The 55,798-nt window shown below is 71.8% G+C and carries 51 protein-coding genes, 1 other RNA gene and 1 riboswitch (2 of these 53 cut by a window edge); of the genes, 14 read left to right on the forward strand and 38 right to left on the reverse strand.

All coding sequences use genetic code 11. From position 1 onward, the window contains the following. The 5 genes in view from G545_RS0112465 to G545_RS0112485 are tightly spaced (at most 11 nt apart) and all read right to left on the reverse strand, a layout consistent with a single transcriptional unit that may run on beyond the window. A protein-coding gene (locus tag G545_RS0112465; RefSeq protein WP_027070664.1) for a UDP-N-acetylmuramoyl-L-alanyl-D-glutamate--2,6-diaminopimelate ligase crosses the window boundary here: on the reverse strand, positions 1-947 show its 5' portion. Its footprint begins 559 nt before the window's first position; only the first 947 of its 1,506 coding nucleotides appear in the window; the start codon lies at positions 945-947; its stop codon lies beyond the left edge, outside the window. Next, positions 944-2,794, reverse strand: coding sequence for a peptidoglycan D,D-transpeptidase FtsI family protein (locus G545_RS14760; protein WP_052347334.1), 1,851 nt, complete (start codon positions 2,792-2,794; stop codon positions 944-946). Before G545_RS14760 ends, G545_RS0112465 begins: the two co-directional genes overlap by 4 nt. Next, a complete protein-coding gene (ftsL, locus tag G545_RS0112475; RefSeq protein ID WP_027070665.1) occupies positions 2,791-3,057 on the reverse strand; it encodes a cell division protein FtsL in 267 nt (88 codons plus the stop codon). The genes G545_RS14760 and ftsL overlap by 4 nt, the downstream gene beginning before the upstream one ends. Next, positions 3,054-4,013, reverse strand: a complete 960-nt coding sequence (rsmH, locus tag G545_RS0112480; protein WP_027070666.1) for a 16S rRNA (cytosine(1402)-N(4))-methyltransferase RsmH — start codon at positions 4,011-4,013, stop codon at positions 3,054-3,056. Before rsmH ends, ftsL begins: the two co-directional genes overlap by 4 nt. An 11-nt stretch (positions 4,014-4,024) precedes the next feature. Beyond that, the gene (locus tag G545_RS0112485) at positions 4,025-4,471 is read right to left on the reverse strand and encodes a division/cell wall cluster transcriptional repressor MraZ (RefSeq protein WP_027070667.1); all 447 of its coding nucleotides are present in this window, start codon (positions 4,469-4,471) and stop codon (positions 4,025-4,027) included. A 431-nt stretch (positions 4,472-4,902) separates the two neighbouring features. Between G545_RS0112485 and rnpB the strand changes: the two genes are divergently transcribed. Continuing rightward, positions 4,903-5,264, forward strand: an RNA gene (gene rnpB, locus G545_RS15095) — RNase P RNA component class A. 5 nt (positions 5,265-5,269) lie between these two features. Here the strand turns inward: rnpB and rsmI are convergent. After that, positions 5,270-6,088: a 16S rRNA (cytidine(1402)-2'-O)-methyltransferase gene (gene rsmI, locus G545_RS0112490; protein WP_027070668.1), complete on the reverse strand. Its 819-nt coding sequence runs from the start codon at positions 6,086-6,088 to the stop codon at positions 5,270-5,272. 92 nt (positions 6,089-6,180) lie between these two features. Between rsmI and G545_RS0112495 the strand changes: the two genes are divergently transcribed. The 4 genes from G545_RS0112495 (at position 6,181) to G545_RS0112510 (ending at position 9,949) form a co-directional block, all read left to right on the forward strand. Further along, a complete protein-coding gene (locus G545_RS0112495) occupies positions 6,181-7,551 on the forward strand; it encodes a penicillin-binding protein activator (protein ID WP_081677892.1) in 1,371 nt (456 codons plus the stop codon). Next, positions 7,535-7,912: a YraN family protein gene (locus G545_RS0112500; RefSeq protein ID WP_027070670.1), complete on the forward strand. Its 378-nt coding sequence runs from the start codon at positions 7,535-7,537 to the stop codon at positions 7,910-7,912. Before G545_RS0112495 ends, G545_RS0112500 begins: the two co-directional genes overlap by 17 nt. Positions 7,913-7,973: 61 nt before the next feature. Beyond that, positions 7,974-9,326: an FAD-binding oxidoreductase gene (locus G545_RS0112505; RefSeq protein ID WP_154656596.1), complete on the forward strand. Its 1,353-nt coding sequence runs from the start codon at positions 7,974-7,976 to the stop codon at positions 9,324-9,326. Then, entirely contained in the window at positions 9,323-9,949 is a 627-nt protein-coding gene (locus tag G545_RS0112510) for a uracil-DNA glycosylase family protein (protein WP_027070672.1), read from the forward strand. The genes G545_RS0112505 and G545_RS0112510 overlap by 4 nt, the downstream gene beginning before the upstream one ends. Before the next feature lie 28 nt (positions 9,950-9,977). On the opposite strand, the gene thiL is transcribed toward G545_RS0112510, so the two are convergent. From thiL to G545_RS0112535, 5 genes are read right to left on the reverse strand one after another with little or no spacing between them, the layout of a single operon-like run. Further along, on the reverse strand, positions 9,978-10,919 hold the full coding sequence (gene thiL, locus G545_RS0112515; RefSeq protein ID WP_027070673.1) for a thiamine-phosphate kinase: 942 nt from the start codon (positions 10,917-10,919) through the stop codon (positions 9,978-9,980). A gap of 9 nt (positions 10,920-10,928) precedes the next feature. Further along, positions 10,929-11,393 (reverse strand): transcription antitermination factor NusB, encoded by a 465-nt coding sequence (gene nusB, locus G545_RS0112520; RefSeq protein WP_027070674.1) that lies wholly within the window; start codon positions 11,391-11,393, stop codon positions 10,929-10,931. After that, on the reverse strand, positions 11,390-11,875 hold the full coding sequence (gene ribH / locus G545_RS0112525; RefSeq protein WP_027070675.1) for a 6,7-dimethyl-8-ribityllumazine synthase: 486 nt from the start codon (positions 11,873-11,875) through the stop codon (positions 11,390-11,392). The genes nusB and ribH overlap by 4 nt, the downstream gene beginning before the upstream one ends. Positions 11,876-11,906: 31 nt before the next feature. Then, the gene (gene ribB / locus G545_RS0112530; protein ID WP_027070676.1) at positions 11,907-13,040 is read right to left on the reverse strand and encodes a 3,4-dihydroxy-2-butanone-4-phosphate synthase; all 1,134 of its coding nucleotides are present in this window, start codon (positions 13,038-13,040) and stop codon (positions 11,907-11,909) included. Further along, positions 13,037-13,633: a riboflavin synthase gene (locus G545_RS0112535; protein ID WP_027070677.1), complete on the reverse strand. Its 597-nt coding sequence runs from the start codon at positions 13,631-13,633 to the stop codon at positions 13,037-13,039. Before G545_RS0112535 ends, ribB begins: the two co-directional genes overlap by 4 nt. Positions 13,634-13,774: 141 nt before the next feature. After that, a riboswitch (FMN riboswitch) is annotated at positions 13,775-13,929 on the reverse strand. A 186-nt stretch (positions 13,930-14,115) separates the two neighbouring features. Here G545_RS0112535 and G545_RS0112540 point away from each other — a divergent pair. Next, on the forward strand, positions 14,116-14,736 hold the full coding sequence (locus G545_RS0112540; protein ID WP_027070678.1) for a hypothetical protein: 621 nt from the start codon (positions 14,116-14,118) through the stop codon (positions 14,734-14,736). Between the two features lie 63 nt (positions 14,737-14,799). Here G545_RS0112540 and ribD read toward each other — a convergent pair whose 3' ends face one another. From ribD to glyA, 4 genes are read right to left on the reverse strand one after another with little or no spacing between them, the layout of a single operon-like run. Next, entirely contained in the window at positions 14,800-15,936 is a 1,137-nt protein-coding gene (gene ribD / locus G545_RS0112545) for a bifunctional diaminohydroxyphosphoribosylaminopyrimidine deaminase/5-amino-6-(5-phosphoribosylamino)uracil reductase RibD (protein ID WP_027070679.1), read from the reverse strand. Between the two features lie 40 nt (positions 15,937-15,976). Then, a complete protein-coding gene (nrdR, locus tag G545_RS0112550; protein WP_027070680.1) occupies positions 15,977-16,495 on the reverse strand; it encodes a transcriptional regulator NrdR in 519 nt (172 codons plus the stop codon). Positions 16,496-16,504: 9 nt separating this feature from the next. Next, positions 16,505-17,011, reverse strand: a complete 507-nt coding sequence (locus tag G545_RS0112555; RefSeq protein WP_154656597.1) for an energy transducer TonB family protein — start codon at positions 17,009-17,011, stop codon at positions 16,505-16,507. Then, complete coding sequence (glyA, locus tag G545_RS0112560) at positions 17,008-18,261, reverse strand: serine hydroxymethyltransferase (RefSeq protein ID WP_027070682.1); 1,254 nt, start codon at positions 18,259-18,261, stop codon at positions 17,008-17,010. The genes G545_RS0112555 and glyA overlap by 4 nt, the downstream gene beginning before the upstream one ends. 226 nt (positions 18,262-18,487) lie before the next feature. Between glyA and ettA the strand changes: the two genes are divergently transcribed. Beyond that, complete coding sequence (gene ettA, locus G545_RS0112565; protein ID WP_027070683.1) at positions 18,488-20,149, forward strand: energy-dependent translational throttle protein EttA; 1,662 nt, start codon at positions 18,488-18,490, stop codon at positions 20,147-20,149. Between the two features lie 58 nt (positions 20,150-20,207). On the opposite strand, the gene G545_RS0112570 is transcribed toward ettA, so the two are convergent. From G545_RS0112570 to G545_RS0112585, 4 genes are all read right to left on the reverse strand, one after another. Beyond that, a complete protein-coding gene (locus G545_RS0112570) occupies positions 20,208-21,251 on the reverse strand; it encodes a fimbrial protein (RefSeq protein ID WP_036136411.1) in 1,044 nt (347 codons plus the stop codon). Between the two features lie 5 nt (positions 21,252-21,256). Next, the gene (locus tag G545_RS14765; RefSeq protein ID WP_052106600.1) at positions 21,257-23,755 is read right to left on the reverse strand and encodes a fimbria/pilus outer membrane usher protein; all 2,499 of its coding nucleotides are present in this window, start codon (positions 23,753-23,755) and stop codon (positions 21,257-21,259) included. A 106-nt stretch (positions 23,756-23,861) separates the two neighbouring features. Next, entirely contained in the window at positions 23,862-24,581 is a 720-nt protein-coding gene (locus G545_RS0112580) for a fimbrial biogenesis chaperone (protein ID WP_027070685.1), read from the reverse strand. A gap of 68 nt (positions 24,582-24,649) precedes the next feature. Then, positions 24,650-25,180, reverse strand: coding sequence for a fimbrial protein (locus G545_RS0112585; protein ID WP_027070686.1), 531 nt, complete (start codon positions 25,178-25,180; stop codon positions 24,650-24,652). Positions 25,181-25,512: 332 nt separating this feature from the next. Between G545_RS0112585 and G545_RS0112590 the strand changes: the two genes are divergently transcribed. From G545_RS0112590 to G545_RS0112600, 3 genes are read left to right on the forward strand one after another with little or no spacing between them, the layout of a single operon-like run. Beyond that, on the forward strand, positions 25,513-25,887 hold the full coding sequence (locus G545_RS0112590; RefSeq protein ID WP_154656598.1) for a fimbrial protein: 375 nt from the start codon (positions 25,513-25,515) through the stop codon (positions 25,885-25,887). Between the two features lie 47 nt (positions 25,888-25,934). After that, the gene (pyrF, locus tag G545_RS0112595) at positions 25,935-26,750 is read left to right on the forward strand and encodes an orotidine-5'-phosphate decarboxylase (protein WP_027070688.1); all 816 of its coding nucleotides are present in this window, start codon (positions 25,935-25,937) and stop codon (positions 26,748-26,750) included. A 55-nt stretch (positions 26,751-26,805) separates the two neighbouring features. After that, positions 26,806-28,122, forward strand: a complete 1,317-nt coding sequence (locus tag G545_RS0112600; RefSeq protein WP_027070689.1) for an NCS2 family permease — start codon at positions 26,806-26,808, stop codon at positions 28,120-28,122. Between the two features lie 35 nt (positions 28,123-28,157). Here the strand turns inward: G545_RS0112600 and pncB are convergent, their stop codons facing one another. The 17 genes from pncB to xerD all read right to left on the reverse strand — a co-directional run bounded on the left by pncB (position 28,158) and on the right by xerD (position 47,896). Beyond that, positions 28,158-29,333, reverse strand: coding sequence for a nicotinate phosphoribosyltransferase (pncB, locus tag G545_RS0112605; protein ID WP_027070690.1), 1,176 nt, complete (start codon positions 29,331-29,333; stop codon positions 28,158-28,160). 7 nt (positions 29,334-29,340) lie between these two features. Continuing rightward, positions 29,341-30,207 (reverse strand): glycosyltransferase family 2 protein, encoded by an 867-nt coding sequence (locus G545_RS14770; RefSeq protein ID WP_052106601.1) that lies wholly within the window; start codon positions 30,205-30,207, stop codon positions 29,341-29,343. Beyond that, positions 30,204-31,049: a glycosyltransferase family 2 protein gene (locus tag G545_RS0112615; RefSeq protein ID WP_027070691.1), complete on the reverse strand. Its 846-nt coding sequence runs from the start codon at positions 31,047-31,049 to the stop codon at positions 30,204-30,206. The genes G545_RS14770 and G545_RS0112615 overlap by 4 nt, the downstream gene beginning before the upstream one ends. A gap of 19 nt (positions 31,050-31,068) precedes the next feature. After that, entirely contained in the window at positions 31,069-33,339 is a 2,271-nt protein-coding gene (gene gspD / locus G545_RS0112620) for a type II secretion system secretin GspD (RefSeq protein WP_052347335.1), read from the reverse strand. 38 nt (positions 33,340-33,377) lie between these two features. After that, positions 33,378-34,112 (reverse strand): hypothetical protein, encoded by a 735-nt coding sequence (locus G545_RS15700; protein WP_027070693.1) that lies wholly within the window; start codon positions 34,110-34,112, stop codon positions 33,378-33,380. Further along, positions 34,102-34,716 carry a type II secretion system protein GspM gene (gene gspM, locus G545_RS0112630; protein ID WP_052106876.1) on the reverse strand — a complete coding sequence of 205 codons (615 nt, stop codon included), beginning with the start codon at positions 34,714-34,716 and terminating at the stop codon, positions 34,102-34,104. The genes G545_RS15700 and gspM overlap by 11 nt, the downstream gene beginning before the upstream one ends. Before the next feature lie 11 nt (positions 34,717-34,727). Next, positions 34,728-35,873, reverse strand: coding sequence for a PilN domain-containing protein (locus tag G545_RS0112635; protein WP_036138288.1), 1,146 nt, complete (start codon positions 35,871-35,873; stop codon positions 34,728-34,730). Continuing rightward, positions 35,870-36,781 carry a type II secretion system minor pseudopilin gene (locus G545_RS0112640; RefSeq protein WP_407059643.1) on the reverse strand — a complete coding sequence of 304 codons (912 nt, stop codon included), beginning with the start codon at positions 36,779-36,781 and terminating at the stop codon, positions 35,870-35,872. The genes G545_RS0112635 and G545_RS0112640 overlap by 4 nt, the downstream gene beginning before the upstream one ends. Next, positions 36,778-37,431, reverse strand: a complete 654-nt coding sequence (locus G545_RS0112645) for a prepilin-type N-terminal cleavage/methylation domain-containing protein (protein WP_027070697.1) — start codon at positions 37,429-37,431, stop codon at positions 36,778-36,780. The genes G545_RS0112640 and G545_RS0112645 overlap by 4 nt, the downstream gene beginning before the upstream one ends. Beyond that, positions 37,431-37,850 (reverse strand): type II secretion system protein XpsI, encoded by a 420-nt coding sequence (xpsI, locus tag G545_RS0112650; RefSeq protein ID WP_027070698.1) that lies wholly within the window; start codon positions 37,848-37,850, stop codon positions 37,431-37,433. Before xpsI ends, G545_RS0112645 begins: the two co-directional genes overlap by 1 nt. Positions 37,851-37,855: 5 nt before the next feature. Continuing rightward, on the reverse strand, positions 37,856-38,329 hold the full coding sequence (gene xpsH / locus G545_RS0112655; protein WP_027070699.1) for a type II secretion system protein XpsH: 474 nt from the start codon (positions 38,327-38,329) through the stop codon (positions 37,856-37,858). Then, positions 38,307-38,741, reverse strand: a complete 435-nt coding sequence (gene gspG / locus G545_RS0112660; RefSeq protein ID WP_027070700.1) for a type II secretion system major pseudopilin GspG — start codon at positions 38,739-38,741, stop codon at positions 38,307-38,309. Before gspG ends, xpsH begins: the two co-directional genes overlap by 23 nt. Positions 38,742-38,869: 128 nt before the next feature. Next, a complete protein-coding gene (xpsF, locus tag G545_RS0112665; protein WP_027070701.1) occupies positions 38,870-40,087 on the reverse strand; it encodes a type II secretion system protein XpsF in 1,218 nt (405 codons plus the stop codon). Further along, positions 40,087-41,802, reverse strand: coding sequence for a type II secretion system ATPase GspE (gene gspE / locus G545_RS0112670; RefSeq protein ID WP_052106621.1), 1,716 nt, complete (start codon positions 41,800-41,802; stop codon positions 40,087-40,089). Before gspE ends, xpsF begins: the two co-directional genes overlap by 1 nt. 71 nt (positions 41,803-41,873) lie before the next feature. Beyond that, positions 41,874-45,959 (reverse strand): phosphoribosylformylglycinamidine synthase, encoded by a 4,086-nt coding sequence (purL, locus tag G545_RS0112675; RefSeq protein WP_027070703.1) that lies wholly within the window; start codon positions 45,957-45,959, stop codon positions 41,874-41,876. 120 nt (positions 45,960-46,079) lie between these two features. After that, positions 46,080-46,892 carry a DsbC family protein gene (locus G545_RS0112680; RefSeq protein WP_027070704.1) on the reverse strand — a complete coding sequence of 271 codons (813 nt, stop codon included), beginning with the start codon at positions 46,890-46,892 and terminating at the stop codon, positions 46,080-46,082. Between the two features lie 50 nt (positions 46,893-46,942). Beyond that, positions 46,943-47,896 carry a site-specific tyrosine recombinase XerD gene (xerD, locus tag G545_RS0112685; protein WP_027070705.1) on the reverse strand — a complete coding sequence of 318 codons (954 nt, stop codon included), beginning with the start codon at positions 47,894-47,896 and terminating at the stop codon, positions 46,943-46,945. A 75-nt stretch (positions 47,897-47,971) separates the two neighbouring features. On the opposite strand from xerD, the gene G545_RS0112690 reads away from it, so the two are divergent. After that, positions 47,972-48,418, forward strand: coding sequence for an RDD family protein (locus tag G545_RS0112690; protein ID WP_027070706.1), 447 nt, complete (start codon positions 47,972-47,974; stop codon positions 48,416-48,418). Between the two features lie 224 nt (positions 48,419-48,642). Here G545_RS0112690 and lptG read toward each other — a convergent pair whose 3' ends face one another. Both lptG and lptF read right to left on the reverse strand, forming a co-directional pair. Beyond that, positions 48,643-49,752 carry an LPS export ABC transporter permease LptG gene (lptG, locus tag G545_RS0112695; RefSeq protein ID WP_027070707.1) on the reverse strand — a complete coding sequence of 370 codons (1,110 nt, stop codon included), beginning with the start codon at positions 49,750-49,752 and terminating at the stop codon, positions 48,643-48,645. Next, positions 49,749-50,849, reverse strand: a complete 1,101-nt coding sequence (gene lptF / locus G545_RS0112700; RefSeq protein ID WP_027070708.1) for an LPS export ABC transporter permease LptF — start codon at positions 50,847-50,849, stop codon at positions 49,749-49,751. Before lptF ends, lptG begins: the two co-directional genes overlap by 4 nt. 286 nt (positions 50,850-51,135) lie before the next feature. On the opposite strand from lptF, the gene G545_RS0112705 reads away from it, so the two are divergent. The 3 genes from G545_RS0112705 to G545_RS0112715 form a co-directional block, all read left to right on the forward strand. Next, positions 51,136-52,644, forward strand: coding sequence for a leucyl aminopeptidase (locus G545_RS0112705; protein WP_027070709.1), 1,509 nt, complete (start codon positions 51,136-51,138; stop codon positions 52,642-52,644). Between the two features lie 13 nt (positions 52,645-52,657). Continuing rightward, entirely contained in the window at positions 52,658-53,080 is a 423-nt protein-coding gene (locus G545_RS0112710; protein ID WP_027070710.1) for a DNA polymerase III subunit chi, read from the forward strand. A gap of 206 nt (positions 53,081-53,286) precedes the next feature. Further along, positions 53,287-55,798, forward strand: the 5' portion of a protein-coding gene (locus tag G545_RS0112715) for a valine--tRNA ligase (RefSeq protein ID WP_027070711.1). The gene runs 416 nt beyond the window's last position; the window shows 2,512 of its 2,928 coding nt (coding positions 1-2,512); the start codon lies at positions 53,287-53,289; its stop codon lies beyond the right edge, outside the window.

The following is a 55,798-nucleotide window of genomic DNA, read 5'->3' on the forward strand; positions in this document are numbered from 1 at the left end:
GCGCCGGCCACCGCCAGCAGGTTGTCGACGTTGAAGCGGCCCAGCAACGGCGAGCGGACGGTGTGCTGCCCGGTGCCGGTGGCAAGCTCGAACCCGATGCCGGCATCGTCGAGCTGCAGGTTGATCGCCGACAGCGTCGCGTCCGACACCCCGCGCGAGGACACGCCGACCAGGCGCACCCCGTCGGCCAGGTCCTCGGCCAGCCGCCGCCCATGCGGGTCGTCCAGGTTGACCACCGCGGCCTTCAGTCCCGGCCAGGCGAACAGGCGCGCCTTGGCGGCGCCGTAGGCTTCCATGTCGCCGTGGTAGTCGAGGTGGTCGCGGCTGAGATTGGTGAACAGCGCCACGTCGAAGTGCACGCCGTCCACGCGCCCCTGGTCGAGGGCGTGGGAGCTGACCTCCATGGCCACCGCACGGGCGCCGGCGTCGCGCAGCTGGCCGAGCAGCTCGTGGGTCTGCAACACCAGCGGGGTGGTGAAGCCGGTCGGCACCAGCTGCCCGCCCAGGCCGACGCCGAGGGTGCCGATGGTGGCCGCGTGCACGTCCAGCGCTTCCCAGGCCTGGGCCAGCAGCTGCACGGTCGAGGTCTTGCCGTTGGTGCCGGTGACGCCGACCACGTCCATCGCCGCGCTGGGGCGGCCGTGGAAGGCGTCGCCCATCTCGCCCAGGCGAGAGCGCAGGCCGGGGACGGCGATCGCGTCCGCCGGGGCCGGATGCTCCGCGGGGGCCGGGGGCTCGAACAGGATCGCGGCGGCGCCGGACTCACGGGCCTGGCCGGCGAAGGCCAGGCCGTGGGTGCCGAAGCCGGCGATGGCGACGAAGGCGTCGCCGGGTTCGACGCGGCGGCTGTCCATGACCAGGCCGGTGACCTCGAGGCCCGCGGGGATGGCGGGGACGTCGGGGAGGAGGCGGGACAGGAGCTGGGCTTGGGTCTGGCGGCGGGTCATGGTTGGCCTCCCGCTACCGGGGGAGGAGCGCCCTCACCCCGGCCCTCTCCCGCAAGCGGGAGAGGGGGAAGAGCGGGGCTGGCGGCGAGCGGGAGGACGGGGGGATTGCCGTCCTTGCCACGCGCCTTGGCCTGGGCGGCGATCCAGGTTTCGATGTCGTCGGGGGGGACGTCCATCAGGCGCAGGGCGCCTTCCATGACCGACTTGAAGACCGGGGCGGCCGTGGCGCCGCCGCCGTAGCCATGGCCCTTGCTGGCGTCGGGCTCGTCGATCAGCACGACCATGGCGAAGCGCGGGTTCTCCACCGGGACGATGCCGGCGAACAGCGCCACGTAGTCGCGCGAGTAGCCGCCGCTGCTGCTGAACTTGCGCGAGGTGCCGGTCTTGCCGGCCACGTGGTAGCCCAGCACCGCGCCGCCGGTGGCGGTGCCGCCGGGCTCGGTGACGGTCTGCATCATGTGCACCAGGGTGTCGGCCAGCTCCGGGTCGAGGATCTCCTCGGCCTCGGTGGCGCCGCCCTTCACGAAGGTGGGCGCAATGCGCTTGCCGCCGTTGGCCAGCGCCGCGTAGGCGACGGCGATCTGCAGCGGCGTGGCCGACAGGCCGTAGCCGTAGGACATCGTCGCCTTGGTGCTGCCGTCCCACTGGCGCGGCGCGGCCAGCAGGCCGGACGCCTCGCCGGGGAAGCCGCTGCCGGGCTTGCTGCCGAAACCGAAGCGCTTGAGGAACTCGTAGTAGTAGTCGTCCTCCAGCTGCCGCACCAGCTTTACCGAACCCACGTTCGAGCTCTTGGTCAGCAGCCCGGTGGTGGTCAGCGCGCCGTAGTTGCGGAAGTCGCTGATGGTGAAGCGATCGATGCGCAGGTAGCCCGGCGAGGTATCGACGATGGTGTCCGGCGCAACCACGCGTTGTTCCAGCGCGGCGGCCACGGTGATCGGCTTCATCGTCGAGCCCGGCTCGACCACGTCGGTCACGGCGCGGTTGCGGCGCGCGTCCCCGGCCTGGCCGTCGAGCTGGTTGGGGTTGTAGCTGGGCAGGTTGGCCATCGCCAGCACCTCCCCGCTGTGCACGTCCAGGATCACCACCGAGCCGGCGGCGGCCTTGGCCTCGGTGATCGCGCGGCGCAGCTCGCGGAAGGCCAGGTACTGGATGCGGCGGTCGATGCTCAGCACCAGGTCCTTGCCCGGCTCCGGCGCGCGCAGCAGGTCGACGTTGGCGATGATCCGCCCCTGTCCGTCGCGGATGACGCGCTTGGCCCCCGGCGTGCCGCTGAGCCACTCGTCGAAGGCCAGCTCCAGCCCTTCCTGCCCGCGGTCGTCGACGTTGGTGAAGCCCAGCACGTGGGCCAGCGCCTCGCCCTGCGGGTAGAACCGGCGGTACTCGCGCTGGCTGTAGACGCCTGGGATGCCCAGGTCGAGCACCTCGTCGGCCGCGGCCGGGCTGATGCGCCGGCGCAGGTACATGAACTCCTTGTCGGCGCGCTGGCTCACCCGGCTGGCGAGGGTCTCGGCCGGCACCGACAGCGCCGCGGCCAGCTCGCCGATGCGGTCGGCGTGCTCCAGCAGCTCCGGCGGGTTGGCCCACAGCGAGGCGACCGGGGTGGAGACCGCCAGCGGCTCGCCGTTGCGGTCGGTGATCATCCCGCGGGAGGTGGCGATCGGCAGTTCGCGCAGCGCGCGCGCGTCGCCCTGCTCGAGGTAGAACTCGTTGTCGATCACCTGCACGTGGAAGGCGCGCGCGACCAGCGCCACCCCGCACAGCGCGAGCACGCCGCCGATCAGCGCGACCCGGTGGGTCGCGTTGTAGCCGACGCCCCGGCCCCGGCCCTGTCCCCGCGGCGCGCTCATGGCTGCACCACGACGATTTCGTCGTCACTCGGGAAGGTCATGCCCAGGCGCTCGCGCGCGACCTGGTCGATGCGGTTGGCTTCCGCCCAGGTAGCCTGCTCCAGCTGCAGGCGCCCGAAGTCGATCTCCAGCTCGTCGCGCACGTTCTCCAGCCGGCTCAGCTCGACGAACAGCAGCCGGTGCTGGTGCCGGGCGTGCACCACCGCCAGGGCGCTGGCCACGTTGGCCACCACCAGCACGGTCAGCAGCAGGCGCCGGGTCATGCGGCACCTCCGGCGGGGAGCTTCTCGGCCACGCGCAGCACCGCCGAGCGGGCGCGCGGGTTGGACGCGGTTTCCTCGTCGCCGGCCCTGGTCGCGCCCCCGATGGCACGCAGCACCGGCACGAAGTCCGGTTCCACCGGCATCCGGCGGTTGGCGGGCGGCGCCTTGGCGTGCCGGTTGATGAACTGCTTGGCGATGCGGTCTTCCAGCGAATGGAAGCTGATCACCGCCAGCCGGCCGCCCGGCTTGAGGCACTGCAACGCGGCCTCGAGCCCGGCGTGCAGGTCGTCGAGCTCGCGGTTGATGTGGATGCGGATGGCCTGGAAGCTGCGCGTGGCCGGGTTGATCCGACCCCGGTCGGAACCCGGCTTGCCGCGCGGCACCACCGAGGCGATCAGCTCCGCCAGCTGCGCGGTGCCGGTGAGCGGGGTGGCCGCGCGGCGCTCGACGATGGCCCGGGCGATCCGGCGCGAGTGGCGCTCCTCGCCGAGGGTCCACAGCACGTCGGCGATCTCCTGCTCGCCCGCCCGCGCCAGCCACTCGGCCGCGCTCTCGCCGGAGGTGGGGTCCATGCGCATGTCCAGCGGGCCGTCCTTGCCGAAGCTGAAGCCGCGACCGGCCTCGTCCAGCTGCGGCGAGGACACGCCCAGGTCCAGCAGCACGCCGTCCAGCCCGCCGGCGGCCGCGTCCCACTGCCCCATCTGCGCGAAGCTGCCGTGGAAGATCGACACCCGTGGGTCGCCGCCGAAGTCGCGGCGCGCGACCTCGATGGCCTCCGGGTCCTTGTCCATGACCAGCAGCCGCCCGTCCGGGCCCAGCTGCTCCAGCACCCCGCGGGCGTGGCCGCCGCGGCCGAAGGTGCCGTCCAGGTAGCGGCCCGCCGCCCGCACCGCCAGTCCGTCGAGGACCTCGCGGTACAGGACGGGGAGGTGGCCGGAAGTCGTCGCGCGCTCCATGCCACCGGCGCTCACAGTGGCAGGTCCAGCAGGTCGTCGGTGAGGTCCCCGTCGGACAGCACCGCGCGGACCTGCGCCGTGTGGGCCTTCTCGCTCCACAGCTCGAACTTGTCGCCCATCCCCACCAGCACCGCCTTGCGCTCGATCTCGAGCGCATCGCGCATGCTCCGGGGCAGGGTGATGCGGCCGTTGCCGTCCAGCTCGAGGAGCGTGGCCGCGCCGACCAGCTTGAACTGCATCAGCCGGTTGGCGGCCTTGGCCTTGGGGAGCCGGTTGACGTGGTCGCGCACCGGCTCCCAGACGCCATGCGGGTAGATCCACAGCGAACCCGCTTCGAACGGGTTGTAGGTGGCGACCAGGCGGTTGCCGTGCTCACGCGCGATGACGTCGCGGAAAGCGGTGGGGACCGCCATCCTGCCCTTGTCGTCGATCGTGATGGCGTTCTCGCCCTGGAACATTGCCTGCCTGCTGGTGGATGGACGCCCCGTCGGGTGCCCCTGCGGGTGCATACGGCCCCTGATTCCGTATGCGGCCACTGAAAACCACAAAAAACCGGGTTTTCCCTCGGATGTCCACCTTAAGGACGGGTCAGTTCCAAGTCAACGAGTCGTGCGCGGTACTTTCGCCAGCGCCATCAATGACTTGCGGCAGACTTGAGAGGTTGTCTCAAGTTATGCGGGCTAGCTGTTGTTTCCCCTCGCCTTTCCGGTTTTCACGGTTGTGCATCCCACGTGAAATGTGGGCGGGGTCGCGGAATGCCGCTGCGCTGCTGCACCGCACCAACGCGCGGCCGCCCGTGGGCCGGATCCCCACTCCGGGGGTGAACGTCGGCGAAGGCAGGCGCCACGACGGTCCCCACCCGCCCCGCGGCCCGCTACACTTCCCACGCGGAGTCGGCCAGGCAGTCGCGTCATCCCCACCCCCGCGGTGGCGGGTGCCGAGGAAAGTCCGGGCTCCACAGGGCACGGTGCCAGGTAACGCCTGGGCGGCGCGAGCCGACGGAAAGTGCAACAGAGAGCAGACCGCCGATGGCCCGCGAGGGCACAGGCAAGGGTGAAACGGTGCGGTAAGAGCGCACCGCGAGTCTGGCAACAGACCGGCACGGCAAACCCCACCGGGAGCAAGACCAAATAGGGAGGCAATGCCGCGGCCCGCGGTGCCTCCGGGTAGGTTGCTTGAGCGTATCGGTGACGATGCGCCCAGAGGAATGACTGTCCACGACAGAACCCGGCTTATCGGCCGGCTCCGCTCTTCTTCTATCCCCCGTACAGGGACTTGCGGGGCGCGCCGCTGAGTTCGGCGGCGAGCTTTGCCGCGGTGGAGGGCGGCAGGTGGGCGCTGAGGGCCTTGTACAGGCGCATCCCCTCCGCCAGCCGCGCGTCGGCGTCGTCGCCGGCGCCCTCGACGATCACCACGAACTCGCCCTTCTGCTGGTTGGCATCGGCCGCGACGCGTTCGCGCAGCTCCCGCAGGGTGCCGTCCAGGACGGTCTCGAACAGCTTGGTCAGCTCGCGGGCGACCACCGCGGGGCGGTCGGGGCCGAAGGCGCCCACCATCGCTTCGAGCGAGTCGACGATGCGGTGGGAGGACTCGTAGAAGACCAGGGTGCGCGGTTCGGCGGCGAGGGACTGCAGGCGCTCGCGGCGGGCGCCGGCTTTCGCGGGCAGGAAGCCTTCGAAGCTGAAGCGGTCGGACGCCAGGCCCGCCACGCTCAGCGCGGCGATCAGGGCACTGGGGCCCGGGACCGGGGAGACGCGGATCCCGGCGGCGCGGGCGGCGCGCACCAGGCGGTAGCCCGGGTCGCTGACCAGGGGCGTACCGGCGTCGGAGACCAGGGCCAGCGACTCGCCGGATTGCAGGCGCTCGACCAGGCGCGCCGATTGCGCCTCCTCGTTGTGCTCGTGCAGGGCGACCAGCGGACGCTCCAGCCCGAAGTGGGCGAGCAGCTGCCGGGTGTGGCGGGTGTCCTCGGCGCAGATCGCATCGGCCTTGCCGAGCACCTCGAGTGCCCGCGGCGACAGGTCGCCGAGGTTCCCGATCGGGGTGGCGACGACGTGGAGGGTGCCGGTCTGCATGCCGGGATGGTACGCGCTGCGCCTTTGCATGGCCTGTGCGCGGCGGGTCGGTAGAATCGGGCGCAACTCCACGATTGCGACCGCACCCGCCGATGAGCATGTCCGCAACCGCACGCGCTTTCCCGTTCCGCCGTGGCTGGCTCGCCGTGGCGGCGGCCTGCCTGGTGGCCGCTGGCTGCAGCAGCACGATGGTGCGCAGCGGCGCCCCCGTGGTGCAGTCGACCAACCCCGCCCTGGTCCAGGCCAGCGCGCAGGCGTCCGCCGGTGCCGACCGTGATTCGATCGCGGCCCTGCTGGCCCAGCTCGACGACGCCACCCTGGCGCGCGAGGCGGCCAACCTCGCCGAGGGCGACCCGCTCTACAACCACATGGCGCGCGCCCTGCGCTCGCGCGGGCTGCCTCTGCCCCGGCCCATGGATGCCGGCGGCTGGGAGATGGACCTGGGCGATCGTCCGCCGGCGGAGCGCGACGGCTACCGCCCGCCGGTACGGCTCGCGCTGCTGCTCCCGCTGACCGGCGAGATGGCGGCCGCCGCCGCGCCGGTGCGCGACGGCTTCATGACCGGCTACCACGGCGAGAACCGCCGCCGGCCCGAGGTCACCTTCTTCGATACCCACGGCACCGTCGGCGGCGCGCTCTCGGCCTATGACCGCGCGGTCGCGGCGGGGAACGACTTCGTGGTCGGGCCCCTGTCGCGCGAAGAGGTGGATGCCCTGTTCCGCCGCGGAACCCTGCAGGTCCCGGTGCTCGCGCTCAACCGCGGCAACGTCGACCCTCCGCCGGGCAACGCCAGCTTCTCGCTGTCGCCCGAGGACGCCGGCCTGGCCGCGGCCGACCGCCTGCTGCAGGAGGGCGCGACGCGGGTGCTGGCGGTCGTGGGCAACAGTGACAGCCAGCGCCGCTCGGCCGAGGCCCTGCGGGCCCGCCTGGCCGACGCCGGGGTCGAGGTCGCGGCAGTGGTGACCACCGCGGTCACGGACTTCGTGCCCTTCGTGCAGCAGGGGACGGTGGACGGCGTGTTCCTGGCGCTGACCGGCGACGAGGCGCGCGAGGTCGTCGCCAACCTGTCCATGGCCGGCCTGGGCGGCGCGCCCAAGGTCGCTACGTCGCAGATCTCCTCGGGCACCGGCGACTCCGGCGCGGACGCGGTGCTGGACGGCATCGCCTTCCCGAGCGAGCCGTGGACGAGCCGCGGCTACGCGCCGGGCATGCCGTCGGCCGCCAGCGCCGCGGCCCTGGTGCCAACCGCCCGCGGCGCGGCGGCCCGCCTGTTCGCCTTCGGCCACGACGCCTGGCTGCTGACCGCCTACCTGGAACGCCTCGGCGGCCAGCCCGGCGCGCATGTGTCCGGCGCGACCGGGCTGCTGGCGCTCGGCGACGACGGCAACATCGAGCGCGCCCCGGCCTGGTCGACCTTCCGCGGCGGCAGCGTGGTGCCGCTGGCCGATGCCCGCCGCCGTTGACCGGCGCGCCCGCGGCGCCGCGGTCGAGGCCGCGGCGCGCAGCCACCTGGTGGGCCAGGGCCTGGTACCGGTGGCAGCCAACGTCAACTACCGCCTGGGCGAACTCGACCTGGTGATGCGCGACGGCGACACGATCGCCTTCGTGGAAGTGCGCTACCGCGGCCGCGACGACTACGGCGGCGGCGCCGAATCCATCGACTGGCGCAAGCGCCGCCGGCTGGTGCGCGCGGCGCAGCTGTTCCTGCAGCGGCACCCGGCGCTGGCGGACGAGCCCTGCCGGTTCGACGTGGTGGAGGCCAGCGGCGATCCCGCTGCGCCCGAGCTCAACTGGATGCGCGATGCCTTCCGCGCCGACGACTGAGGCGGCGGGCAGCACGGTGGCGGCAACAGGCCGAGGGCTCCCCGCGTCGCTGGACCGCGAGATGCGCGCCCTGCTCGGCGACGCGTGGTGGACCGACCCCGACGAACGGCTGACCTACTCCTACGACAACTCGCGGCGCCAAGCGCTGCCCGACGCCGTGGCACTGCCGGTGGATGCCGCCCAGGTGCAGGCGCTGGTCCGGGCCTGCCGCACGGCCCGGGTGCCGCTGGTGCCCCGCGGGCGCGCGACCAACACCACCGGCGCCGCGGTCCCGGTGGCCGGCGGCGTGGTGGTGTCGATGGAGCGGATGGACCGCATCGTTGACATCCGCCCCGGGGACCGCTGCGCCGTGGTCCAGCCCGGCGTGCTCAACGGCGCCCTGCAGCAGGCCCTCGCCGGGCATGGCCTGTTCTGGCCGCCCGACCCGACCAGCGCCGCCTTCAGCACCGTTGGCGGCAACCTGGCCTGCAATGCCGGTGGCCCCCGGGCGGTGAAGTACGGCGCCAGCCGCGACAACGTGCTCGCGATCACCGCCGTCACCGGGGCGGGTGAGCTCGTCACCCTGGGCACGGCGACCACCAAGGGCTCGACCGGCTACGACCTGCAGCGGATGTTCGTCGGCAGCGAAGGGACCCTCGGGCTGATCGTCGAGGCCACGCTCCGGCTGGTCCCCGCGCCACGGGACCGGCGGGCACTGCGGGCGATCTACCGCGACGTGTCCTCGGCGGCACGGGCCGTGGCGCGGCTCATGGCGCAACCGGTGACCCCGTCGATGCTGGAGTTCATGGACGCGCATGCCGTCGGCCTGGCGCGGCACGTCGGCGGCGCCGACCTGCCGGACGATGCCGGCGCGCTGCTGATGATCGAGGCCGACGGGCCGGCCGCGCACCTGGAGGCCGACCTCGCCGCCCTGCGCGAAGCCGCCGCCGGCGAGGGACTGGTCAGCCTGGACTCCGCCGACGACGAGTCCGCCCGCGCCCGCCTGTGGGCCGCGCGCAAGGCGCTCTCCCCGGCCCTGCGCACCCTGGCGCCCGGCAAGATCAACGAGGACGTGGTGGTGCCGGTTTCGCGCATACCGGATCTGGTCGACGGCGTGCAGGACATCTCGGCCGCCGCCCGGCTCCCGATCGTCTGCTTCGGCCACGCCGGCAACGGCAACCTGCACGTCAACCTGATGTACGACCCGGCCGATGCAGACCAGTCCGCGCGTGCCCGCGAGGCGATGGGCCGGGTGTTCACCCTTGCCCTGCAACTGGGCGGGACGCTTTCGGGCGAGCACGGCATCGGCCTGGCCAAGCGCGATTTCATGCCACGGGCGATGGGAGCCCCTACGCTGGAGTTGATGCGCCAGCTCAAGGCCACCTTCGACCCCGACGGCATCATGAATCCCGGCAAGCTGCTGCCGCCGCCGTGAAGAGCCCCGGCACCGCTGGACCTGCGCCGGCATACCCGGCCGACGACCGGCAACTGAAGGACCTGCTGCGCGGGATCGAGGCCTGCCGCATCTGCGCCGGCCGGCTCGGCCACGAGCCCCGGCCCGTGGTGCAGGCGGGGACCGGCGCCCGCATCCTGGTCGCCGGCCAGGCGCCCGGGCGCAAGGTCCACGAAAGCGGCGTGCCCTGGGACGATGCCAGCGGCCGCCGGCTGCGCCAGTGGCTGGACATCGACGAGGCGACCTTCTACGACCCGCAAAAGGTCGCACTGGTGCCGATGGGCTTCTGCTACCCGGGCAAGGCCGGTTCCGGCGATGCTCCGCCGCGCCCGGAATGCCGCGCCACCTGGCAACCGCGGCTATTGCCGCTGCTGCCCAACATCGGCCTGGTGCTGGCGATCGGCCAGTACGCGCAGGCGTACCACCTGGGCGATCGCCACAAGGGCAGCCTGACCGCCAACCTGCGCGCCTGGCGCGAGTTCCTTCCGGGGACGCTGCCCCTGCCCCACCCCAGTCCGCGCAACGTGGCCTGGTTCAAGGCCAATCCGTGGTTCGAAGGCGAGGTACTGCCGGAGCTGCGGGCGCGGGTGCACGAGCTGCTGTAGCCGGCAGCGAGCCGCAATGCCGTATCCCTTAGCCGAAGTGCTCGTACCCGGTCTTATCGGGTGCCCATGGCCGCCCGCCCCCATCCCGCATCACCACGTGGGAACCGCCGACGGTCCTTCCAATACGGGCCACTGCGACGCCGGAGACCGCGGCAGCGCCTTCGATGCGGCGGGCCCGTTCCACGGGCGCGGTGAAGCACAGCTCATAGTCGTCGCCGCCCGCGGCCTGGAAGGCCCGGCGCTGCTCCGGCCCGACTGCGTCGCGGAGGGCGGCGGACGCCGGCAGCCGGTCCAGCTCGACCTCTGCCCCCACGCCGCTGGCCCGGCAGACATGCGCCAGGTCGGCGAGCAGGCCGTCGGAGACGTCGACCGCGGCGGTGGCGATGCCGGCGAGCGCACGGCCGAGCTCGACGCGGGGCGTGGGTCGGTCGAGCCGCTGTCGCAACGCGTCGGGGGCGCCCTGCTCCAGCAGCGCCAGGGCCGCCGCGGCGTCGCCCAGCGTTCCGCTGACCCAGATGTCCTCGCCGACACCGGCACCACCGCGCAACAGGGCACGGCCTGGTTCGACGAAACCGTGCGCGGTCACGCTGACCGACAGCGGGCCCCGCGTGGTGTCGCCGCCCACGAGGGCGACGCGATGCAGCGCCGCCAGTTCCAGGAAGCCGTCCAGGAACGCGTCCAGCCACGCCACGTCGGGCGCCGGCAGGGACAGTGACAACGTGCACCACGCCGGCTCCGCGCCCATCGCGGCCAGGTCGGACAGGTTCACCGCCAGCGCCTTCCAGCCGATGTCGGCCGCGGCGGTGCCCGCGGGAAAGTGGATGCCCTCGTTGAGGGTGTCGGCGCAGACGACGAGCTGGCGGCCGGCCGGGACCTGCAGCAGTGCGGCGTCATCCCCGATGCCGAGCGCCACGTCCGCACGGGCGGGGATGCGCCGGCGGATGCGGTCGATCAGGTCGAACTCGGCCACGGCCCGAGTTCAGCGCCGGCGCGCGGCCTCGACCTCGGGCTGGCGCCACTGCGCCGCGGCGCGGTCGAGGACGCCGTTGACGTAGGTGTGGCCGTGCTCGGCGCCGAAGCGCTTGACGCCCTCGATGGCCTCGTTGATGACCACCCGGTACGGGACGTCCAGGCGGTGGACCAGCTCGTAGGCGGCGATGCGCAGCGCAGCGAGTTCGACCGCGTCCACCTGGGCGATGTCGCGGTCCAGGTACGGCGCCAGACCCGCGTCCAGCTCGCGGCGGTGCTCGATGACGCCGTTCACCAGGTCCTCGAAGTAGGCCAGGTCGGCGAGCTCGCGGGCCTGCTCGTGGGCGAACTGGGCGATCACCTCGCGGGCGCTGCCGCCGGACATGCCCCAGGCGTACATGGCCTGCAGCGCGCGCTTGCGGGCCCGCGAGCGGGTCACCGGGTCGATGCCGTCGTTGCGCCTGCGGTTGTTCATGCGTCGCCTCCGCGGAAGGCGTCCTGCGACAGCAGGTGCGCCATCTCGATCGCCGCCAGCGCGGCCTCCTCGCCCTTGTTGCCGTGGTTGCCGCCGGCGCGCGCCTCGGCGTCCTCGTGGCGCTCCACCGCCAGCACTCCGTTCATCACCGGCACGCCGTGGTCGAGCGCGACCCGCATCAGGCCCTCGCTGCAGCCGTCGGCGACCTGCTCGTAATGGCGCGTGTCGCCACGCACCACGCAGCCCAGGGCGATGATCGCCGCGTGCCGGCCGGCCACCGCCAACGCGCGCGCGGCGACCGGGATCTCCCAGGCGCCGGGCACGCGGACCACGTCCACGGCGTCCTCGTCGATGCCGTTGTCGGCAAGGGTCTGGCGCGCGCCCGCCACCAGGGTGTCGGTGATGCGCGGGTTCCAGCGGCTGGCGATGATCGCGTAGCGCGCGCCGGGCAGGCTGCGCAGGTCGCCTTCGAGATGGGCCATGGACTCGGTCGTTGCGGGGGAAGCGGCCAGTTTAGCGTGCGTGCACGGCCTCGACGTACTCGACCACTTCCAGCCCGAAGCCGGCGATGCCGACCTGCTTGCGCGGGGTGCCGATCACCTTGAGCCTGCCGAGCCCCAGGTCGGAGAGGATCTGGCTGCCGGCGCCGTTCCGGCGCCATTCGGTCAGGCCCTGCCCCGCGCCGGGGGTGAGTTCCGGGCCGGCGCCCTCGGCCTCCGACGGGTCGCGGCGGATCCGAGCCAGCAGCGCGTCGGCATCGGCGTGGTCGGCCAGCAGCACCAGCGCGCCCCGCCCTTCGGCGGCGATCTGCGCCAGCACGTCGCCGACCGCCGGGCCGAAGTCGGGCCGCCGCCAATGCAATGCGTCGGCCAGCGGGTTGTGCACGTGCACGCGCACCAGCGTCGGTGCAGCCGGGTCCGGGTCGCCGCGCAGCAGGGCGAAGTGCAGGCCGTGGCGCAGCAGGTCGCGGTAGGTGACCAGCCGGAACGGGCCGTGGTCGGTGTCGATGTCGCGTTCGTCGATGCGCTCGACAGTGTGCTCGGTTTCCAGCCGGTAGCGGATCAGCTGCTCGATCGAGCCGATCTTCAGGCCGTGTTCGGCGGCGAACTTCTCCAGCTCGGGCCGGCGCGCCATGGTGCCGTCGGGGTTGAGGATCTCCACCAGCACGCCGGCCGGCTCCATCCCGGCCAGCATCGCCAGGTCGGCGGCGGCCTCGGTGTGGCCCGCGCGGTTGAGCACGCCGCCCGGCTGGGCCTGCAGCGGGAAGATGTGGCCCGGCTGCACCACGTGCGCCGGCGAGGCGTCCGGCCGCACCGCGGTGCGGATGGTGTGGGCACGGTCGTAGGCGCTGATGCCGGTGGTCACCCCCTCGGCCGCCTCGATGCTGACGGTGAAGTTGGTGTGGTGCGGGGAGGTGTTGTCGCGGACCATCGGCGGCAGGCCCAGCTGGCACACCCGTTCGCGGGTGAGCGACAGGCAGACCAGGCCGCGGGCGTGGGTCACCATGAAGTTGATGTCGCTCGGCCGGACCAGCTCGGCGGCCATGATCAGGTCGCCCTCGTTCTCGCGGTCCTCGTCGTCGACGATCACGACCATGCGGCCGGCGCGGATCTCCTCGAGCAGTTCGGGGATGGTGGCGAAGCTCATGCTCGTTCTCCCAGCAGGCGCTCGACGTAGCGGGCGACCAGGTCGATTTCCAGGTTGACGGCGTCACCCGGGTTGGTGGTGGCGAAGGCGGTGTGCGCGACGGTGTGCGGCACCAGGGCGACCTCGAAGCCGCCGTCGTCCACCGCATTGACGGTCAGGCTGACGCCGTCGACGCAGATCGAGCCCTTGCGCGCGATGTAGCGCAACAGGTCCTTCGGGGCGGTGAAGCGCCAGCGCTGGGCGCGGGCGTCGGGGGTGACCGATTCGACCGAGCCGACGCCGTCCACGTGGCCGCTGACCAGGTGGCCGCCGAGCCGGTCGTCCGGCCGCATCGCCCGCTCCAGATTGACCGGCGCGCCGGCCTGCAGGCGGCCCAGGGTGGTCAGCGACAGGGTCTCGTTGGACGCGTCGGCGTCGAACCAGTCCTGACCGTGGTCGACCACGGTGAGGCAGACGCCATTGACGGCGATGCTCTCGCCCAGCTGGACGCGTTCGAACGGCAGCGTCCCGGTGGAGATGCGCAGGCGGACGTCGCCGCCGCGTGGCTCGCGCGTGGCCAGGCGGCCGACGCCTTCGATGATGCCGGTGAACATCAGCACGCCCCCCACCGGCAGCCGGGGCCGGTCGGGCGTGCGGGGTCGTAGTGGTACTGGGTCATGAAACGTTTCCCGCGTGGAAGCCAGCGAAAAACGCCCCAAGGCAGGGCACGCGTGCGCCGCCAAGGCGGGTGCGCGGGCCGTCTTCTTTCATCCGGACTGTGACCGTCGGCTCCGGACTTGGACCGGATCTGCTGACCCTCCGGGGATCCGGAGGCGCTCGCGGGCTTGCCGGGCGTGTTGCGCCGCGGCCTACCGCCGGTGGGGAGTTGCACCCCGCCCTGAAGACGTCGTGTGTGCCGACGAAGCCGGCGCGCAGAGTCTACCAGTGCGAATGCGGGCACTGATGGAACAGCGAGTCCGGAGTGCGCGCTCGAGGAGATCGATTCATAGTTGTAAGAAATTGGTTAAAATGAGCGGTCTGTCACGGAGTGGCAGCGCCGGCTTGGCCGGCTCCCCTGAAAACCAAAGGAAAAAGCATGAAGAAGTCCCTGATGCTCGCCGCGATCCTGGCCGGCGGCGCTCTCCCGGCCCACGCCGCTGACCTGAGCTACACCTGGATCGAGGGCGGGTACGCCCAGCTGAACATCGACGATGACTTCCTCGGTGACCCCGAAGGCAAGGGCGGGTACGTGCGCGGCTCCTATCAGCTCTCCTCCCAGGCGTACGTGTTCGGTGGGTACGCACGGGTGTCGGAGGACTACTCCTACGGCGGTGACCGGCTGGACGTGGACGTGGACGAGACCGAGCTGGGCTTCGGCTTCCGCATGGAGGCCGGCGACAACGTGGACTTCACCGCGGACATCGCCCTGGTGCGTCTCGGCGCCGACGCGGAAGTCCGGTTCGCCGATGGCGACCGCTTCGGACTGGATGACAGCACCAACGCCGGCCGCGTCACCGTCGGGCTGCGTGGCACCCCGTCGCCCCGCACCGAGGCGTGGATCAAGGGTGGCTACCTCGATGGAAGCGACCTGGACGGCGAGTTCGTCGGAACCCTGGGTGGCCAGTTCAAGTTCAACCCGACCTGGGGCCTGGTGGCGGAAGGCGAGGTGACGGGCGACTTCACCCGCTACTTCGCAGGTGTTCGCGCCAGCTTCTGATCCCGCGCGGCAATAGCCGTGCAGCGTGACCGAACGGCCCCGCCACGCGGGGCCGTTCGCGTTTCAGCCCTTGCCAGCGTCCCGCTGGCGGACCGGATGCATCAGCACCCGGATGTCCTCGCCGAGCTGGCGGGTGTCGACGATGTCCAGTTCCATCCGGTCGGCCATGCTCTGGATGTTGAGGCCGTCGAACAGCGGGCGCGCCTTCGAGCCCAGCAGCACCGGCGCCACGTACAGCAGCAGCTCGTCGACCAGGCCGGCCTCCAGGAACGCCGCGGCCAATGTGGCGCCCGACTCCACCTGCACCTCGTTGATCCCGCGTTCGGTCAGCAGGCGCAACACCTGGTGCAGGTCGAAGCGCCCGGCCTGCACCGGCGCGGTCGCCAGCTCGGCCTGGATGCCGCGGCTGAGCTTGGTGTTCGGCGCGTGGATGTAGAGCGTGGGGGCGTCGCCCTCGCGCACCCGTCCGCGGGCGATCGTCGCCAGGCCGGCATCCAGCACCACCCGCAGCGGCGGCACGAAGGGCGTGTCGTCGCCCAGCCGCACGGTGAGCTGCGGATCGTCCGCCAGCACGGTGCCGGCGCCGGTCAGGATCGCCCCGGAGCGCGCGCGCCAGTGCTGCACGTCCAGCCGCGAGGCCTCGCCACTGATCCACTTGGACTCGCCGCTGGCGAGCGCGCTGCGCCCGTCGATGCTGGTCGCCAGCTTCACCCGTACCCACGGGCGCCCGCGGACCATGCGCGAGAGATAGCCGCGGTTGAGCTCGCGGGCCTGCTTCTCCATCAGGCCGCTGGCGACCTCGATGCCGGCCGCGGCGAGCCGCTCGAATCCCGCGCCGTCGACCTTCGGGAACGGGTCGCGCATCGCCGCCACCACCCGCGACACGCCCGCGGCCACCAGCGCATCCGCGCAGGGTGGGGTGCTGCCGGTGTGGGCGCAGGGCTCCAGGGTCACGTAGGCGGTGGCGCCCTTCGCCCGGTCACCGGCCTCCCGTAGTGCGAGGGTCTCGGCATGCGCCTCGCCGGCGCGCTGGTGCCAGCCCTCCCCCACCACCTCCTCGCCGTGGGCCAGCACGCAGCCGACCATGGGATTGGGCCGGGTGGTGAAGGCGCCCCTCTCGGCGAGCCGCAGCGCGCGGGCCATGAGCAGATGGTCGGTCGCGCTGAAGGCCTCCGCGGAAGGCTCGCTCGGGGACGGCATCTTGCTTGGCGCGGGCGATGTGCTCAACGGTTCCTCCGGTTCAACGTTTCTTGCGGGCGGGCAATGCCCCGTCGTCGTCCAGCAGGGGAAGTTGCCCCTCCCCGGCGTTGTCGTTCTCCAGCCGGTCGATCTCCTCGCGGAAATCGGCCACGTCCTTGAAGTCGCGGTAGACCGAGGCGAAGCGCACGTAGCCCACGTGGTCGAGCTTGCGCAGTTCGCCCATGACGAACTCCCCCACCCGCATCGACGGCACCTCGCGCTCGGCGCTCATGCGCAACTGGTGCACGACCGCGCGCACCGCCGCCTCGACCTGCTCCTCGGCCACCGAGCGCTTCTGCAGCGCCCGGTCGAACCCGGCCCGCAACTTGCGCGCATCGAATGCCTCGCGGCGCCCATCGGACTTGATGATCGCCGGCAGCTTCAGCTCGATCGTCTCCATCGTGCTGAAGCGCTCCCCGCAGGCCTCGCAGACGCGCCGGCGCCGGATGGTGGCGCCGTCGTCGGACACGCGCGAATCGATGACCCGGGTGTCGGTGTGCTGGCAGAAGGGGCAGTGCATGGGGCGCGATCAGTCCGGGTCGAAGTCCAGCGGGACCATGAATGCCATCCGCGTGGGCTCGCCGCCGCAACGACCGGGCCGAAATGCCATGGTGCGGACGGTATCCTCCGCGGCGGCGCCGAACTCCACCGAAGTGGCACAGACCGCGCGTACCGACTCGAAGCGCCCGTCAGCCTCCAGGCGCACGAGCACGTGGGCACTGCCGGGCAGCTGCCGGCCCTCCAGCAGCGGATAGCCCGTGGCCGCAGGCATGTCCTCCATCGCAGGCGAGGTACACGTTCCGTCCGAGGTCCAGCCACGGGTGAGCGACTCGTACTCGGCGCTGGACACCAGCTGCACGCCGCCTCCGGTGCACGCGCCAGCCTGCTTGTCGTAGCGGACGCCCTCTGCCGCCGCGCCGCTGACCAGGCGCGCGGTCACCCGCTGCGCCCCTTCGGCAGGGGACGGCGGCGCACTTGCACACGCCGCCAGCAGCAGCGCGGCCCCCGATGCGACGAGCAGCCCCCGCCCCATCATCCGTAAACCGGGAACTTCCGGCACTGGGCGGTCACCTTCTCCCTCACCCGCTCGATCACCGCCTCGTCCTCCGGCGCATCCAGGACGTCGCACATCCAGTTGGCCAGGTCGACGCAGTCCTGCTCCCTGTAGCCGCGGGTCGTGACCGCCGGGGTGCCGATGCGCAGGCCGGAGGTGACGAAGGGCTTTTGCGGGTCGTTGGGGACCGAGTTCTTGTTCACGGTGATGTGGGCGCGGCCGAGGGCCTCCTCGGCGGCCTTGCCGGTGATCGACTTGCCGATCATGTCGACCAGCATCAGGTGGTTCTCGGTGCCGCCGGAGACGATCTTGTAGCCGCGCTCGATGATGGTCTTCGCCATGGCCTGGGCGTTCTTCACCACCTGCTGCTGGTAGGCCTTGAACTCCGGCTCCAGCGCTTCCTTGAAGGCGACCGCCTTGGCGGCGATCACGTGCATCAGCGGGCCGCCCTGGATGCCCGGGAACACGATCGACTGCAGCTTCTTGACCAGTTCGTCGGAGGGGTCCTTGGCCACGATGATGCCGCCGCGCGGGCCGCGCAGGGTCTTGTGGGTGGTCGAGGTGACCACGTGCGCGTGCGGCAGCGGATTCGGGTAGACCCCGGCGGCGACCAGGCCGGCGACATGGGCCATGTCGACGAAGAAGATCGCACCGACCGAGTCGGCGATCTGGCGCATGCGCGCCCAGTCGATCACCTGCGAGTAGGCGCTGAAGCCTGCGACCAGCATCTTCGGCTTGTGCTCGGTGGCCAGGCGCTGGACCTCGTCGTAGTCGATCAGCCCCTCTTCGGTCACGCCGTACTGGACGGCATTGAACAGCTTGCCGGAGATGTTGACCTTCGCGCCGTGGGTGAGGTGCCCGCCGTGGGCCAGGCTCATGCCCAGGATGGTGTCGCCCGGGCCCAGCAGCGACAGGTAGACCGCCTGGTTGGCCTGGCTGCCCGAGTGCGGTTGGACGTTGGCGTAGTCGGCACCGAACAGCTGCTTGAGCCGGTCGATGGCCAGCTGCTCGGCCACGTCCACGTGCTCGCAGCCGCCGTAGTAGCGCTTGCCCGGGTAGCCCTCGGCGTACTTGTTGGTCAGCACGCTGCCCTGCGCCTCCATGACCCGCGGGCTGGCGTAGTTCTCCGACGCGATCAGCTCGACGTGGTCTTCCTGGCGCCGGGCCTCGGCGGCGATGGCCTGGGCCAGTTCGGGGTCGAAACTCTCAATGCTTGCATCGCGCGGGAACATCGGGGGGCTCCGGGTCTTGGGGGTTCGGGCAAGTGTAGCCCGGGGGCGGGGAGTGGGCGGACGGGTACGGGAGCGGAGGGCGGAAACAGAAGTCCGGCAGTAACTGAATGCGCGGGCCGCGGCGGCTGCAGGGCGGCGGCGGATCGACGATAATGGCCGGCTATCGGATCACCTGACGCCCGGCCCCTGCACCGCAGGCCGCCGGGCGCACCCCTGCGGAGCCGCCATGTCGCAATACATCTACACGATGAACGGTGTCAGCAAGACCGTTCCGCCCAAGCGCCAGATCATCAAGGACATCTCGCTGTCCTTCTTCCCGGGGGCCAAGATCGGCCTGCTGGGCCTGAACGGCTCGGGCAAGTCCACCGTGCTGCGGATCATGGCCGGCGTGGACACCGACTTCTCCGGCGAGGCGCGTCCGCAGCCGGGCATCAAGGTCGGCTACCTGGCCCAGGAGCCCGAGCTCAACCCCGAGCACACCGTCCGCCAGGCGGTCGAGGAAGGCGTGGGCGAGGTGCTGCAGGCCCAGGCCCGGCTCGAGGAGGTCTACGCGGCCTACGCCGAGGAAGACGCCGACTTCGACGCGCTGGCCAAGGAGCAGGAGCGCCTGGAGGCGATCCTCGCCGCCGGCGACGCGCACACCCTGGAGAACCAGCTGGAAGTGGCCGCCGACGCGCTGCGCCTGCCGCCGTGGGACGCCGTGATCGGCAACCTGTCCGGTGGCGAGAAGCGCCGCGTCGCGCTGTGCCGCCTGCTGCTGCAGAAGCCCGACATGCTGCTGCTCGACGAGCCCACCAACCACCTGGACGCCGAGTCGGTCGAGTGGCTGGAGCAGTTCCTGGCCCGCTACACCGGCACCGTGGTGGCAGTCACCCATGACCGCTACTTCCTCGACAACGCCGCCGAGTGGATCCTCGAGCTCGACCGCGGCCGCGGCATCCCGTGGAAGGGCAACTACACCGAGTGGCTGGTGCAGAAGGAAGACCGCCTCAAGCGCGAGGAGAACCAGGAGAAGGCGCGCCAGAAGGCGATCCAGAAGGAGCTGGAGTGGGCGCGGTCCAACGCCAAGGGCGGCCGCTCCAAGGGCAAGGCGCGCCTGGCCCGGATCGAGGAGCTGCAGTCGGTCGACTACCAGAAGCGCAACGAGACCAACGAGATCTTCATCCCGCCGGGCGAGCGCCTGGGCAACTCGGTAATGGAGTTCAAGAACGTCAGCAAGCGCTTCGGCGACCGGCTGCTGATCGATGACCTGAGCTTCATCGTGCCGCCGGGCGCCATCGTCGGCATCATCGGCCCCAACGGCGCCGGCAAGTCGACCCTGTTCAAGATGATCACCGGCGAGGAGAAGCCCGACTCGGGCGAGATCATCACCGGCCCGACCGTGCAGCTGGCCTACGTCGACCAGAGCCGCGACGCCCTGGAGGGCGACAAGACGGTGTGGGAAGAGGTGTCGGGCGGGCTGGACATCCTCAACATCAATGGCACCGAGATCCAGTCGCGCCAGTACATCGGCCGCTTCAACTTCAAGGGCCAGGACCAGCAGAAGCGCGTGGGCAGCCTGTCGGGCGGTGAGCGCGGCCGGCTGCACATGGCCAAGACCCTGCTGCAGGGCGGCAACGTGCTGCTGCTCGACGAACCGTCCAACGACCTGGACGTCGAGACCCTGCGCGCGCTGGAAGACGCGCTGCTGGAGTTCCCGGGCAACGCGTTCGTGATCAGCCATGACCGCTGGTTCCTGGACCGCATCGCCACCCACATCCTCGCCTTCGAGGGCGACTCGCACGTGGAGTTTTTCCAGGGCAACTACCGCGAGTACGAGGAAGACAAGAAGCGCCGCCTGGGCGACGACGCCGGCCCGAAGCGCCTGCGGTTCAAGGCACTGAAGTAAGGGAACGGGGTTATTCCACGTATCCGTGGGGGGGCCCCGCGCCCACGCCGGTCGCGGGTCAGTCGTACTCGATCGTGAAGGTGGCCCGGGCACTGGCCCGGCCCGGCCGTACCTTGCCCGCGGTCGTCTGGATGTAACGCGCGCGCAGGGGCAGCTCGAATGTCTGCGTCCCCGGCCGGGTGCGACCGAGCGGGAGGCCTTGTCCGAACATCACCGGCGTTTCGCTCGGCCCGTCCGTCCGGACCACTTCCACCCCGATTCGGGTGGCGGACTGCGGCCCGGCATCGATCTCCAGCACGCCGGGGTGGGACGGCACGACGGCGGTACTGTCCAGGCGTACGGAGATATCGTCCTGCTGGCTGGCGACGTTGCTGCCCTGGCAGGTGAGGCGGATGGCGAAATCGCGGGCGTCCGCGCGGCTGCCCGCGCCCGTGAAGCGGCTGCTGGGCACCTGGCCGAAGTCCACCACGATGTTCTTGCTGCCGGCATCCACCTTGCAGGTCGGGTAGACGATCGTGGTGCCGCGGCCCTTGAAGGTCGAGGTGAGCACCGGACGCCCGGGTTCGCCTTCGACGTAGTAGGTGGTGAACGGCCCGTTGGTGGCGATGGGGCCGGAGCCGGTTTGGGCTGCTGTCTTGACCAGCTCGACGGTGAACTGGCCTCCGTCCAGCCTGTACCACCGTGTGCTGAACCACCCGCCGTTGAGCTGGAAATCGTGGGGGTAGTAGGTCGCCACGGAGCTGCCGCGCCGGAAGACCCGGATGCCAACGCCGACGACTTGCGTGGGGTACACGTTGTCGAAGCCGGTGGGGCCCCCGTTCTGCGCGGCCTGCAGATAGCGTCCCAGGGCCGTGCCGGAGCTGAAGCTGGTGCAATAGATCGCGTTCTCCCGCTCGTTGATCGGAACCTCGATCCGCTTGATCACCGCGCCGACGGGCAGTTCCGGCGGGATCACCACCTGGCCCATGTCCATCTGCACGTCCTGGGCCACGAACCCTGGTGCCACGCCGCACCACGCCGAGGCATCCGGCACCGCGATCAGCAGCGCCGCGGCGAGGACGCCGCAGGCAAGCAGTCCGCCAGGCCGGGACCGGCCATTCATTGGTCTCATCGGCACGCGGCCTCCAGTCGGGTAAATGCAACGGGCACCTCGCCGTCGCGCACCGGCTCGTCGTAATCAATCCGGCATTGTCCTGCGGCGCCTTCGCTCCACTGCACGAGCAGGCTGCCGGCGTCGTCCTCCGTGCGCACGTACGCCAGTCCGCCCTGTCCCACCATGCCGAGCACCTGGCCGGCGTCATCGAGCACCCGCGCACCGAACGGCAGCGGCTCGCCCGATGGGCGCGACGCATGGATCAGCAGCGCGCGGCCGTGTCGAGTCTCGAAACGCAGGCGACTGATTGCACCTGCATACGGGGCGATCGTCGCACTGGTGCTCTGCAGTTCGATGTCGTGCGGCATGTCGTACGGATCCAGGGTGACGGTGTTGAGCCGGTACGGCGAGACGTACGGCACCAGTGCGAAACCGTTACCGTCCACCTGCACGCCGGGCGCGTTCTGTACCCGCGCACCTGCTGCGCCGGGCGCCTGGACCAGCACCATGGTGTCGCCCCGCTGCGGCGCGAAGGTGGCGCCGCCGGAATGGACCACCACCGTGCCCGAGACCCCCGCCGTAGCCTGGCGGTAATCGGAGGCATGGCTGTAGGAGCCGCTCAGCGCTGCCACGGGGCTGCGGTAGTCGGCCGTCCCCGAGACGCTGGTACCGCCCTCCCGCGTGTCCGACACCGCGACCCCGTAATTGAAGGCGTAATCGGGTCCCGCCGAGCCGGTGATGCCGAGGCGGCTGCTCTGCCGGCCATCGCTCCCCGTCCCGAGATCGCCGGTGAGCGAGACTGGATTGACCGAGCGCCCCAGCGGCACACTGAAGCTGAGCAGGTATTGCGTGTCCGCGCCGCCATCGGGTTCGAAGCTGCGCACGGCGGAGACCCCGTAGTTCAGGCGCCTCCATGCGTTGTTGTAGCCGAACTGGAACTGGCGGGCGCTGTCGCGGCCACCCCAGAACTCGCGCACCGAACCGGTCAGGTACAGCGCGCCCCGGCCCTGTCCGAGCGGCTGGTTCAGGGTCAGCTGGAACTGGCTGCGCTGGCGCAGCAGCTGGTCGGGACCGACGCCGCGCCGGGCGAGATCGCGTGCGAGGATCGCGTCCTGCAGCCCGAGGAAATCGCGGGTGGAATACCGGTACGCGGCCAGCGCGATGTTGGTCCCGGTGGCGCCGACCAGCTGGCTGTAGCCCAGGCGTACGCTGCGCCCGCTGCGGCGCTCCGCCCCGTCCAGCGACGCGCGAGCGTGGATCACGTCCAGTGCGAACGCCCCCACCGGCGTGGACACGCCGGCGCCGTACAGCACCGATGCGTAGTCCTCGCTGCCCGCGGCGCCGCCGTACAGCGTGAGCCGGTTGGCGATGCCGCGCTGGTAGGTGGCCTGCGCGACGGCCGGCGGGTCGAGGAGGTCCGGGTTGCGCGCACGGCCGACGGTGATCGCATAGCGCGAACTGCCGGGCCGGAGCATCTGCGCGACCGAGCCATAAGGCACGTTGAAGTTGCGGCGGCGTCCGTCCGCCTCCACCACCGTCACTTCCAGGTCCCCGCCGTACCCCGTGGGGTAGAGGTCGTCGATGACGAAGCTGCCCGGGGCCACGGAAACCGAGTGGATCAGCTGGCCGTTCTGGCGGATCTCCACCCGGGCGCTGGTCTCGGCGATGCCGCGCACGACCGGGGCGTAACCGCGCAGCGAGTCGGGCAGCATCCGATCATCACTCACCAGGCTGACGCCGCGGTAGGCGATCGAGTCGAACAGCTCGCCGCTGGTGTGGGCATCGCCCAGCGTCAGAACCCCACGCAGCGACGGCAGCGGGCGCCGCAGGTAGGTGGCGATGTTCTCCCAGTCGCTGCCATCGCCTTCCGACCAGGACAGGCTGGCGTCGTGGCGCAGCTGCCAGCCGGCCAGGTTGAGGCCGCTGTTGAGGCCCAGGTATGCGCTACGGCTGTCCCGCGAGGCGCCATCATGGCGGCTGCGGCTGTCCATGGCGCTCAACTGGTAGCCGACGTAGCCGGCGCTGATGCCCGGGTCCCACAACGCCGGGCTGACGTAGCCACGCGGCGTGCGGCGCATGAAGGCCTGGGGAATGTCCAGGTCGTAGCGGAGGTCGGCCGGGTCGAACCGCGCCCGTGCGTCCGGGATCCAGTCCTCCACCCGACGGCAGGCCTCGCCCTCGCCGGCGACGTCCAGCACCGCGCCCGAGTCGGCCCCGAGCTCCTCCAGCACGGTCAGGCTGAGGCACGCGGACGCCCGGCCGTCTTCGGCGGCGCTGAATTCCAGGTCCCGCCGCCCGTTCCAGCGGCCATTGACGTAGACGTCCACGCGATACATGCCCGCCACCACGGGGTTGCCGCGGGCAAACGCGGACAGGTCGATCCGGGCGGCGGCACCCGACAGGAAGGCGGGATTGAAGCGCGCGGGTTCAGGCGCATCGGCGGCGTCGGCATCGCCGGCCGGACCGGACGCCATCGCCGGTGCCGCCAGCGCCAGCGCAACGCCGGCCGCCACCGCCCAGCGGGGAAGCAGGCACCGCGGTGCCCGCCCTGCCCTTCGACGGGAAAGGCTGCTGCTCGTCAGGTCCTCCAAGCCGCCCCCCACGACTGAACCAGTCAGTTCACGGCTCCACCGCCGAGGTGTACTCGACGCGCCCGCCGTAATCGTTGACCGTGGTGAATGCCACCTGCCCGACCGGACCATCCACCGGCCAACGGGCCGATTCCCCCGGCGCCAGCATCCGGCCCTTGTCTTCCAGGGTCTGCAGTCCGGTGCCGTCGGCGCTGCGCGCCTGCAGCCCGACCACGGTGACGTGGAACGGCGTCGGGTTGGTGACCTGCAGCACCGCCGCGCCACCGGTCCATTGCAGCGCTTCCGGTGCTTCGTTGGCCGTGCCGGGCAGCCCCTGCGGCCGGTAGAACAGCTTGACGCGGGAGCGGAAGGCGACCTGCAGGTAGTTCTGCTCCGCGCCGGCATCCGGCGCCGGCGGCACCTCCAGCACGTTGAGCCAGTACACCGATTCGCGATCCGGCGGCAGCGGCTCGCCGGCAAAGATGATGCGCAGCGCCTGCCCACGACCCGGCTCGATCCGGCTGATCGGCGGGGTGATCACGAAGGGTGCGGCGCTGTCTTCCGGCGCCTGGTCGGGATCACCGCTGTCGATCCACGCCTGCACCAGCGCCGGGCTGTCGCCGGTATTGGTCAGCTGCACGGTGACCTCGCGCGACTGCGCCGGATAGACCACCCGGGTGCCGTTGATGATCACGCCCGCCATCGCCGGCAGGCTGCAGGTGAGCAGGAGCGTTGCGGCGAGCAACGCCCGGGCGAGGAAAGGCTTCATCGAGTGCCGTCCAGCGTCGCACCGGGCGGCACGCTGTCCTTGAACAGCGCGCTGCCCGGCATCGCGGGTCAGTTGTAGATGACCGTGTAGCTGATGCTGGTGGCGACATCACCCGCGGTGGCTGCGCCGGTGGCGTAGTACTCGGCGGCGTAGTCGAGGCTCGCCGCGCCATCGCTGGCCACGGACACCCACTGGGAGTTGGCCTGCGCGGTGCCGGAAGCCTGCACCGGGATCGGCTGGCCGTTGTCGCCCAGCAGCTGGACCTGGACGTTGCCGGCCGTGCCCTGGTTGTTCAGGCGGCCACTGGCGTTGTCGACAGTGGATCCGGGCTCGAAGTAGGTGGCGACCTGGCCGGCCGGGCAGTTCGCCAGGGTGATCGCGAACCCGGTGCGGCCGGCGGTCTGGCCCGCCGCGGACAGCGCGCTGCTGGCGACCGTTGGCAGGTTGACGGTGAAGTCGGCGCCGCCCGGAGTGGTGATCGAGCAGGTCTGTGCGGTGACTTCGCCGTTGAAGGTGATGGTGCCGTCGGCAGCGAAGGCCGACATCGGGATCGCCGCGGCGATGGTAAGCATGGTGGCCAGAGCGGTGGACTTGCGCATTCGGATTCCCCTGAGACGGATGTGGTGATTTCGATTCCGGCGAGGCCCATGGCTGCGTGCCGGCAGATCAATCGCGAACTGGGTCACGGTTCGCTCGGGCAAGCATCACACAAGAACCGTGCCAATTAATGAACACCGCCCTGCCTCCGCGCCAGTATTCCGTCACTGGCCGGGGTGACTTTCCACGGCACTATCCGACCCGGACCGGTGACGCAATCGGGCGGACTGCCAGGCGTCACACCCGTTGCGCGCTCCCCGTCACAGATTGATGGACACGCTCTCTAGCATCCCTCCGGCCGGCCGTAAGCCAGAACGACCGCCGGAGAGACTTGATGCGACGCATTGCACTGATGGCCTGCCTGCCCGTCCTTCTGGGGGCGCCCACGGCGGCGCTCGCCGACGGCGTGATCCGCTTCAGCGGGCGGATCGTCGAAGCTCCCTGCGCAATCCGCGTACCAGCGGACGGTCAATTCGCACTGACCGGTTGTCCGCTTTCCGCCGAAGGCTCGACCCTGACCATCGAAAGGTCGGGCCCCGGCGCCGGAGCACGGCTGGTAGACGTGGCGTCGGGCGCGGCGGCGGAGCGGCTTCCGGTCGCCGCTGCCGAGGTCGCGGTCGACCGGCGCAACTTCTCGTCCCACTACCGGATCGAACCGGCGACGCCCGGCTCCACCGACGCCTACCTGGTCAGCCTCGACTATCTCTGAGCTGCCGGTGCCGCGATAATGGCGCGGCCAGTCGGACGGGGTAGATGATGGACTTCATGCAGGCACTGAGGCGGCGCTGGGCGGACGTGGACTCCCTCGTCTGCGTGGGCCTGGACCCCGAGCCCTCCCGCTTTCCGCACCGCTTCGCGGGCGACGACGACGCGGTGTTCCGGTTCTGCCGCGACATCGTCGATGCGACGGCGGCGCACGCATGTGCATTCAAGCCGCAGATCGCGCACTTCGCCGCCCTGGGCGCCGAGGCATCGCTTGAACGGCTGATCGCCCATGTCCATGAGGTGCATCCCGGGATCCCGGTGATCCTGGACTCCAAGCGCGGCGACATCGGCAGCACGGCCCGGTACTACGCCACCGAGGCCTTCGGCCGCTACGGCGCCGACGCCGTCACAGCCAACCCGTACCTGGGCCGGGACTCGGTGCAGCCGTTCCTGGATCACGCCGACCGTGGCGTGGTGATCCTGTGCCGGACCTCCAACCCCGGCGCCGGCGACCTGCAGGACCTGCCGGTCGACGACGGCAAGCCGCTGTACCAGCACGTCGCGGCAAAGATTGCCGGCGAATGGAACGGCAACGGCAACTGCGCGCTGGTGGTCGGCGCGACCTGGCCGGAACAGCTGCGCGAGGTGCGTGCGATCGTCGGCAACATGCCGCTGCTGGTGCCGGGTGTCGGCGCACAGGGCGGCGATGTCGAGGCGGTGGTGTCGAACGCCAAGAGCGCCGACGGCTCTGGGCTGGTGATCAGCTCGTCGCGGGCGATCCTGTATGCGTCGTCCGGCGATGACTACGCGGACGCGGCAGCTCGTGCGGCACGCGATCTGCGGGATTCCATCAACCGGTACCGGTGAGGTTCGGCGCAATGCGCCGGGCCGGCAATCCACGGCACACCCCCAGGATGATGCGATGTCCCTGAGCGAGCGCCTGTTCCGCCTCCAGCAACACGGCACCAGCGTGCGCACCGAGGTGCTCGCCGGGCTGACGACCTTCCTGACGATGTCCTACATCGTCTTCGTCAATCCGGAGATCCTTGGCAGCACCGGCATGGACCCCGGCGCGGTGTTCGTCGCCACCTGCCTGGCCGCCGCGCTCGGCTCGCTGGTGATGGCGCTGGTCGCCAACTTCCCGGTGGGCATGGCGCCGGGGATGGGGCTGAACGCCTTCTTCGCCTTCACCGTGGTCGGCGCCGCCGGCTACCCGTGGCAGCAGGCGCTGGCCGCCGTCTTCATTTCCGGGCTGATCTTCCTGGCCCTGTCGCTGACCGGCGTGCGCGCGTGGCTGGTGGCCGGCATCCCGGCGTCGCTGCGCTCGGCGATCGTGGCCGGCATCGGCCTGTTCCTGGCGATCATCGCGCTGCAGAAGTCCGGCGTGATCGTGGCCAGTCCCGATACGCTGGTGACCCTGGGGCCGATGGATTCGGCCGGGCCGCTGCTGGCGCTCGGCGGTTTCCTGCTGATCGCGGTGCTGGAGGCCCGTCGCGTCCGCGGCGCGATCCTGCTCGGCATCCTCGCGGTCACCGGCGCTGCCCTGCTGCTGGGGGAGGTCGGCTTCCAGGGCATCGTGTCCCTGCCCCCGAGCCTGGCGCCCACGTTCCTGCAGCTCGACCTGCCCGGCCTGCTCCACCACGACGGCGGCGCCCCCATGGCGGTGCTGCTGCAGGTGGTCCTGGTGTTCGTGCTGGTCGAGGTCTTCGACGCCACCGGCGTTCTGTACGGCGTCGCCAGCCGCGCCGGACTGATGGAACTGCCCGACGGCCGCAAGCGCTTCGGCCGCGCCCTGCTTGCCGACAGCAGCGCGATCATCGCCGGCTCGGTGCTCGGCACCAGCAGCACCACCGCGTACGCCGAGAGCGCCTCCGGCGTCCAGGCCGGCGGCCGCACGGGCCTGACCGCGCTGGTGGTCGCGGCGATGTTCCTGCTCGCCCTGCTGTTCTCGCCGCTGGCCGGGATGGTCCCCGGCTACGCCACCGCCCCGGCCCTGCTGTTCGTCGCCGGCCTGATGCTGCGCGAGCTGGTGGACGTGGAGTGGCCGGACATCACCGAATCGGTGCCGGCCGCGCTGTGCGCGCTGGCGATGCCCTTCACCTACTCGATCGCGAACGGGCTGGCGTTCGGCTTCATCTCCTACGCGGTGCTGAAGGCGGGCACGGGGCGCTGGCGGGAGGTGCACCCGGCGGTTTGGGTGGTCGCCGGGCTCTTCATCCTCCGGTACGTACTGGAGTGACCGGGACTGGATCCCCGCGTGCGCGGGGATGACGGTTAGTCGACCTGGAATACCTGCCGGAGGTAGGCGAGGTAGCCCGGGTCGTCGCACATCGTCTTGCCCGGCGAATCGCTCAGCTTGGCCACCGGCTGCCCGTTGCAGCGGACCATCTTCATCACGATGCTCAGCGGCGGCACGCCCAGGTCGTTGGTCAGGTTGGTGCCGATGCCGAAGGACATCCGCGCCCGGCCGCGGAAGCGGGCGTAGAGCTGCATCACCCGGTCCACGTCCAGGCTGTCGCTGAAGACCAGCACCTTGGTGCGCGGGTCGATGTTGTAGCCGCGCAGGTGCTCGATCAGGCGTTCGCCCCATTCGAACGGGTCACCGGAGTCGTGGCGCATGCCGTCGAAGAGCTTGCAGAAGTACAGGTCGAAGTCGCGCAGGAAGGCGTCCAGGCCGATCACGTCGGTCAGCGCGATGCCCAGGTCGCCGCGGTACTCGCGGGCCCAGGTGTCGAAGGCGGCGACCTGGGAGTCGCGCAGGCGCGGACCGAGGGCCTGGAACGCCTGCAGCCACTCGTGCGCCATCGTGCCCTGGGGATTGAGGCCATGGCGGCGGGCCAGGTCGACGTTGCTGGTGCCGGCGAACTTTTCGCCCAGTTCCGCGGCCAGCATCCCGACCACCTCGCCGTGCCATTCGCGCGAGTAGCGGCGGCGGGTGCCGAAGTCGGTGATGCGGCAGTCCTCGTAGCCGACCGCGTCGCGCAGGCGGGCGGCCTTTTCGCGCAGGCGGCGCAGGCCCTCGGCGCGGGTGCCCTCGCCCGCCACGCCGCGCATGTGGACCTCGCTGATGATGGCCAGCAGCGGGACCTCGAACAGGATCGTGTGCAACCAAGGGCCGGTGACCTCCAGCTCGATGCCCCCGGGCTCGTCGGCGGACGGGCGCAGCGCCAGGTACTTGCGATCCAGATGGAACAGCCCGAGGAAGTCGACGAAGTCGGGCTTGAGGAAGCGCAGGCCGCGCAGGTACTCCAGCTCGCCGGGGGTGAAGCGCAGCGCGCACAGCGCGTCGATCTCGGCGGAGATCGCGTCGAGGTCGCGCGCCAGGTCGACGCCAGGGGTGCGGCAGCGGAACCGGTACTGGGCGTGTGCGCCGGGGTGCTGGTGCAGCACCGCCTGCATCATCGTCAGCTTGTACAGGTCGGTGTCGAGAAGGGATTCGATGACCGGCATCGGGACCTCATTCGCGCGACGCGGCGCGCAGCACGGCGAGCGGGAAACGCGCCCACACTGCCAGCCACACCGCGACGCGGGTGCCAAGGCCGCGCCGGGGCGCCTCGAACTTGCGGAAGTAGCGCCACAGGCCGCGGTGCTTGTTCCACTCCACGAACACCGGTCGCGAGCGGCTGGACACGCCGCGCACGTGCATCACGCGGACGTGGTTGGCGACCCCGATCGCCGCGCCGGCCTCGCGCGCGCGGCGGCACAGGTCCAGGTCCTCGGCGTGCAGGCGGTAGGCCTCGTCGAAGCCGCCGAGGTGGTCGAACAGGGTGCGGCGCATCAGCATCAGCGCGCCGGAGATGGCCTGGACCGGTTGCAGCTCGAGGCGGTCGTCGGGTGGGATCGCCATCGCCGCGGAGGTGTTTTCGCCGGGGCGCAGCAGGGCCCCCAGCATGGCGGCGAAGTCCGGGTCGCGGCGGCGTGCGGCGGCGTCGCGGACGGCGTCCTCGCCCACCAGGTCCGCGCCCAGCAAGGTCCATGGGTTCTGGCGCGCCAGCGCCACCATCCGCGCCAGCGAATCCGGTTCCACCATCAAATCCGGGTTCACCAGCGCCACCCAGCGCGCCAGGTCCGGATGGACCGCGGCGACGCCCTGGTTGCAGGCGGTGCCGAAGCCGGGGTTGTCCGGGTTGGCGATGAAGCGCACCCTCGGGTCGGCGGTGGCGTGGCGCTGCACGATGGCCAGCGTCTCGTCGGTTGAGGCGTTGTCGACCACGCGGATCGCGGTGACGCCCTCCGCGTCGCGCAGGCGCAGCAGGCACTCGTCGATCGTCGATCCGCTCTGGTAGGTGACCACCACCGCGGCGATGCTGCCCGGCGCGCTCACGACGCGGATTCCGCGAACAGGTCGGCCTGGGGATCGGGCGGGCCGGTCTCCTCGACCAGCTCGGCCAGGCGGGTCCGCGCGCCGCGCAGCGGGTCCTCCATCAGGAAGCCGGCCAGCCGGGCGTGCCAGTCCGGCCAGCGCGCGCCGAGCCGCTCCATGTCGCCATCCACCGGAACGCCCTCGGCCGGGCGCGCGACGAAGGCGGAGGTGCACAGCACGTTGCGCCAGCCAAGGCCCGCCAGCCGGAGCGACAGGTCGGTCAGCCCCGCGTACCAGGACCCGAAGCTGTCCACGTCCAGGCCGCGCGCCTTCTGCAGGGCGGCGCCGCGCAGCACCACGGCGTGGCCGACCGCCGCGGGAAGCTCCGGGCTGCCGGCCGGCATCCCCGCGGCGGCGCGCGCGACCCGCGCGGGATCCCCGGGGAGCGGGCAGCATTCGCCGATCTCCGGCCACGCGACCGCTTCCCCCGCGTTGCTCCACGCGGTGACGGTCGCCACCGAGCCGTCGGCGGCCAGGCAGCCGGCCATGCGCGCGAGCCAGCCCGGCAGCGGCAGGGCATCGGGGGCCAGCACGGCGACGTCGGCGCCGCCGCAGGCCGACAGCACCTCGTCGAGGTGGTCGAGCTCGGAAACGCGCCGCGGGCGGCGGCTGTAGTCGGCGTGCAGGCGGGTACGGGCGAGCCAGCGCTCGATGATGGCGCCCGCGCGCGGGCCGGCACTGGCGTTGTCGGCCAGCCACACCCGGGTGCTTGGCGCGGTGCCGGCATCCAGCGCCGCCAGGCTGGCGTCCAGGGCATCGTCATCGCTGCCCACCGGCAGCACCACGATGGGCAGCTCGCTCATCGGTCGATCCTTCCGCCGCTCAGGGCTGCCCGCGGTGCAGCGGCTCCAGCGCGCGGAAGCGGCGCCCGTACTCGTCGGTCAGGTTCCGCGCCTCCATGGGATTGCGCACGATGGTCGGCGTGAGCAGGACCACGGTCTCCTCGCGGCGCGTCTCGGACGACTGGGTGCCGAACAGGCCGCCGATTACCGGGATCCGGCTCAGGCCGGGGAAGCCGGAGGAGCCGCGGGCCACGCTGTCGCGGATCAGGCCGGCCAGCATCACCGTCTCCCCGCTGCTGATCGCCGCCTCGGTCTTGAGCCGGCGGGTGTCGATGCGCACGTTGCCCAGGGCGTCGGCCACGGCGCCCGGCGAACTGACCTCCTGCACGATCTCGAGGAACACCAGCCCGTCGCGGGTCACCCGCGGGCGCACCTTCAGGATCACGCCGGTGTCGATGTACTCGACCTGGCTGTAGGTGCTGTCGCTGCCCAGGCCCGGGTTCACGCTGACCGAGGCGATCGGGATCGAGCTGCCGACGTTGAAGGTCGCCTCGGCGTTGTTGCGCACCACCACCGAGGGGGTCTGCAGCATGTTGATGTCGGTGACCTCGTCCAGCGCGCTGACCACCGCGGCGGCGTCGCGGCCGAGGAAGGTCCAGGACAGCCCCGCAGGGTCGCCGCGGGCCGACTGCACGCTGCCGGCCAGGGTGCTCCAGGTGTCGCGGCCGCGTGCGCTGGGCAGGCCGGCATCGGTGACCGCGCGCTCGAAGAACCAGTTGACGCCGTACTCCAGCGCGCCGGACAGCTGGACCTCCAGCACCTGGGCCTCGATGTGCACCTGCATCGGCATCACGTCGAGCTGGTCGATGACCTCGCGGATCGACTTCCAGGCGCGCGGGGTGGTGCGCACCAGCAGCGAGTTGGTCTCCTCGACCGCCGACACGCCGACCGGGTCGCCCTGCACACGCAGCCGGGCACTGGCGTTGCCGTCGACCCGCTCGTCCAGCGCGAGCTCGCCCTCGACTCCGGAGCCGCCGGTGCCGCCGCCCATCCGGCTGCCGCCACGCACCCCGCCGCGACCGGAGGACAGACCGTCGCGGGCGCTGCCGCCGTCGGACGACAGTTCCATCGCGCGGCTGCCGGGCATCAGCGAGGGACCGCCGCGGCCGTCGGTGCCGGGCTCCTCCTCCGGGCCGGCGCCGCCGAAGACCTCGGCCAGCCGGTTGGCGAGGTCGCGGGCGCGGATGTACTTCAGTTCGTGGGTGTACAGGCGCACGCCGGCGCCGGCCCCGTCGATTCGCTCCAGCCACTGGCGCACGTGGTCGAGGTACTCCGCCTGCGGGGTGATCACCATCACCGCGTTGGCACCTTCGATCGGCATGAAGCGGAACATCCCGGAGACCGGCGACTCCGCCTCCTCGCCGAACACCTGCTCCAGGTCCTGGACGACCTGCGCCGCGCGCCCGGTCTCCAGCGGGAACACACCGACCGACATGCCGGCCAGCCAGTCGACGTCGAAGATCTCGATGGTGCGCAGGTAGTTCTCCAGCTCGGTGGCGCTGCCGCCGATGCTGATCACGTTGCGGGCGTTGTCGGTGCCGACGATGGCGTCGGGCCGCGCATAGGGCTCGAGGATCTTGCGCATCTCCTCGGCGGCGACGTAGCGCAGCGGCACGGTGCGCACCTCGAAGCCGCGTGCGCCCGCGGCGCTGCCGGTGCGGGGGGCGACGTTGCCGGGCAGCGCCCGCTCGGCGGGGACGATGTTGTAGCGCCCATCGGTGTAGACCATGCGCGCATCGCTCCAGCCCAGCACCTGCTCGAGCAGGCTGATCGCCTCGGCGGGGCTGACCGGACGCGGGGTGGCGAGGGTGACCGTGCCCTGCACGTCCGGGGCGATGACGTAGTTCTGCCCCAGCATGTCGCCGAGGATCGCCTTGACCACGGCGTGCACCGACTCGCCCTCGAAGTTGAAGGTCGCCTCGCCGCTGGTGGCCCCCAGCCCGGGACGTGGCGCCGCGGCGGCGGCGCGGTTGATGACCTCGCCGGTGCCGCGGCGGACCTGCGCGCGCGGGCCGTCCGCGGCGAGCGGCTCCACGATGGGCTCGATGCCGGCCCGCGCATCGACGGGATCCGCGGACCGGCTCGCCGCGGTCCCGGCGATCCCGGACTCCGGCAGCGCCTGCGCGCGGCGGATGTCCGCCACCGGGACGCTGGTGCAGGAACCAAGCAGCCAGGTGGCGAGCAACAGGCACGACAGCCGGCCGGCAAGGGGCAGCGGCTGTCGGGAACGGGGGCGGTACGGATGCGTCATCTGCTGCACTCGGTTTCTTGCGGCGTGCCGGGGCGGGCTCATCGGGCCTCCCGCTGCAGGCGGGCACGGCGGGCCTGGATTCGCTGGCGGATGGTTTCGAGCTGGGCGGCGTCGGGGGCGGGGGCGGCGCTGTCGGAATTCTCGGCTGCCGCCGCCTCGGCTACCTCGGCGGCCGCAATGGCGGCGGCGGCGGCTTCCGCGGCTTCTGATGCCCCGGGGGCCTCTGCCATCGGATGCTCCATGAACGGCGCCGGTGGCGCACCCTCTCCGCCACTGCCATTGAACACGCGCAGTCCCAGCTCGCGGCGCCCATCGGGTCCCTCGAACACGGCGCTGCGGCGGTCCAGCGCCACCAGCCGCCAGCCCGGCGCGCCGGGGGCTTCGGCTCCCTCGCGCACCCGCATCGCCTCGCCGCCGCCGGTGGGCTGCACGATCGCCATGCGCAGGTCGGGAGTGAGGATCACGCTGGTCAGCTGGTAGTCGAAGCCGGTGTCCACCGCCTCGTCCCCGTTGCCGGGGAGGTAAAACGGGCGCGGCGTGCGGTCGGTGGAGAACAGCGGCCGCTCGCCGATCGCCGCGTAGTCGTGCAGCGGGCCGATCGGGTCGGCGGCCGGGGCCGCGCTTGCAGGCAGCGCCGGTGCCAGCGATGCGTCGTCGGGCAGCAGCGCCACCTGGCTGCCGGCACCCGCCAGCGCGGCGAGCCAGGCGATCACGCCGCCGCCCGCCAGCACGGCCAGCAGGCGGGTACGCGGACCGGCGTGCTCAAGGCGCATTGGTGCCCTCCCCCGGCACGGGCAGGTAGCCCGACAGGTCGAAGCTGGCGTCGACCCCGCGGGTGTCCTGCGGCGTGGCCCCACCGGCGCCATACATCCGCTGGGCCAGGACGTCGAGGTTGTCGACGAACAGGCGCGGACTGCCGCTTTCCAGCGCATGCAGCACCGCCGCCAGCTCGGCGGTCCCGCACACCAGGCGCACCTCGACCGCGACGCGCACATAGGCGCCGCCGTGGTCGGGGCGCAGAGGCGAGCGGTTGCTGATCGCGCAGCTGCGGTTGCCCGGACTCACTTCCAGGACCGCCGACTCCAGGCGCTGCACCAGGCCGGCGGTGGCCAGCTCCGGCGTGTCGGCGGCCAGGAAACCCGGACGATCGCCTTGGCTGGCCTCCAGCTCGCGCAGGCGTTCCTGCACCAGGGGCGCCTGCTGTTCGCGCATGCGCAGCCGCAGCTCGCGCTCGCGCAGCCCATCGATGCGCTCGCCCACCTCCAGCATCGGCCGGGTCCACAAGGGATGCACCAGCAACGCGTAGCCGAGCGCGAGCACCGCCAGCAACAGGGCCAGTGCGACCCAGCGGTCCTGCCCGCGCAGGCGCCCGGCCAGACCCGCCGCCACTATCGGGCCTCCCCGGCTGTGGCCATGGCGGCAGGCGTGGCGAGCTTCGCGGTGACCGTGAACCGGTCGCGGCCACTGGCCGGGTCCGGCATCACCGCGCCCGCCAGCGCCGGGGACCGCCACAGGTCCGCACCCTGCAGCTGCCCCACGAGGGCTGCCGGATTGCGGCCGAGCCCGACCATGGTCAGTTCATCGCCCCGGATCGAGAGGCTTTCCAGGTAGGTGTCGTCGGGCAGCCGCCGGGTCAGCTCGGCGAGCACCGCCGTGGTGGGCGGCCTGGCGGCACGGGTCCGCTCCAGGAATGCCTGGCCCTCGAGCAGCAGCCGTGCCTGGCGCAGCCCGTCGGCCTCCCCACGGGACGCCTCCGCGCGGTCGGCGATCAGGGCTTCCAGCGCGTCGGCGGCTTCGCGGCGGTTGTCGAGGATCTGCGCGGCGGCGGCAACCAGCGCCAGCACCGCGACCCCGGCGAGCACCCGATTCACGGTCGCCCAAGGGTTACGGAGGCGGTGCCGCTGGGCCGGCGGCAACAGGTTCACGCCCAGCGGCTGGCCATCGGCGCCCTGCACGTCGACCCCCGCCAGGGTGCCGGCGACCGGCCCCAGCGCTGCAAGCCGCGGCTGCAGGCGCGCCTTGGGCACGACCACAAGCGCGACGTCCAGCTGCCCTTCGCCGGCAGGCCCCACGGCTCGTGCATCGAACACCACCGCGTCGGAGGTGAAAGGCGTCTGGCGCTCCACCTCGAAGCCGGCGACCTCGTGCAAGCGGCTGCCGGCGGCGGCGGGGAGCCGCAAGGTGCGAACCAGCGCCGACCCTGACGGGAGCAACAGCCAGCGCGGGAGCTGCCGGCTGCGTGGATCCAGCACCGCGGCGAACGGGTCACGCCCGCCGGCCAGGTCCAGGGCGGCGGCGTCCAGGCTTGCCGCGGCATCCAGCTGCTGCTCGCGCTGCAACAGCAGGCCCATCGTCCCGTCCGCGGGTTGCAGCAGCAAGCGGCCGGGCTCCAGCTCGAGCGCACGCCGCAGCCGGGGCGGCAACAGCTGCGCGAGCGAGCGACCCCACCATGACAGGAAGCCGCCGGCGCCCGGCCCCAGCCGCGCACCGATCCGGCCCAGGGCCGAGCCCGGGATGGCACCCGTCACGCTCATTGCGGCGAAGCTCCCTCCTCCCAGGCCAGCACCATGTACCCCATTCCCGGTACCCCCGTCCCCCGCGGGGTGACCACCGCCCGCGTCCGCGTCCGGCTTCCGTCCGGGAGGCGGACAAGGCTGTCGATACTATACGTTCCGCGCCGGTACGCCCCGCCCTCGGCGATCCGCAGGAGGCGCCGGGCGGGCGAGACGGATTCGCTGGCGGTCAGGGAGGCGTCGCTGCCGCCGTCGTCGCGTGCGCGCAGCTCCACCAGTTCCCCCGCCCCGGGCAGTTGCAACGCCTCCAGCACCGGCAGCGCGGCGAAGGCCGCCTCGGGCCGTGCCAGTCCCGAGTGCACGGTCACGTACGGGCGCAGGCGCTGGTGGTCGGAAGGCTCCACGCCCAGCACCTGGAGCAGCTCGTCGACGGTTTCGAACGGCGCGTCCTTGGCCCCGTACCGGCGCCCGGCCGCCGCATAGGCGGGGGTCTCGGCGCCGTCCGGGCCGGCCACGCCGTCCGGGTCGCGCCAGTCGACGATGCGCGCGGACAGCATCGCCGCGCGGTCCGGATCGGTGCCCAGCACCTCCAGCAGCGCCTGCAGGAGCGGCTGCGGCGCATGGTTGAGGTCGACGCGGCCACGCTCGTCGGTGATACGGACCTCCACCGCTGCCTCGCCGTACTGCCACGGGTAGGCGCGGCCATCGGGGTGCCAGCGCAGCGCCGGATCGGGATGGTTGAGCCGCCACATCGCGTACTCGATGCCCGCCCGGGCGGCGGCGTCGCCCTGCAGCTGCCGCAGCTCCACCCGCCCCTGCAGGCCGCCGGTCCGGGCCGTCAGCACGTAGCCGCCGACCACCGCGGTGAGCAGCACGATCAGCCACAGGACCAGCACCAGTGCGGCGCCTCGGGCGGGCCGGCCAATCACCACGTACCTCCCGCCGTGGGTGCGATCGCCGACTGCGGCAGCAGCACGCGCACCGGGGGCCACGGGCGGCCGTCGGCGTCCTCGATCCGAAGCTCGACCATCAGCGGCATCAATTCGGTCTGTTCCCAATGCTCCTGCCACGGGCCCGCGCTGCCGTCCTCCGCGATCCCGCGGTACCGGAACGAGGCCGAGCGCAGCCCTTCCACCAGCAACTCCGGGGGACGCCCGTCCGGGTCCTCCAGGGCCTCGCCGCCGAGCACCATCCGCAGGTCCAGCAGCACGCGCACCGCGCCGTCGCCTTCGGGGTCGCGTTCGATACGGAAGTCGTGCAGGTGCGGCCCGCCCTGGCCCAGGTAATGCGGCAGGTCGGCGACGAAGCGCACGCGGTCCGGCTCCCCGGCGAAGCGCAGCGCCGGGCCATCCTCCGGATCCTCGAACGCCATCGGCCTGGCCGCCGCGAGCCTGCGGCGCACGAAACCCTCGACCGCGCGCATGCGCTCGGACTCGTTGGCCAGGCGCTCCCCGCGCAGTGCGGTGCCGTTGGCGGCCGTCAGCGTGGCGAAGGCCAAGGCCAGCCCCGCCGCCAGCAGCACGGTGGCCAGCAGCACCTCGATCAGGGTGAATCCCCCGGCATGGCGTGGACCCCGCATCAGGGACGCGCCTCCCCGGGCGGCACCAGGCGCAGGCTGCGGACCCGCAACTGCTCGCCGCCGCGCTCGCCCCAGGCGACCTGGAGCTCGATCTCGTGCATCCGCATGTCGCCGCTGGCGGCGTCCGCCGGAACGGCGGCCGGGGGCAGCCCGGGATCGTCCCAGGGCCGGACCTCCAGCGCCCAGCGGTAGCGCCCGTCCTCCAGCTCGCCGCTCCGGCGGCCGGGGCGCAACGGCTCGGCGACTCCAAGGTCGGCCAGCAGCGCGCGCGCATGCAGCGCCGCCCTGCCGGCCTCGTCGGACCAGCGCAGCTGCCGCGTCGCGCCGGACATCGCCCCGAGCAGGATGGTCAGCGCCAGCGCCAGCAGGGCGAAGGCGACCACCACCTCGACCAGGCTGTACCCGGCCTGCGCACGCACCCGGCTCACGGCTCCCCGGCCCTCGACAGCCGGACCTCGCCGGTAAGCCAGGCGATGTCGACGTCCCAGCCCGCGCCTTCGCGCAGCAGCCGGATGCGCCCACCAGTGGCGGCGCCGTCGGGGAAGAACAGCACCGTGCCGACGCCCTCGGAAGCCTGCACCTGGCGTGCGCCGATGAAGCGGATCTCGAGCTCGGCGGGCAATTCGCCGCCGCGGCCGTCCGGGCCCGTCCAGGTCCGTGCCACCGGGTCGATGCTGAAGGCCTGTTCCTGGCCGGTGGCGATCGCCCGGGTGCGCGCATGGCGCAGTTGCGCGGCCACTTCCTTCGCCGCCTGCCGCAGCTGCACCCCGGCGAGTCCCCCGGTGAACGCGGCGGCCGCCATCATCCCGGTGGCGGCGATGAGCACCACGACCAGCAGCATCTCCAGCAGGGAGACGCCGCGCTGGCGCGTGCGCCTATTCGTGGACGATGTCGGCATCCGCGCTGCTGCCGCCCGGCTTGCCGTCGCGGCCGAGGACGACGAGTTCGAACGGCGCGTTCTCGCCCGGTGCCTTGTAGAGCACCGGGTTGCCCCATGGATCGTTGAGCTCCGGCGCCTTCGCGTACGGGCCCAGCCAGCCGCTCACGCCCGCCGGCTCGGTGACCAGCTCGTCGAGCGCCTGCGGCAGGCGCCCGGTGTCCATCTGGAATGCCTCCACCTTCTGCGCCAGCGTCATCACCTGCGACTTGGCCAGGTTGACCTTGGCCCGGTCGGCACCGCCCAGCACGCGCGAGCCGACGAAGGTCAGCACCGCGCCGATCAGCACGATCACGATGATGATCTCGATCAGGCTCATGCCGGACTGGCCGGAGGCGAGGCGGGAGCGGGTTGGTAGGCGGGGCTGGGGCATGGGGGGGTCCTGGATGGGTGGAGCGGGAACAGGGAACAGGGAACAGGGAACAGGGGCCGAGTGTGCCGGGTTTGGTGGTGGGGGTCAGCCCGGGGGCATGAACGGCTCACGGGGCCCGGGCTCCAACATCAGCCGATTGCGCCGGTGAGGTCGTAGAGGGGGGTGAGCACGGCCATGACGACGATGCCGACGACGCCGGCGAGCACCACGGTCACGATGGGGACCAGGGCGGCGAGCATGCGGTCCAGGGCCAGGGAGGTCTGGTGCTCGATGGTCTCGGCGGCGCGGGTCAGCATGGCGTCGAGCTCACCGGATTCCTCGCCGACCTGGATCATCTGCAGCGCCAGCCGCGGGAAGTGGCCGCCCTGCCCCAGCGCGGTGGACAGCGGCACGCCGTTGCGGACCTGCTCGGTGGCGGCCTCGACGTCGGCGGCCAGGACGCGGTTGCCCATGACCTTGCGGGCGATGCCAAGCGCCGACATCAGCGGCACCCCGTTGCGCACCAGCGTGCCCAGCGTGCGGGCGAGCCGGCCGGTCTCGACCTTGGCCACCAGCGGTCCGCAGAAGCGCCGGCGCAGCAGCCAGCCGTCCAGCCGCTCGCGGAAGGCCGGATCGCGGCTGCGCCGGTCCAGCCACAGCAGCGCGAGGCACGGCACCACCAGCAGCACGATCCACCATTCGCGCACGAACATCCCCAGGCCGATCACCGCCCGGGTGAACAGCGGCAGCTCCGCGTCCAGGCTCTCGTACATCTGCGCGAACTGCGGCACCACGTAGCCGAGCAGGAACAGCAGCGCCAGTCCGACCATCACCAGCAGGATCGCCGGGTAGACCAGCGCGTTGATCACCCGCGCCTTCAGCGCCGCGCTGCGCTCCAGGTAGTCCGCCAGCCGCGACAGCGTCTCGGCCAGCGCGCCGCCGGCCTCGCCGGCCCGGACCATGTTCACGTACAGCGGGGCGAAGGTGCCGTGCTGGCGCTCCAGCGCCGCCGACAACGAGGCACCGCCGCGCACCGCCTCGCGCATGTCGGCCACGATCCGGCGCGAGGCCTCCTCCTCCGGCAGCTCCAGCAGGATCGTCAGCGCGCGGTCCAGCGGCTGGCCGGCCCCCAACAGGGTGGCGAGCTGGCGGGTGAACTGCACCAGGCGCTCGCCGGCAAGCGGCTTTGGCTTGAACAAGGTGCGCCAGCTCGTGGCGCCGCTGCCCTGCCCCGCCGGCACCGCCTCCACCGGCAGGTGTCCCTGCTCCTGCAGGCGCGCGGCCACCTCGGCGGCGCTGGCTGCCTCCATTTCCCCGGCCAGCGCCTGGCCGTCGGTGTCGAGCGCCTTGTAGGAGAACAGCGGCATCATGCGTCCTCGGTAACCCGCAGGACCTCCTCCAGCGTCGTGTGCCCGGCCAGCGCCTTGGCCACGCCGTCCTCGAACATGGTCCGCATTCCGGCCTCGCGCGCCAGGCGCTCGATCTCGCCCATGCCGGCGTGGCGCATCACCGCGGCGCGCAGGGCGTCATCGATGACCATGAACTCCATGATCGTGGTGCGGCCGCGGTAGCCGGTGGGCGCCGCCTCGGACGGCACCGGGCGGTAGAGGAAGATCTCTCCGTCCGGCTGGAAGCGGCGCAGGTCGAAGCGCTCGATCTGCTCCGCGCTGGCCGGGTAGCGCTCGGCGGTGGCGGGGTCCAGCCGGCGCACCAGTCGCTGGGCGAGAATCCCGTTGATGGTGGAGGTCAGCAGGTAGTCCTCCACCCCCATGTCGAGCAGCCGGGTGATGCCGCCGGCGGCATTGTTGGTGTGCAGGGTCGACAGCACCAGGTGGCCGGTAAGCGCGGACTGGATTGCGATGCGCGCCGTCTCCAGGTCGCGCATCTCGCCGATCATGATGATGTCCGGGTCCTGGCGGACGATGCTGCGCAGCGCCCCGGCGAAGTCCAGCCCGATCTGCGGCCTCGCCTGGATCTGGTTGATGCCCTCGATCTGGTACTCGACCGGGTCCTCGACGGTGATGATCTTGACGTCCGGCGTGTTGAGCTGGCTCAGCGCCGTGTACAGCGTGGTGGTCTTGCCCGAACCGGTCGGGCCGGTCACCAGCAGGATGCCGTGCGGCTGCTCCAGCACCCGGCGGAAGCGCGGCAGGAACTCGTCGGTGAACCCCAAGCGCTGGAAGTCCAGCACCACCGCCTCGCGGTCGAGCAGGCGCATCACCACGCTCTCGCCGTGCGCGGTCGGCACGGTGCTCACGCGCAGGTCCAGCTCCTTGCCCTGCACCCGGACCATGATCCGCCCGTCCTGCGGCAGCCGCCGCTCGGCGATGTCGAGCCGGGCCATGATCTTGACCCGGCTGACCACCGCCGCGGTCAGGTTGGCCGGCGGGCCCTCGCCGTCGACCAGCACTCCGTCGATGCGGTAGCGGACCTTGAGCCGGTTCTCGAAGGGTTCGATGTGGATGTCCGAGGCCCGCAGCTCCACGGCGCGCTGGATCAGCAGGTTGACCAGGCGAATGACCGGCGCCTCGGAGGCCAGGTCGCGCAGGTGCTCGACGTCGTCCAGCTCGCCGGCCTCGGCGCCCGCGGTCTCCACGATCGCCCCCATCGCACTGCGGCCCTGTCCGTGCCAGCGCTCGACCAGGTCGACGATTTCCGAGCGCAGCCCGACCTGCAGGCGCACTTCGCGGCCGGTAGCCAGGCGGACGGCGTCGGCGATGTAGGCGTCGTGCGGATCGGCGAGCAGCAGGTCGACCGCGGCGTCATCCGCCGCCACCGGGCAGGCGGCGAACTGCTTCATGAAGCGCGCGGTGAGCGCCACGTCCTCGGGCGGGAACTCCGGCAGCGCGCGCGCATCCGCGAGCGGGAGCCCGAGCACCTGCGCGCTGGCCTCCGCGTGGTCGCGCTCGGACACCAGCCCGAGCCGGCCGAGCAGCGCCAGCAGGTCGCCCCCGGTCTCGGCCTGCAGCCGCCTGGCCCGCGCCAGGTCCGGGGCCTTCAGCGCCCCACGCGCCAGCAGCGCGTCGACGATGCGTTCGGCCGCGGACGCCGCGGCGGGAGGGGTCTCGGTTGCCACGGACACGCGAGCGCTCCGCTGGAGGTGGCTCCGACTCTAGCAGCGGGGAGCGCGCGCGCGGAACTTCCCTTCCAGGGCTACCCCACGAACACCCGCGCGTTCCGGAACACCCGCAGCCACGGCGAATCCTCGCCCCACTCCGCCGGCGCCCAGCTGAAGTTGGCCGTGCGCAGCGTGCGTTCGGGGTGCGGCATCAGGATCGTCACGCGGCCGTCGGTGCTGGTCACCCCGGCCACCGCATCGGTGGAGCCGTTCGGGTTCGCCGGGTACTGGATCGCGCGCGTCCCATCGCCCTCGATGTAGCGCAACGGTGCCTGCACCGCGGCGGCGTCCCCGTCCTGTCCGAACTCCGCCCGGCCCTCGCCATGCGAGACCACCACGGGGATCCGCGAACCGGCCATCCCGCGCAGCAGCACCGACGGCGACTCGCCGACCTCCAGCAGCCCCAGGCGGGCCTCGAACTGCTCGCTGCGGTTGCGCAGGAACCGGGGCCAGTGCTCCGCCCCGGGGATGATGTCCTTGAGCTGGCTCATCATCTGGCAGCCGTTGCAGGCGCCCAGCGAGAAGGTGTCGCTGCGGGCGAAGAAGGCGGCGAACTGCTCGCGCAGCGCCGGGCGCTCGAGGATGCTCACCGCCCAGCCGCGGCCGGCGCCGAGCACGTCGCCGTAGCTGAAGCCGCCGCAGGCCGCCAGGCCCTTGAAGCCCTCCAGCACCACGCGCCCGGCGATCAGGTCGCTCATGTGCACGTCGACCGCCTCGAAGCCGGCGCGGTGGAAGCCATTGGCCATCTCCACCTGGCCGTTGATGCCCTGCTCGCGCAGGATCGCGACCTTCGGCCGCGCGCCGGTGTTGATGTACGGCGCGGCCACGTCTTCGGCGGGGTCGAAGGCCAGCTTCGGACGCAGCCCCGGCGCGTTGAAGTCGCGTGCGGCGAACCGCTCCTCGTCCGCGCAGTCCGGGTTGTCGCGCAGCTTCTGCATCGCGTGCGAGGTCGACCACCAGGCGTCGAACAGCGCCTCCCAGCGCCAGTCGGCCAAGGTCTGCCCGCCCTCGTGGATGCGGATCACCGGCGCGGTGCTCGGCCGGGCGATGCGCTGCGCGCAGTCGATCAGGCCGTGGTGGGCGACCAGGTCGGCGAAGGCCGCGCGGTCCTCGGCGGCGACCTGCACGACCGCGCCGAGCTCCTCGTTGAACAGGGTGCGGAACGGGTCCTCGCCCCAGCCGTCCAGGTTGATGTCCAGCCCCAGGTGCGAGGCGAAGGCCATCTCGCACAGGGTGGCGAAGGCGCCGCCGTCGGAACGGTCGTGGTAGGCCTGCAGCAGGCCCGCCTCGCGCGCCTCCTGGATCAGCTCGAAGAACTCGCGCAGGCGCTGCGGGTCGTCCAGGTCGGGCACGCCGGCGTTGCGGCGCCCGTCCTCGGTCGCCGGCCCGGCGAAGGCCGGCAGGCTGCCGTTGCCCTGCTGCGGCAGTCGTCCGGTGGCATCCGGATACACCTGCGCCAGCACCGAACCGCCGAGCCGCTGCTTGCCGGCCCCGAGGCCGATCAGCCACAGCTCGGATTCCTCGTCGCGCACCAGCTGCGGGGTGAGCTGCGCACGCACGTCCACCACCGGCGCGAACGCGGTCACGACCAGGGAAACCGGCGAGGCGGACAACTGCCGCTCGCCGTCGGCATTCCACTGTGCCTGCATCGACAGCGAGTCCTTGCCCACCGGGATGCTCAGCTCCAAGTCCGGGCACAGCTCCATGCCGACCGCGCGGACCGCGTCGAACAGCAGCGCGTCCTCGCCGTCGAAGCCCGCCGCGGCCATCCAGTTGGCCGACAGCTTGACCCGATTGAGCGCCTCCACCGGCGCTGCGCACAGGTTGGTGATCGCCTCGCCCACGGCCATGCGGGCCGCGGCGGCGGCGTCGAGCAGCGCCAGCGGCGTCCGCTCGCCAATCGCCATCGCCTCGCCGGTGAACCCGTCGAAGCCGGCGAAGGTAATCGCGCAATCGGCCACCGGCACCTGCCACGGCCCCACCATCTGGTCCCGCACCGTCAGCCCGCCGACGCTGCGGTCGCCGATGGTGATGAGGAACTGCTTGGCCGCGACGGTCGGATGCGCCAGCACCCGCAACGCGGCTTCGTGCAGATCGACGTTCGTCCAGTCGAGCACCGGCCACGGCGCGTTGCCGGAGTGCCGGGTGTCGCGGTGCATCTTCGGCGGCTTGCCGAAGAGGACGTCCATGGGGATGTCGATGGGCCAGGAGTGGTCCCCCTCTCCCGCCGCGTCACCTGCCCCCTCTCCCGCTTGCGGGAGAGGGTTGGGGTGAGGGGCTTTTGCCGTTGCTTCTGTTTCTGGCGAAAAACCACCCTCATCCGCCCTTCGGGCACCTTCTCCCGCATGCGGGAGAAGGGACAAAGCCCCGTGCCCCACTACCAGCCGCTCCTCCGCCGTCGCATACCCCACCACCGCAAACGGACACCGCTCCCGCTCGCAGATGGCGGCGAACGCCTCCACCCGCTCGGGCGGCAGGCCGATGACGTAGCGCTCCTGGGACTCGTTGCACCACAGCTGCATGGGCGACAGGGAGGCGTCGTCGCTGGGGACGCGGTCCAGGTCGATCACGCCGCCCAGGCCGGAGTCGTGCAGCAGCTCGGGGATGGCGTTGGACAGGCCGCCCGCGCCGACGTCGTGGATGCTGGCGATCGGGTTGTCCGCGCCCAGCGCCACGCAGGCGTCGATGACCTCCTGGCAGCGGCGCTCCATCTCCGGGTTGTCGCGCTGGACGCTGGCGAAGTCGAGGGATTCGTCGCTGTCGCCGGAGGCCACCGAGCTGGCCGCGCCGCCGCCCAGGCCGATCAGCATCGACGGGCCACCCAGCACCACCACCGCATGGCCGGGGCGCAGGCCGAGCTTTTCGACCTGGTTGCGGTCGATCGCGCCCAGGCCGCCGGCCAGCATGATCGGCTTGTCGTAGGCGCGGGTCACCGGGCTGCCGTCGGAGGCGGTGCCGGCCAGTTCGAAGCTGCGGAAGTAGCCGGCCAGGTTCGGGCGGCCGAACTCGTTGTTGAACGCCGCCGAGCCCAGCGGGCCGTCCAGCATGATTTCCAGCGCCGGGGCCATGCGCGGGTTGAGCTCGCGCTCGCGCTCCCACGGCTGCGGCAGGGTCGGGATGCGCAGGTGCGACACCGAGAAGCCCGCCAGCCCGGCCTTGGGCTTGCCGCCGCGCCCGGTCGCGCCCTCGTCGCGGATCTCGCCGCCGGCGCCGGTGGAGGCACCGGGGAACGGGGCGATCGCGGTCGGGTGGTTGTGCGTCTCGACCTTGATGCAGAACGCCGACTCCACCGCCGGCTCGCTGCGCCAGCTGCCGGTCGCCGGATCCGGGCGGAACCGGGTGCCCTGGTAGCCCGCCACCACCGCGGCGTTGTCGCTGTACGCCGACAGGGTGTTCTCCGGCGTCACCGCGTGGGTGTGGCGGATCATGCGGAACAGCGAGGTCGACTGCTCCTGCCCGTCGATGGTCCACGAGGCATTGAAGATCTTGTGCCGGCAGTGCTCGGAGTTCGCCTGCGCGAACATCATCAGCTCGACGTCGGACGGATCCCGGCCCAGCGCGGCGTAGCGCTCGCGCAGGTACCCGATCTCGTCCTCGGCCAGGGCCAGGCCGAGCCGGACGTTGGCTTCCTCCAGCGCGTCCAGCGGGATGCGCTCCAGGGCGCCACGGGCGTGGGTGTCGAACAGGGCGCCTGCGTCCTCGCAGGCCTCCAGCAGCGACTGGGTCATCGGGTCGTGCAGGATCCGCGCGAGCCGGCCCTGGGTGGCGGCGTCCTCCGGCCAGCCGGCCAGGTCGTAGCGGGTGCCGCGCTCGACGCGGTTCACCGGCAGCCCGGCGCCGCGCAGCAGCTCGGTCGCCTTGCTCGCCCAGGGCGACAGGGTGCCCAGGCGCGGGGAGACGTAGCGGGAGGTGGCGCCCCGGGCGCGCTCCGCCGGCGCGTCGGCCGCCTGCAGGATGCGGCGGAGCTTCGCATCGTCCGGCGTGGCGCCGGAGGGGACGTCGACCCAGAACACCTGCCAGCTGCCAAGCAGCCGGATTCCCGGGTGGACGGACTGGAGGCGCGCCTGCAGGCGCTCGAGGCGGAACCGTGAAAGGGCGGGTGCGCCCTCGAGGACGATCATGTCCGGCAGGACCCAGATTTACAGGGCCCGCCATTGTAGCGGTGGTCCGGGGCGGCAGGTTGGCGCCGGGGCCCGGGCACCGGCCGTGCGATTACCCGGGCTACAGGGTTCGGCCCGGGCTCAGCCGCCGGCCAGCTGGTCCAGCGCCTCGCGCAGCTTCGCCGGCGGCACGTAGCCGCCCAGCTGCACGCCGTCCTCGGACAGGATCATCGGCGTGCCGGTCAGCCCGGCCCGCTGGCCGATGTCGTACTGCTGGCGCACGGTGTTCTTGCAGCCCGCGCTGCCGGTGACGCGGCCGGTCGCCTTGGCGCGGGTCAGCGCCTCGCGGCGGTCGCCGGAGCACCAGACCTTGACCATGTTCTCGAAGTTCTCGCTGCCGGGCCCCATCCGCGGGAACGCCAGGTACTCGATCGCGATGCCCTGCGCGTTGTACTCGTCGATCTCCTCGTGCATCCGCCGGCAGTAGCCGCACTCCACGTCGGTAAAGACGGTGACGGTGTGCACCGGGTTGGCCGGGGCGAAGATCACCCGCTCGCTGTCGGGGATCTTCGACAGCAGCTCGACGCGCATCGCCCCCATGGCCTCCTCGGACAGGTTGCGGCTGCGCTCCAGGTCCAGCACCGCGCCGCCGGTCCCGGCCAGCACCAGGTAGCGCCCGTCGTTGCTGACGTAGATGACCTGCCCGGCCGCGATGGCCTGGGTGAAGCCCGGCAGCGGCGAAGCCGAGACGTGCTCGACCTTGACGTCCGGGTTGAGCTTGGCGATCGCCGCCACTGCACGCGCCTCGGGGCTGCCCGCGGCCGGCTTGGCGGCACCGCTGGCGCCCGCGGCGAGAGTGGCCGGAGCGGCGCCGGTTTCGGGACCGCCGGCCGGTTCGGCACAGGCGGTCAGGCTGAAAGTGGTGGCCAGCACGGCCAGCAGGATTCGGATCACGGCGAGCACCCAGTGGGAACCGGCCGATTCTCTCACGACCGGCAGCCGCGTCAGCCCCGCGGGTGGTGCGTCGCCACCAGTTGCTTCAGCTTCTCGCGCGCGACCAGCGTGTAGATCTGCGTCGTCGACAGCGAGCTGTGGCCCAGCAGCATCTGCAGCGCGCGCAGGTCGGCGCCGTGGTTGAGCAGGTGGGTGGCGAAGCTGTGGCGCAGCACGTGCGGGCTCAGGCGCGCCGGGTCGATGCCGGCGGTGGCCGCGTGCCGCTTGACCAGGTGCCAGACCGCCTGCCGCGTCGGCGCCTCGCCTCCGGGCTGGACGAACAGCCAGGGTGCGTCCCGGCGTGCCACCAGCTGGGGCCGCGCCTCGGCCAGGTAGCGCTCGAGCCAGTGCCGCGCCTCCTCCCCCATCGGGACCAGCCGGTCCCGGCCGCCCTTGCCCGTGACCCGCAGCACGCCCTGGCGCAGGTTCACCGCCGCGGCAGGCAGGGTCGCCAGCTCGCTCACGCGCAGCCCGCAGGCGTACATCAGTTCCAGCAGCGCGCGATCACGCAGGCCCACCGGATCGGACGTGTCCGGCGCCCTGAGCAGCGCCTCGACTTGGCTCTCCGCCAGCGCCTTGGGGATGGAACGCGGCAGCCGCGGCGAATCCAGGCTCGCCGACGGGTCGTCCGCCCGCGCCCCCCGCCGCAACTGCCAGCCGCAGAAGCTACGGACCGCCGACAGCCAGCGCGCGTTGCTCCGCGCCGACCACCCCAGCCGCGTGCGCCAGGCCAGATAGTCGAACAGCTCGCCCGTGCCCAGCCCCTTGAGGCCACCCGCGCGCCCGTCCAGCCAGCGGGCCAGCCCTTCCAGGTCCCGCCGGTAGCTGTCCAGCGTCGCCCGCGCCAGCCCGCTCTCGCCCCAGGTCGCGTCCAGGAACGCGGCGATCAGGCCGGCGTCCTCATCGCGCAGCTCCGGCAGCGAATTGACCAGCTGGCGGCGCTCGGCGGGGGTACTCGTCTCCATCCCACAAGGGTAAGGCCGATGGCACCACCCGCGCCGCACGCCCTAGACTCCCCCGGCCACGCGCCACCCACTCCGATGACCCCGACCGACCACCCCACCCCGCCCGCCGCGCCCCGCAGCCACCTCGGCTGGCGCCTGCTCGGCCTGGGCTACGACCTGTTCCCGGCTTTCGGCCTGTGGTTCCTCGTCGCCGCGATCTTCGTCGCCCTGCGCGGCGATGCCATCACCGGCGGCGCCTGGGGCCTGGCCGAGTTCCTCGCCTTGTGGCTGGTCACCGGCGCCTACGCCGTCGCCAGCTGGCGCCGCGGCGGCCAGACCCTCGGCATGCGCCCCTGGCGGCTGAAGGTTGTCGCCGCCGACGCGAGTCCGGCTCCGCTCTCCGCTCTCTGCGTGCGTTATGCCGTGGGTTCCGTCTCCTTGCTGGCGCTAGGCGCGGGGTTCTGGTGGGCGCTCTTCGACCACAACCGCCTGACGTGGCACGACCGCGCCAGCGGAACGAGGATCGTCCGGCTGGCCAAATAGCCGGTTCTGCAGCCAAGCCCGCGCACCGAACCAACGACACCACCACCGAAGCCCACACCACTCCCCAGCAGGAGGGATCGTGATGGGAGACGGATGCTGTGAGGGGGGTGCGGAGAGTGGGCCATGGATGGCCCACGGCCCGACTTAAAGACAGGATGTCGTCAGGAGGGCGGAGCACCCCCCTCGCAGCAGCCGGCTCCCAGCCGCGACCCCTCCGAGGCCCCCTACCCCGACCGCTTCCGGAACAGCCCCACCGACACCCCGATCATGATCAGCGTCGGCAACAGGTAGGCCACCCGGAAGTCGAACTTGAACGCACTGGCCAGCTTCACGAACTGCGTCTGCAGCAACCAGAAGCCCAGCGCGAACACGATCCCGATGAAGAGCCGCTTGCCCAGGCCGCCGCTGCGCAGGCTGCCGAAGGCGAACGGGATCGCCGCCAGGCACAGTGCCAGCACGTTGATCGGGTAGAACCAGCGGCCCCAGTAGTGCTCCTCGAAGTCGGAGGCATCCAGGCCGTTGCGCCGGCGGTACTCGATCGCGTTGCCCAGGGCGGCCGAATCCAGGTAGCGCGGGCGGTCGATGTCGGCGCCCAGGCCGGTCGCGTCCAGCTGCGAATCCCAGCTCTCCTCCTCCACCCGTTCGCGAGTCACGGAGGCTTCGCCGAAGGTGGTGCGCTCCACGCCGCGCAGCATCCAGCCGCCCGGCCGGTGCTCGGCGACGTCCACGCGCGCCAGCGAGGCGAGGCGGCCGTCCTCGTCGAACTCGTACAGGCGCACGTCGTTCAGCTCCAGCCAGCGGTCGCCGCCCTCGGCGCGCTCCTGGCCGCCCTCGGCGTTGAGGATCACCGCGCCCTCGCGCGCCCACACGCCGCTGTAGCGGGCCACGATCAGGTCCTTGGAGCGCGAGGACGCCTTCAGCATGTCGGCCTGGCGCTGGCCCCACGGGCCCAGGGTCTCGCCATTGAGCACCATCAGCGCGGTGAGCACGGCCAGGGTGACGGCGACGGTCAGGCTCAGGCGCCGGCGCGACAGGCCGATCGCCCGCAGCGCCGTCAGCTCGGACGTGGCCGCCAGCTGGCCCAGCGACATCAGCGTGCCGATCACCGCCACGTAGGGAAACAGCGTGTAGGCGCGCCGCGGGATGGTGTAGGCGACGTGGGCCACGGCCTGCGGCACGCCGTAGTCGCCCTGGCCGACGCTGCCGAGCTCGCTGGCCAGGCTCAGCATCACGTCCAGGCCCAGCATCACGCCCCAGGTCAGCAGGACCGTGCCCAGCACGGTGCGGCCGAGGTACAGGTCATGGACCCGCGGGAACAGCTTCGCGCCGTTCATGCCGTCGCCTCCCGGCGGCGCGAGCGCCTCGGGCGCCGCAGGGCTCCGTCACCCAGGTACATCCAGACGGCCAGCGCCAGCAGCGGCAGCGACAGCCACCACAGGCCGAGCTCCGGCGCGATGCGGCCGGAGGCGATCCAGCGCTCGCCCATCTGCGCCAGGCTCATCCCGACGAGGTAGCCCAGCACGCCGATCACCATGCCGCCCCAGCGCGCCTGGCGCGGGGTGGTGCGGGCCAGCGGCACCGCCAGCAGCCCGAAGGCCAGCGCCAGCAGCGGCGGGGCGATGCGGAAGTGCAGCTGGCCGGCGGCGGCACGGCGCGGATCGCCGACCAGCTCGGTGGTCGGCATCACATCGGGGTCCTCCGGGTCGTAGCGCGCCTCGCCGGCGGGCAGTTGCACCTCGTTGGCGGCGTAGCGCATCAGGCGGTAGTCCAGCCCCTCGTCCACCGGCCCCTCGACCTGGAAGCCGTCGTGCAGGCGCAGGTAGCGCGCGCCGCTGTCCTCGACCTCCAGCCGTCCGGTGCGGGCGGTGGTGATGTCCTGCCGGTCGCCGTCCTGGCGGTGGATGAAGATGCGCGAAAAGCCGGTGCCGTCGCCAGACATCGCGCCGATGTAGACCACCCCGCCGCCACCGGGCAGCTCGGTGAACGAGCCCGGCTCCAGCCCCGACACGACCAGGTTGCGGTTGGCCTCGGCGATCATCTGCCGGGACATCCGCTCGGCCATCGGACCCAGCCACAGCGAGCACAGCGCGACCACCACGACCACCGGCAGCACCAGCGCCAGGACCGGGCGCAGCAGCTGCTTCGGGCCGATGCCGACGGAGGTGATCACCGGCATCTCCGAATCCCGGTACAGCCGCCCCATGCCCAGCATCATGCCCAGCAGCAGGGCCAGTGGAAGGATCAGCGGCAGCCAGTTGAGCAGCACCAGCCCCAGCTGCGAGAACATCAGCCCCGCCGGCAGGCGGCCGTTGGCGATGTCCTTCAGCACGTCGGTGATCACGCCGCCGACGCTGACGATCAGCAACACCACCAGGGCGGCGAAGGTCGACTGGGCAAGTTCGCCCAGCAGGTAGCGGTGGAGCTTGGGCATCAGGCGCTGCGCCGGTGTGTAGGGATAAGGTCCGCCAAGGTGGCACCGGCACCCTCAACAGGGTGTATGGGCCGACCCCGGCGACAGGGGCCGCTTTTGGGTGAAGGCCGCCGCAGGGCTTAGACTTGCCGTTTGGCCCGCGCCCGCCACGTCGCCCCGCTGGGACGCCGCGGCAGTCACGACCCGGTCCGGCACCGCATCCGCGGCCTTCGCGCCGCGCATTCTACGTGCTGGCCGGCCGGGCGCCATCGCGGGCCCCTCCCCCACCTGTCCGGAATCCTGTCGTATGGCCCTCGAATTCGATCTCTTCCACGGCGACGCCGCCAGCCAACAGGCCGACTGCGTCGTGGTCGGCGCCTTCGCCGACAACTCCCTCACCCCCGCCGGCAAGGCCCTGGACGCCGCCAGCCGCGGGCGCCTGGCGAAGCTGCTCGGCCGCGGCGACGCCAGCGGCAAGACCGGCCGCACCGCCCTGCTGCACGACCTGGACGGCATCGCCGCCCCGCGCGTGCTGGTGGTCGGCCTGGGCGAGAGCGCCAAGTTCGGCGCCGCCCAGTACCTCAAGGCCGTGGCGGACGCCGCCGGCGCGCTGAAGACCGGCCCGGTCTCGCACGCGCTGTTCACCCTGTCCGACGCGCCGGTCCAGGGCCACGATGCCGCCTGGACGGTGCGCCAGGCGGTGATCGCCTCCGACCACGCCTGCTACCGCTACACCGCGACGCTGGGCAAGGACAACAAGGCCCGCGAGGGCGAGCCCGGCCTGCGCCGGCTCAGCGTGCTGGCCGCCGGGGACGGCGCCGAAGACGCGCTGGCCCAGGGCCAGGCGATCGCCGCGGGCGTGAAGTTCGCCCGCGAGCTCGGCAACCTGCCGCCCAACATCTGCAACCCGGCCTACCTGGCCGACCAGGCCCGCGAGTTCACCGGCCGCTTCGACAACACCTCGGTCGAGGTGCTCGACGACGCGGACATGGAGAAGCTCGGCATGGGCTCGCTGCTGGCGGTCGCCCGCGGCTCGGCCAACCGACCGCGCCTGATCGCGATGAAGTACGACGGCGCCGGCGACGACAGCCAGCCCTACGTGCTGGTCGGCAAGGGCCTGACCTTCGACACCGGCGGCATCAACCTGAAGGTCCAGGGCGGCATCGAGGAGATGAAGTTCGACATGTGCGGTGGCGCCACCGTCATGGGCACCTTCGTCGCCGCCGTAGGGATGAAGCTGCCGGTCAACCTGGTCGCGATCGTCGCCGCCGTGGAGAACATGCCCGACGCCGACGCCTACCGCCCGTCCGACGTGCTGACCAGCATGTCCGGCAAGACCATCGAGGTCGGCAACACCGACGCCGAGGGCCGCCTGGTGCTGTGCGACGCGCTGACCTGGTCGCAGAAGTTCAAGCCCGCCGCCCTGGTCGACGTCGCCACGCTGACCGGCGCCTGCATGGTCGCCCTGGGCAAGTACGCCACCGGCCTGATGAGCAAGGACGACGAGCTCGCCGCCGAGCTGCTGTCGGCCGGGGAGCAGGCCTTCGACCGGGCCTGGCGCCTGCCGCTGTGGGACGAGTACCAGACCATGCTCGAGTCCAGCTTCGCCGACATGAACAACATCGGCGGCCGCTGGGCCGGTGCCGTCACCGCCGGCTGCTTCCTGTCGCGCTTCACCGAGGGCCAGCGCTGGGCACACCTGGACATCGCCGGCAGCGGCAGCGACGAGGGCAAGCGCGGCATGGCCACCGGCCGCCCGGTCGGGCTGCTGAGCCAGTGGCTGGTTGATCGGGCCGCCAATCGCGCGGCAGCCTGATCCCGCCGCGTAGATGAAGGCCGACTTCTACCTGATCCAGAAGGAGCGGTTCCGCGAGGAGCCGCTCCGCCTCGTCTGCGAGCTGGCCAAGCGCGCCTTCGCCAACAGCCTGCCGACCCTGGTGCTGGTGCGCGACCGCGCCCAGGCCGAGGAGCTCGACGACCTGCTGTGGTCGTTCGAGCCCGACGCCTTCATCCCGCACCAGATCGCCGGCGAGGACATGGACGAGGAAGAAGCCGACGTACTGATCGCCCCCCCCGACGCCGACGCCCCGATGCGCCCGCTGGTGATCAACCTGCGCGATGCCGCGGTGGAAGGCGGCTTCGAGCGCGTGCTGGAAGTGGTGCCCGCCGACCCCGCGGCGCGTGATCCGCTGCGGGAGCGGTGGCGGCAGTACAAGGCGCGTGGATTCGAGTTGAAGAAGCACGATATGTAGTCCCCGAATTCCCTTCTCCCGCTTGCGGGAGAAGGTGCCCGAAGGGCGGATGAGGGCAGCTTTTGATTTTGTTTTTTTGGTTCTGCGCCGGAAGGCGAAGACAAGATCAAAAACTCCCCTCACCCCAGCCCTCTCCCGCACGCGGGAGAGGGGGAACGACACACCCCGGCCCTCTCCCGCAGGCGGGAGAGGGGGAAAAGCGAAAAATGACCGACACCCTGCCCGCCAGCTACGACCCCACCCAGTTCGAATCCCGGCTCTACGAGCGCTGGGAGGCCGAGGGGCTGTTCAAGCCCAGCGGCACGGGCACGCCCTACTCGGTGCTGCTGCCGCCGCCCAACGTCACCGGCACGCTGCACATGGGGCACGCGTTCCAGCACACGCTGCAGGACGCGCTGGTGCGCTACCACCGCATGCGCGGCTTCGACACGCTGTGGCAGATGGGCAGCGACCATGCGGGCATCGCCACCGAGATGGTGGTCAGCCGCAACCTGGACCGCGAGGGCAAGGGCGAGACCCGCGACTCGCTGGGCCGGGACGGCTTCATCGGCAAGGTCTGGGAGTGGAAGCACGAGTCCGGCGGCACCATCGAGCGGCAGATGCGCCGGATGGGCACCTCGGGTGACTGGTCGCGCAGCGTCTTCACCATGGACCCGATGCCGGCGAAGGCCGTCGTCGAGGCCTTCGTGCGCCTGCACGAGGAGGGCCTGGTCTACCGCGGCCAGCGGCTGGTCAACTGGGATCCGGTGCTGCAGACCGCGATCTCCGACCTGGAGGTCGCCAACGAGGAAGAGGACGGCCACCTGTGGTCGATCGCCTACCCGCTCGCCGACGGCTCCGGCCAGCTGGTGGTCGCCACCACCCGCCCGGAAACCATGCTGGGCGACACCGCGGTGATGGTGCATCCCGACGACGAGCGCTACGTCCACCTGGTCGGCCGCACCGTCGCCCTGCCGCTGACCGGGCGCGAGATCCCGATCATCGCCGACGCCTATGTCGACCGCGAGTTCGGCACCGGCGTGGTCAAGGTCACCCCGGCGCACGACTTCAACGACTACCAGGTCGGCCTGCGCCACGCCCTGCCGCTGCTGAACATCCTGACCCCGACCGCAAAGGTGATCGGCGGCGAGGATGCAAGCGAGGGCGAGCTCGAACGCGCGAACACCGCCGGCATCCCGCAGCACTACCGCGGCCTGGACCGCTACGAGGCCCGCAAGGCCGTGCTCGCCGACCTGGAGGCCGCCGGCCTGCTGGTGGAAGACAAGCCGCACAAGCTGCAGGTCCCGCGCGGCGACCGCACCGGCCAGGTGATCGAGCCGTACCTGACCGACCAGTGGTTCGTGAAGATGGACGCCCTCGGCGCCCGCGGCCTGGAACTGGCCGAGAGCGGGAAGGTCCGGTTCGTCCCCGGCAACTGGATCAACACCTACCGCCACTGGATGGAGAACATCCAGGACTGGTGCATCAGCCGCCAGCTGTGGTGGGGCCACCGCATCCCGGCCTGGTACGACCCGGCCGGCAACATCCACGTCGGCCGCGACGAGGCCGAGGTGCGCGCGAAGTACGGCCTGGCCGACGACGTCCCGCTGCGCCAGGACGAGGACGTGCTGGAGACCTGGTTCTCGTCCGCCCTGTGGCCCTTCTCCACCCAGGGCTGGCCGGACGAAGCCGCGATGGCCGGACTCGGCATCGACCGCTACCTGCCCTCGTCCGTGCTGGTGACCGGCTTCGACATCATCTTCTTCTGGGTCGCCCGGATGATCATGATGACCGACCACTTCACCGGCGAAGTGCCCTTCCACGACGTCTACGTCACCGGCCTGGTCCGCGACAAGGACGGCCAGAAGATGTCCAAGTCCAAGGGCAACATCCTCGACCCCCTGGACCTGATCGACGGCATCAGCCTGGACGACCTGGTCGCCAAGCGCACCACCGGCCTGATGCAGCCGAAGATGGCCGAGAAGATCGCAAAGGCGACCCGCCGCGAGTTCCCCGACGGCATCCCCGCCTTCGGCGCCGACGCCCTGCGCTTCACCATGGCCGCCCTCGCCGGCCACGGCCGCGACATCAAGTTCGACCTCGGCCGCGCCGAAGGCTACAAGAACTTCTGCAACAAACTCTGGAACGCCACCCGCTTCGTCCTCATGAACACCGAGGGCTTTTCCCTCCCCGCGGCTCCTTCCCTTCTCCCGCCTGCGGGAGAAGGTGCCCGAAGGGCGGATGAGGGCAGTTCCCAAGTCCACCAGGCAACCCCACTACCCCCCACCCCCACCACCGACGCCCAACGCTGGATCCTCTCCCGCCTCGAAGCCACCGCCGCCGAAGCCGCCAGGCACTTCGCCGACTACCGCTTCGACCTGCTCAGCCAGGCCCTCTACGAGTTCGCCTGGAACGACTTCTGCGACTGGTTCGTCGAACTGGCCAAGCCGGCCCTGCACGGCGACACCGATACCGGGGAAGGCCGCGCCGCCGCCGACAGCACCCGCCACACCCTGCTGTACGTGCTCGAGCGCCTGCTCGCCCTGCTGCACCCGCTGGTCCCGTTCGTGACCGAGGAACTGTGGCAGCAGGTGGCGCCGCGCCTGGGCCTGCCGGCCGGCTCCATCATGGTCCAGCGCTACCCCGAGCCCGGCGACATCCAGGTCGACGACCAGGCCCGCGCCGAAGCCGACGTCGAGTGGCTCAAGGCGATGGTCTCGGCGATCCGCCGGGTCCGCG

Origin of the sequence: Lysobacter defluvii IMMIB APB-9 = DSM 18482, from assembly GCF_000423325.1 — a bacterium.
Classification (GTDB): Bacteria; Pseudomonadota; Gammaproteobacteria; order Xanthomonadales; family Xanthomonadaceae; genus Novilysobacter; species Novilysobacter defluvii.

Bases quoted from the DNA above. Each gene is read 5' to 3' on its own strand.
- G545_RS14760 (WP_052347334.1), bottom strand. From the start codon at position 2,794: ATGAGCGCGCCGCGGGGACAGGGCCGGGGCCGGGGCGTCGGCTACAAC.
- ftsL (WP_027070665.1), bottom strand. From the start codon at position 3,057: ATGACCCGGCGCCTGCTGCTGACCGTGCTGGTGGTGGCCAACGTGGCC.
- rsmH (WP_027070666.1), bottom strand. From the start codon at position 4,013: ATGGAGCGCGCGACGACTTCCGGCCACCTCCCCGTCCTGTACCGCGAG.
- G545_RS0112485 (WP_027070667.1), bottom strand. From the start codon at position 4,471: ATGTTCCAGGGCGAGAACGCCATCACGATCGACGACAAGGGCAGGATG.
- rsmI (WP_027070668.1), bottom strand. From the start codon at position 6,088: ATGCAGACCGGCACCCTCCACGTCGTCGCCACCCCGATCGGGAACCTC.
- G545_RS0112495 (WP_081677892.1), top strand. From the start codon at position 6,181: ATGAGCATGTCCGCAACCGCACGCGCTTTCCCGTTCCGCCGTGGCTGG.
- G545_RS0112500 (WP_027070670.1), top strand. From the start codon at position 7,535: ATGCCCGCCGCCGTTGACCGGCGCGCCCGCGGCGCCGCGGTCGAGGCC.
- G545_RS0112505 (WP_154656596.1), top strand. From the start codon at position 7,974: ATGCGCGCCCTGCTCGGCGACGCGTGGTGGACCGACCCCGACGAACGG.
- nusB (WP_027070674.1), bottom strand. From the start codon at position 11,393: ATGAACAACCGCAGGCGCAACGACGGCATCGACCCGGTGACCCGCTCG.
- ribH (WP_027070675.1), bottom strand. From the start codon at position 11,875: ATGGCCCATCTCGAAGGCGACCTGCGCAGCCTGCCCGGCGCGCGCTAC.
- ribB (WP_027070676.1), bottom strand. From the start codon at position 13,040: ATGAGCTTCGCCACCATCCCCGAACTGCTCGAGGAGATCCGCGCCGGC.
- G545_RS0112535 (WP_027070677.1), bottom strand. From the start codon at position 13,633: ATGTTCACCGGCATCATCGAAGGCGTCGGCCGCCTGGCCACGCGCGAG.
- G545_RS0112540 (WP_027070678.1), top strand. From the start codon at position 14,116: ATGAAGAAGTCCCTGATGCTCGCCGCGATCCTGGCCGGCGGCGCTCTC.
- ribD (WP_027070679.1), bottom strand. From the start codon at position 15,936: ATGCCGTCCCCGAGCGAGCCTTCCGCGGAGGCCTTCAGCGCGACCGAC.
- nrdR (WP_027070680.1), bottom strand. From the start codon at position 16,495: ATGCACTGCCCCTTCTGCCAGCACACCGACACCCGGGTCATCGATTCG.
- G545_RS0112555 (WP_154656597.1), bottom strand. From the start codon at position 17,011: ATGATGGGGCGGGGGCTGCTCGTCGCATCGGGGGCCGCGCTGCTGCTG.
- glyA (WP_027070682.1), bottom strand. From the start codon at position 18,261: ATGTTCCCGCGCGATGCAAGCATTGAGAGTTTCGACCCCGAACTGGCC.
- ettA (WP_027070683.1), top strand. From the start codon at position 18,488: ATGTCGCAATACATCTACACGATGAACGGTGTCAGCAAGACCGTTCCG.
- G545_RS0112570 (WP_036136411.1), bottom strand. From the start codon at position 21,251: ATGAATGGCCGGTCCCGGCCTGGCGGACTGCTTGCCTGCGGCGTCCTC.
- G545_RS0112580 (WP_027070685.1), bottom strand. From the start codon at position 24,581: ATGAAGCCTTTCCTCGCCCGGGCGTTGCTCGCCGCAACGCTCCTGCTC.
- G545_RS0112585 (WP_027070686.1), bottom strand. From the start codon at position 25,180: ATGCGCAAGTCCACCGCTCTGGCCACCATGCTTACCATCGCCGCGGCG.
- G545_RS0112590 (WP_154656598.1), top strand. From the start codon at position 25,513: ATGCGACGCATTGCACTGATGGCCTGCCTGCCCGTCCTTCTGGGGGCG.
- pyrF (WP_027070688.1), top strand. From the start codon at position 25,935: ATGGACTTCATGCAGGCACTGAGGCGGCGCTGGGCGGACGTGGACTCC.
- G545_RS0112600 (WP_027070689.1), top strand. From the start codon at position 26,806: ATGTCCCTGAGCGAGCGCCTGTTCCGCCTCCAGCAACACGGCACCAGC.
- pncB (WP_027070690.1), bottom strand. From the start codon at position 29,333: ATGCCGGTCATCGAATCCCTTCTCGACACCGACCTGTACAAGCTGACG.
- G545_RS0112615 (WP_027070691.1), bottom strand. From the start codon at position 31,049: ATGAGCGAGCTGCCCATCGTGGTGCTGCCGGTGGGCAGCGATGACGAT.
- gspD (WP_052347335.1), bottom strand. From the start codon at position 33,339: ATGACGCATCCGTACCGCCCCCGTTCCCGACAGCCGCTGCCCCTTGCC.
- G545_RS15700 (WP_027070693.1), bottom strand. From the start codon at position 34,112: ATGCGCCTTGAGCACGCCGGTCCGCGTACCCGCCTGCTGGCCGTGCTG.
- G545_RS0112635 (WP_036138288.1), bottom strand. From the start codon at position 35,873: ATGAGCGTGACGGGTGCCATCCCGGGCTCGGCCCTGGGCCGGATCGGT.
- G545_RS0112645 (WP_027070697.1), bottom strand. From the start codon at position 37,431: ATGCGGGGTCCACGCCATGCCGGGGGATTCACCCTGATCGAGGTGCTG.
- xpsH (WP_027070699.1), bottom strand. From the start codon at position 38,329: ATGCCGACATCGTCCACGAATAGGCGCACGCGCCAGCGCGGCGTCTCC.
- gspG (WP_027070700.1), bottom strand. From the start codon at position 38,741: ATGCCCCAGCCCCGCCTACCAACCCGCTCCCGCCTCGCCTCCGGCCAG.
- xpsF (WP_027070701.1), bottom strand. From the start codon at position 40,087: ATGCCGCTGTTCTCCTACAAGGCGCTCGACACCGACGGCCAGGCGCTG.
- purL (WP_027070703.1), bottom strand. From the start codon at position 45,959: ATGATCGTCCTCGAGGGCGCACCCGCCCTTTCACGGTTCCGCCTCGAG.
- xerD (WP_027070705.1), bottom strand. From the start codon at position 47,896: ATGGAGACGAGTACCCCCGCCGAGCGCCGCCAGCTGGTCAATTCGCTG.
- G545_RS0112690 (WP_027070706.1), top strand. From the start codon at position 47,972: ATGACCCCGACCGACCACCCCACCCCGCCCGCCGCGCCCCGCAGCCAC.
- lptG (WP_027070707.1), bottom strand. From the start codon at position 49,752: ATGAACGGCGCGAAGCTGTTCCCGCGGGTCCATGACCTGTACCTCGGC.
- lptF (WP_027070708.1), bottom strand. From the start codon at position 50,849: ATGCCCAAGCTCCACCGCTACCTGCTGGGCGAACTTGCCCAGTCGACC.
- G545_RS0112705 (WP_027070709.1), top strand. From the start codon at position 51,136: ATGGCCCTCGAATTCGATCTCTTCCACGGCGACGCCGCCAGCCAACAG.
- G545_RS0112710 (WP_027070710.1), top strand. From the start codon at position 52,658: ATGAAGGCCGACTTCTACCTGATCCAGAAGGAGCGGTTCCGCGAGGAG.